Here is a 56900-nt window from a genome sequence, read left to right as displayed (position 1 = left end):
GGAACTCCTCCCAGGTGGCCCAGTCGCCGACCAGGTTCGAGTTCGCGATCAGCACCCGCGGCGCCCACTCGTGGGTCTGCATGACGCCGACCGGCCGGCCCGACTGGACCAGCATGGTCTCGTCGGCCTTCAGGTTCGTCAGCGTGCGGACCATCGCGTCGAAGGAGTTCCAGTCCCGCGCCGCCTTGCCGGAACCGCCGTACACGACGAGCTCGTCGGGGTGCTCGGCAACCTCGGGGTCGAGGTTGTTCTGCAGCATCCGCAGCGCGGCTTCCTGCTGCCAGCCTTGGGCGGTCAGCGTCGTACCGCGGGCGGCGCGCACAGGACGGGGTCCGGAAGACATGGGTGAATCCCTTCTATTGGAGCGGGCCGGTGACGGCCTCGGCGTCGGTGAGATAGGTGCCGTCGGCAACCAGCCGGACGGAGTGCTCGATCTCCGGGGACAGGTGACGGTCGGTCCCCGGACCCTCGACGTACTGTCGCAGTGCATCCCGTACGGCGGCGGTCGCCGGCGACGGCGTGAGCGGTGCGCGCAGGTCGAGCGCGCGGGCGGCGGTCAGGATCTCGATCGCGAGCACCCGCTGGAGCCCGTCGATCGACTTGCGCAGCTTGCGCGCGGCCGACCAGCCCATCGAGACGTGGTCCTCCTGCATCGCGCTGCTCGGAATCGAGTCCACACTGGCCGGTACGGCGAGCCGCTTCAGCTCGGAGACGATCGCGGCCTGCGTGTACTGGGCGATCATGTGGCCGCTGTCGACGCCGGGATCGTCGGCCAGGAAGGCGTTCAGGCCGTGATTGCGAGCGACATCGAGAAAGCGATCGGTACGGCGTTCGCTGATGCTCGCGAGGTCTGCCACGGCGATCGCGAGGAAGTCGAGCACGTAGCCGACCGGGGCGCCGTGGAAGTTGCCGTTGGACTCGACGCGGCCATCAGGGAGTACGACGGGGTTGTCGATCGCGGAGGCGAGCTCACGCTCGGCGACGTTGGCCGCGTGGGCGGCGGTGTCGCGAACGGCACCATGCACCTGAGGCGAACACCTCAGCGAGTAGGCGTCCTGGACCCGGTTGCAGTCGGGGCCGCGGTGGCTGGCCACGATTCCGCTGTCCTTAAGGATCGTGCGGAGGTTGGCGGCCGCCGCGCCTTGCCCCACCTGCGGGCGCAGGGCGTGCAGGTCAGCGGCAAAGACGCGGTCGGTGGCGAGCTGACCCTCAACGCTCATCGCCGCGGCGATGTCGGCGGTCTTCACCAGGCGGTCGAGGTCAGCCAGCGCAAGCACCAGCATGCCGAGCATGCCGTCGGTGCCGTTGATCAGCGCGAGTCCTTCCTTCTCCGCAAGGACGACCGGCTTCAGTCCGTGAGCTTCGAGAGCCTCGCCGGCATCACGAAGGTTGCCTTCGGCATCGCGGACCTGACCTTCACCCATCACCGCAAGGGCGACGTGGCTCAGCGGCGCGAGGTCGCCCGAGCAGCCGAGGCTGCCGTACTCATGCACGACCGGAGTCAGCTTGGCGTTCAGCAGACCGGCGTACGCCTGAGCAGTCTCAACCTTGACGCCAGTGCGACCGGTCGACAGCGTGGACAGCCGGAGCAGAGCGAGCGCACGCACAACCTCGGTCTCAACCTCGGGCCCCGAACCAGCCGCGTGCGACCGAACCAGGCTGCGCTGCAACTGCGCGCGCAGTTCCGGCGCGATGTGCCGCGTCGCGAGCGCCCCGAACCCGGTCGACACCCCGTAGTGCGGCGTGTCCGCATGCGCCAGGCCCTCGATCACGGCCCGCGACTTCGCGATCTCCTCGAGCGCCTGGTCACCGATCCGGACCTGAGCGCCATACCGCGCCACCGCGACAACATCAGCCGCCGACAACGGCCCGACTCCGACGATCACCGTCCTACTGGTCTCTTCCACCCGATCATTGGACCCCCTCCACAACTCCCTGCCCACCCAACGACACCCAGTCTCTGTCTCGCATCTGAGACATATCACCCCTCCCCCTCCGCTCCGCCCAACCCTCCCCACCCCATTTGGTGGGTGCACCCACCAGATCGGAGGTTCCCACCCGGGAATCCGCTGGGGGAACCTCCCGCTTGGTGGGTTCACCCACCAAATGGGCGTCCTCGGGGTGGACCTCGGGCGGCACTAGAGTCGGTGCATGGTGTTCGAAATCCGGTCGGCGGAGCCCTCAGATGCGGTCGGGATCGCTGCCGTCTGGGCGGCGGCGATGCCACATCTGGTGATGACCGCGCGGGGTGTCGAGGCCGGACTCCGGAACAACTCGAACCGGGTGGTCCTGGTGGCGGTGACCGGTTCGGAGATCGTCGGCTACGGCAACATCTACCTGCCTGAACCGGACGCCACTGCACCCCGGGTCCGCATCACGGTGCAGGTCCCCCCGGCGTACCGCGGAAGTGGAATCGGCTCGGCGCTCGGCTCCCGGATCGAGGACCGATCCGCCGCGATCGGCGCCTCCTCACTGCTGGTCGTGGTGTCGGACGACGACCGCTCGCGCCAGTTCGCCGTACGGCGTGGGTTCACCCTCGGTCGCGAATTGAGCCATTCGTCGGCGGATCTGAGCGCCGTACCGGATGCTCTCCCGGTCCCGGCCGGCCTGCAGGTCGCGGACTTCGACTCGGTCTCGCCGCGCGCGCTCTGGGAAGCGTTGGCAGCGTCCGCTCACGACGACCCCAGCGGACTGTCCGAGGCTCCGCCGTACGACGCCTGGCTCGCCAGCGACTGGAATCACCCGGAACTGCGCCGTGATCTCAGCACCGTCGTGCTCGACGGCGACACGGTGCTGGCCTTCACCACCAACACAGCCGACCCGGAACGCAGGGTCATTTGGTCGGCCTCGACCGGCACCATCCCGGCCGCCCGTGGCCGCGGGCTCGCGAAACTCGTCAAGGCGGTCGCCCTGGGCCGGGCCCGGGACGCCGGCCTGATCACGGCCTTCACCGGGAACGACGCGAACAACAAACCCATGCTGGCGGTCAACGAGTGGCTCGGCTACCGGATCGCCGGCTCGGCGTGGACCGCGGAGAAGACACTGTGACTCGCTTGGTGCTGACGCTGCTGTTCTTCTTTGGGCTGTCCGTCGGTGTCGGATTCCTGCTCGGCGGTGAGTATTTCGACTGGGCGGTGGCGGGCGGTCTGTTCGCGCTCGCGGTCGCCGGCGAACTGCTGCGCTGGTGGCTCCGCCGCGCGCCGCAGAAGAATTCAGCTCGCCAATCGTCCGGAATCTGAGACAGGCCGGTTACCCTGCCGTTGTGAGCGGCAACGTTCCGGCCTCGACCCGCACCCTGCGGGTACTCACGTTCCTGGCGACCCAGCCCGGCCCGGTACCGATGGAGCGCATCGCCTCCGCGGTCGGCCTGCCACGCTCGTCGACGTACCACTTGCTGAGGGCAATGATGGACGAGAGCTTCGTCGTCCACCTCCCCGAAGAGAAGCGCTACGGCCTCGGCGTCGCCGCCTTCGAGATCGGCTCCGCCTACCTCCGCCACGACCCCCTCGAGCGTCTCGCCCGCCCATTGCTGGGCCAACTCGTCGCCGAACTAGGCCAAACCGCCCACCTAGGCGTCCTCCACGGCCGAGAACTCGTCTACCTCCTCAAAGAACAACCCCCACGCCCCGTCACCCTCGTCACCGACGTAGGCGTCCGCCTCCCCGCCACCCTCACCGCCTCCGGCCGAGCCCTCCTGGCTGAATTGCCACCCGCCCAGGTCCGAGCCCTCTTCCCCACCAACGAGTCCTTCGTCCGCCGTACCGACAAAGGCCCCGAATCCCTCACCCAGCTGCGGCGCCTCCTGGCCGAGGAAAAACGCCAGGGCTACGCCCTCGAAGAAGGCCACATCACCCCCGGCGTCTCCTCCGTAGCCACCGCCGCCCTAGACCACGCCGGCCACCCAGCCGCCGCCATCTCCATCACCTTCCGCACCGACGCCCTAACCCCCGCCGACCGCCTCCACCTAACCCACCGCCTCCGCCAAGCCGCCACCGCCCTCACCAGACGCCTCCACGGGTAGGAAAGCTAGGACAGGGAAGGAAGGGAAAACGATCAAGGGAAAGAAGATCAACAGAAAGACAAAGATTTAGATTTGGCTGGGTGCCCAGTTCCGCAGCCTGCAAGGGACCGCCGCTCTGGTCGAGCGCCCCGCTGACCGATAACGTGCCATGCTGACCCCATGGGCGATCTGCTGCCGATCGAGCTTCGACTGCCGTCGCCGGTGACAGAACTTGACGATGACCGGCTGACGGTCGCCGGCGTCCGCCTGCTCCTGAAGCGCGACGATCTCATCCACGCGGAGATCTCCGGCAACAAATGGCGGAAGCTGAAATACAACATCGCGGCAGCACGTGAGCTCGGACACCATAAGCTCCTGACCTTCGGTGGCGCCTACTCCAACCACATCAAGGCCACCGCCGCTGTCGGCCACTACGGAGGCTTCGAGACGGTCGGAGTGATTCGCGGCGAAGAGCATCTCCCGCTGAATCCTTCGCTCGCCTATGCGACGGATCGAGGCATGCACCTCACCTACCTCGACCGAACCGCCTATCGCACAAAGACTTCCGAGGCGGTCATCGCCGAGCTACACAAGCGGTTCGGCGACTTCTACCTACTTCCCGAGGGAGGAAGCAACTCACAGGCAGTACTGGGTTGCGCGGAACTTCCAGCTGAGCTCACAGAGCCGTTCGACGTCGTGATCTGCGCAGTGGGCACGGGAGGCACTCTCGCCGGAGTGGCCGCTGGGATCGGCGAGCACCAACGGGCGATCGGCGTGCCGGTCTTGAAAGCCGGCGCATTCCTCGAGCAGGAGATCGCCGATCTTCAGCAGGCTACGTACGGCGGACGCGTCGGCGACTGGCACCTCGAATGCGAGTACCACTTCGGTGGCTATGCAAAGAGAACGCCGGAGCTCGACTCCTTCATCGCAGACTTCAAGGAGCGCCACAATCTCCTGCTGGACTGGGTCTACGAGGCCAAGATGATGTACGCGCTGTTCGACTTGGTCGGTCGGCGAACCTTCCCCACCGGTACGACGATTATCGCGTTGATCAGCGGGGCCGCGGAGACCGCCGACCTGTGAGTTCAGGAGCCGAGCCGCTCCAAACGCCAGTCGCCGGAGTTGACGTTGAACTCTTTGTCGAACCCGAGCCACCGGCCACTCATCGAGCCGCCTTGCGGACTGACCACGAGCTGGATGGTCCCGTGGTAGAGCGCTCCCCGGTAGTAGCCAACCGACGAGGTTCGCTCGGCCCAGGTGCCGGTGGCTATTGCCCCATTCAACGACAGGTCCAGGGTGAGTCTCGACTCGCCCTCGGCAGGGTCGTTAGTACCCAGCACTCGACCACCGGAGTGGCGAAGCCTAACCGTGTGTGTGCCGCACAGCTCCTCCTTGCGGCCGGAGGAGTAGTAGCTGTACCGGGAAAGCCACGAGCCGGTCAGGTCCCCACCGGCCGCATGCGCAGCGTCCAGTCGACTGAAGTCGGCCAGATCGGCAACCAAGTCCGCCATTGAGCACTGGTAGAGCTCCGCGATCCTGGAGAGAACATCCAGAGACGGCGCGTATCCCGTCGCCGCCGGCCACTGCTCCCAGTACGAGAAGTTCTTGAACGTCTTCGGCTCAGCCGGCCACCGCTCGTTCCAGTGCTCCGCGGCCTCGCGCTGACTCCACCCGTGAGCCAACCGGAACGCGACCCGCAGATTGACTCCGTACCGGTCGGCGAAGGCTTCCGCCACCTCGACCCACGTCGACCCCTGAGCGCGCAGTTCGGCGGCCCACTGCAGCCGCGCCCGGCGCAGGCTCGTCTCACCCACTGCGCGCTTACTCACACAGCACATGTTGTCACACCCTCCCCGCCAGACGGGGAAGAGTGGGCCCGATGATCACCGAGTATCCCGGTGGTCTCGTTGCGTGACGGGCAGCAGGGTTGGGGGTGAGGTCAGGGCGGCAGGTGAGCATGAACGCGCAGCCGGTGCGCGGTCTCCCCTGCCCTGTCGCCCTGGCCGTTCCAACTACTACGGGGGAACGATGACCGACTCAGTCCTTGCCGACATCCGCCGAGTCCTTGACGAGCAGCGGCCGCCCGCGCAAAAGCTCCAGTCCATCCGACGACTCCTCGACCCACCCCTCGAGCGTCAGGCCGTTGAACTCACTAGAGGCGGCTGGCCTGTGCTTCGGGCGTCGCCGGTTGGCAGGGTGCCGATTGATGAGTTGCGGTGGTGCGATCTGACGGTGGGGCAGCGCGTCCACCACTTCGACTACGGGGCGGGGACTGTCGACAGATCAGGGCCGGATTGGGTCTACATCAACTGGGACAACCCTGACGAACATCTCAACCACCACACCGCGGCCATCGTCAGGCACCTCACTCGGAGCGCTCGCGCCGTACCGACGGACGGGTAGTGGTCGATGGCGGGATGAGGAGCACCGCGCGCGGCTGCCAGGGGAGGTCCGATCGAGGGAACCACTACCCGCTGGTTGGTACAGATGCCAGGAATACGGACGGGCAGTGGTGAGCTCCCGCCCCTCACGGCCGCCAACTGGTGATCGCGGTGGGCGTGCGACCGCGGTCCGCATCCGCCGACGGCGGTGAAGGGGTGTCGCCGCGAAGCGGTGGCCTTGTGCGTACGCACGCATGCGACGGCCCTCCGAGCACCTGAGCTCGGAGGGCCGTCGGGACCCGGGGAGGCGCGGCATCCACGTCGCGCTGCCGGGAATTACCAGGAGGACTTGGTGATGCCGGGGAGTTCGCCTCGGTGGGCCATGGTGCGGAAGCGGACTCGGGAGATGCCGGCTTTGCGGAGGTAGCCGCGGGGGCGGCCGTCGGCGGCGTCTCGGTTGCGGATGCGGATGGGGCTGGCGTCGCGGGGGAGCTTCTGGAGCTTCAACTGGGCCTCGGTGCGCTCCTCGAAGGAGGAGGCCGGGGCGGCGATGATCCGTTTGAGCTCCGCGCGGCGGTCGGCGTACCGGGCGACGATCCGCTTCCGCTCCTCGTTCTTGGCGATTTTACTGGTTTTCGCCATCAGCGCTCTTCGCGGAAGTCGACGTGCTGGCGCAGCTTGGAGTCGTACTTGCGGATGATCAGCCGGTCGGGATTGTTCCGGCGGTTCTTCCGCGTTACATAGGTGGTGCCGGTTCCGGCCGTGCTACGGAGCTTGATGATCGGCCGGAGTTCGTTGTGCTTGGCCATGCTTGGTTCCTTTCCTCAAGTACGAGATGCAGTGTACCTTGTACTGGTAATCATTTTCAATAAGTGAGGAGTGCGGATGCTGCCGGTGACCCTGCTGACCGGTGTCGACGAGGGACTCCGAGGGGCCGTGGGTGCGAACCTGCTGGCCGCCGCGGGCCCGCGCGGCGTCCTGATCGAGTACGACGTGAGTGACCTGCTGAGCGGTGAGGTCGTCCGGATCGCGCGGACGGCGGCCGGGGTGATCGACCAGGAGACGATCCGGATGGGCCACCCGTGTGTGTCGTGTGCGATGCGCGGGACGCTGGTGCAACTGCTGCTCAGCATCGCGGCGGTCGATCGGTACGGCGTCGCGATCGTCTCGGTACCGGGTGCCGGGGACACGCAATCGCTCGCGGAGGAGATCGCTCGCGAGACCGAGCTCCGGGTCGACGCAGTGATCACAGCGGCCGATACAGAGACCGTGGTCGACGACCTCACCGGCGACCAGTTCATCCAGGACCGCGGGATCGCGACCGCCGCCGAGGACGGTCGGGTGATCGCCGAGGTGGTTGCACGGCAGCTCGAGTACGCCGATGCCGTCGTACTGTCCGCCGAAGACGCCACCGCGAAGGCACTGATCGAGGCGATCAACCCGCAGGCACGTGTTCAGACCACGCCGGCCGGGCTGCTCGCCGTACGACTGCATGATCCTGATGCGGCCGAGACCCGCACCGAGCCGGGCTCTATTACTGCACCGATCCGCGAAGACGAGCTGGTCAGCACGCTCGTCTGGCAGTCCGCGCGACCGTTCCACCCCGAGCGGCTCTACGAGGTGCTCGAAGACCTGGTCACCGGTACGGCGCGAGGCCGCGGAACCGTCTGGATCGCGACCCAACACCGCAATCGCCTGAGCTGGGACAGCTTCGGCACCAACATCTCCATCGGCGTACTGGGCCCGTGGCTGGCCGACCTGCCGGCCGACCGCTGGGCCGGCGTCGGGCAGCAGCACCAGGCAAGGTCGGCGCTCGAATGGCATCCCGAGTACGGCGACCGGGCGTCGTACCTGTCCATCACCGGAATCGGTCTGGACACCCGGGAATTACGGGCACGCCTCGATGGTTGTGTCCTCCGTGCGGACGAAGCGGTTCATCCACTGACCGATCCGTTCGCCCCTTATCTGGAAGGAAGTAGTGCAGCATGAAGAAAGAGATTCACCCTGACTACCGCCGGGTCGTCTTCCGGGACAAGTCCGGTAACTTCAGCTTCCTCACCGGTTCGACCAGCGCGAGCACCGAGACCATCGTCTGGACCGACGGGAACACCTACCCCGTCGTCGACGTGGAGATCTCGTCGGCCACCCACCCGTTCTACACGGGCAACCAGCGCGTGATGGACACCCAGGGCCGCGTGGAGAAGTTCAAGAAGCGTTACGGCCAGCTGTAAGACACAAGCAGCGAGAGGGCTCACCCGGGGCGGGGTGGGCCCTCTCGCTTTGTACTGTCCGGTTCATGCCGATCTCGCAGTACGTCGTTCCTGGTGATGCCGTCTATCCGGAGGGCATCACACTCGGTCCGGCCGGCGACTTCTTCGTTGGTAGCAGCGCGGACGGGACGATCTTCCGGGGCTCACTGACCTCGGAGATCGCCGAGGTCTGGCTCCCGCCCGGCGCCTGTTCGGTCGCTCTGGGCCTCGCCGTGTACGACGACGCGCGGCTACTGGTCTGTGGTGGGAAGTCCGGGGAACTGCACTGCTTCGATCTGCAGACCCGGGAGTTGGTCTGGCAGCGGACGGTCGATGGGTACCTGAACGACGTGTGCGTGGTCGGCGATCACTGCTTCGTGACCGACTCGAATCAGCCTATCGTCTGGCGCTTCGACCTCCGCGCGCCGATGCCGGTGCCGATCGCGCTCCCGCGCTCGTCGTACCTGAACGGGATCACCGCGCGGGACGACGTACTGTTCGTTGCTGATCAAGGCGACGAGGTGCTGTGGCGACTCGATCCGGACGGTACGGCGACCGTGATCGCGAGCGACTTTGCTGCCGACGGGCTGTTGGTGATCGATGACCTGCTGATCGGGGTCTGCAATCGCGGTGAGACCGCGGCGACTGCGACGTATTTCCTCTCCGCGCTCCAACTGACCGACGGTCCGGCGGTCCCGGTCGGTGAGTACGCCGATCCGCGGTTCGCCACGCCGAGCACGCTGGCCTTCGCGGGTGATCGGTTGCTGGTGGTGAACGCGCAGTTCGGTCAACGGCCTCAGCCACGGCTGCCGTTCAGCGTGATCGCGATGGATATGCCGAGACTTTGGTCAGAGCGGCGTACACCAAGGTGAGGGTGCTGATCCCCTAGCGTCGACGGTGTGAAGAGATGGTGGCCGGCCGTGGGGCTGTTCTTTCTGGCGCCGTTCGTGGGTGAATTCTTGCTGGGGAATCAGCCGATCACCAACCTGGCGCAGATCTTTCTGTTCGCTCCCATGTACGGCGGGGGCGCGGTACTGATTCGTGAGTCGGCGCAGCGGTTCGGGCTGGGGTGGACCGGGATCGTACTGATGGCGGTCGCTTACGGACTGCTGGAGGAGGGGCCGATCGACCAGATGCTGTTCAATCCGGCGTACGTCGGACTGGACAGCTTCGCGGGGTTGGCCGAGGTCCCCGGGATCGGGAGCCTCACCCTGCTCCAGAGCACGATCACTCTGCACACGATCTGGAGCATCTGCGTGCCGATCGCGCTGGTCGAGGCCTGCGCATCTCGCGAACTCTGGCTGGGTCGAGGCGGGTTCGCTGCCGTCTCCATCATCTTCGTCCTGGGCTCAACCCTCCTAGGCCTCATGCAAGCCGCCGGGTTCCACTTCGTCGCATCCCCGGCCCAGTTCGCCGGCTCAGCGGTGGTGATCGTCGGGCTGGTCGTCCTCGCCTTCGCCCTGGGTCGCCGTACCCACCGACCTGTCCATGGGCCTGTCCCTCAGCCTCTCATCGTCGGGCTGGTTGGGTTCGGGGTGACCAGCGTCTTCTGGCTGGAGTCGGTGCTGCTGCCGGATGGACTCGGCTCGGAGTGGATCTCGGTGGCGTGGTGGTTCGTGCTATTCGGGGTCGCGACTGTGGTGGTGCTGAGGTGGGCCCGGCGGCGAGAGTGGTCGCCGCGGCACACGTTGGCGTTGGCTACCGGTGCACTGCTCACTTATGTGTGGGCCGGTTTTGCGCATGCGCGGGACATGGACGACACGTCGTTGACCGTCGCGCTGCTCGGGAACGCCGTGTTCGCGCTCGTCGCGATCGCCGTCGCGGTCCTCGCCTGGCGACGTCTCGGATCTCAGACACTGGTGTAGGCGCGGCGCTTACTCGGGGGGCGTGGGCGGTCTCACACTGGGGCAATGGAGCCGGTGGAGCTGTCCGGGGGTGGGTTGGCGCCGTTGGAGGCCGTCGCGTTGGCGCAGCGGCGGACCGCGGTGCGGCTGGGTGACGACGCCCGGAAGCGGATGCAAGAGTCGGCCCTGGCGGTTGCCGAGGTGGCCCGGCATCGCCCGGTGTACGGACGGACGACCGGGGTCGGGGCCAACCGTGACGTGCTCACCTCGGACCCCGAACACGGCGCGCGTCTGCTCGGTTCACACTCCACGACCGGTACGACGTCGTACCCGAAGGATGCGATCCGGCTCGGTCTGCTGATCCGGGTCAACCAGTTGGCATCCGGCGGCTCTGGTCTGGAACCAGAGGTCGCCGACGCGATCGTTGCCCTGCTCAACGATGACGAGCTGCCCGACCTGCACCGCGGCGGCGCGATCGGTACCGGCGACCTCGGCCCGCTGGCCGAACTCGGGCTCGCCCTCGGTCCTGTCATCGACGGCGTCAGCGCTCTCCCGCTGCTCTCCAGCAACGCGCTCACGCTCGCCGAATGCTGCCTCGCGTACGTCGAAGCCGCCACCCTGATCAACGTCGTACCGCTGGTCGGCGCGCTCTCGCACGTCGCCCTGCGCGGCAACGCCGAGGTGTACGACGTCCGCGTCCACGAGGCGCGTCCACAACCAGGCCAGGTCCGGGTCGCCCGTCGGATGCGCGGTCTCCTCGAGGGCCTGCCACTCCCACCAGCACGGATCCAGGACCCGTTCGGCCTCCGCGCGTTCGCTCAGGTCCTCGGCCCCGCCGTCGACCACGTAGATGCCCTGGGCAACAGTCTCCGCATCGACATCAACGCGTCCGCCGAGAACCCGCTCGTGGCCGGCGATACCGTGCTGCACAACGGCAACTGGCACGCGATGCCGATCGCCCTCGCGCTCGACTCGCTCCGCCTCAGCCTGCACAGCGTCGCAACCCTCTCCACCTCCCGCGTCGCCAACCTGGTCGACCCAGACTTCACCGGCCTGAGCCGCTTCCTCGCCAGCGGCGCCGAGGCCAGCTCCGGCGTGATGATGATCGAGTACGTCGCCCATGACGCCCTCGCCGCCGTCCGCTCTGCCGCCCAACCGGCCACCCTCGGTACGGCGACCCTGTCCCGCGGCGCCGAACACCACGCCAGCTTCGCGCCACAAGCCGCCGTACTGACTGCTCAGCTCCTGGACGCCCTCCGCGAAGTCATCGCGAGCGAGCTCGTCACCGCCGTCCGCGCCATCCGCCTGGCCGGCCTAACCCCAGACGACCTCGCCCCCGCCGCCATGGCCCCCTGGCTGGCCGACGCCCTCGCGGCCCTCCCCGGCGACCTCACCGACCGCTCCCTGCGCGAGGACCTCGAGATCGCCCGCGGCCTTCTGACCCAGTGGGGCGACCGCCAGGTCGAGCATCCCGCGGAGTCTGCTTGAGGAAGCGGACCGCCAGCACTGACCAACTCGGCGCGGCTCGACTGGTTCACGCTCACCGCGTCCCGTCAGAGCAGCTGAGGAGAGGGTTGGTCGGTGGTGCACGTCCGCGTCAGAGGCGGTTGTAGGCCTTCAGCGTTCGTAGGGCACCGACCGTCACGATGCCCCGGTACTCCAGGGTCGCGGCTTGGCCCGGAGGTTCCCAGGTGATCGCCCAACCGCCGTCGGCCTGCTGGTCGGCAATCAGGCGGTCGAGGTGTGCCTCGAGCTGGGCCTCCGAAAATAGTGCACGCCAAGGGCTTTCCGGGGTGGGTGCGAACTGCAAAGGCGTCACCCCGTACGACGGATCGGCCGCATCTGCTCGGTAATACGACACCTTGGGCAGCCACTCGCGGACCCGATCCAGATCGATGTCACCCGTGTGCTCCAGGAACTCCAGGGATTCGTGCAGCGAGTGCGCCTCGGTCGGCAAGTCGGCGGTCAACTGGGCAGCGCACCAGGCGCCGGCCAACTCGCGCCACGGGTGCTCGACCTCCAGCTTGTGCAGCCGACCGACCAGTCCGGCGGTCGGGTTGAGGCTCGGCTCGTACGTCCACTCGCTCATGTGCTCGGCGCGCGGATAGTTCTCGATCACCGGCGCCGCCAGTGACACCGCGCCCTCGGGAGTCGCGACCGAAGCCAGCCAGTCGACGGCACGCCGGATCATCACCTCGTCCCGCGCACCGGCCGCCAGCAGGATGTCGAACGCCGTCTCGACGTCGAGTCCGAGGCTGTCCGGGCAGCGCTTGTCCGGCTCCAGCCCGTGCCCGAAACCACCGTCCGCGTTCTGATAACCACGCAGCGCGTCAACGACCCCAGCGGGGTCGGCCCCGTCGAAGACCGTGGCGAACAACCGGTTCTCGACCAGCCGACCCTCGAGACGTACGAAATCACGACCTGCGGTGAAGATGTCCATACCCCGACCCTCTCGCAGAACCCGCCCGATGTCTTGAACGAATCGGACGTGCGCCGCTCGGATGCGCCGTCAACGTGCGCTTGTGGTGCAGGCCGACTTACAGAGAAGGGTGGCTGAGGGGGATGGTGCGCTCGGCGATAGAAGCTCGCATTGCCTGTGCCTGCCGGGCTCTGGTTGCCGCCGACGACGAGGTTGTCTCATAGCTGACCCACCACGGTAGAGAGATCACCCGCCAGCCCCGGTCGCCAACCGCACCACCCCCCTCAACCACAGACCCGGCGTCCCCGAAGGCGCTACGTCCGATGACGCGCCGACCACGTACTGCAAACCTTCGGACGTTCAGGCTTCGGGGGCCCAGCCGACGGCTTCGATCCAGAAGCGGGCCAGGAAGGCGCCGGGGTCGGCGGACCAGAGTTGCCAGGCGTGTTCCATTTCGTCGACCTCGGCGCCGGTGGCGATGTTCTGCTCGATGATCTGGTCGCGTTGGCCGGACATCAGGCTGGCGGTGAAGGTGCCGACGCCGGCGACCTCTTCGGGCGTGCCGTGGTGGACGACGCGGGCGTAGCTCTCGGTCTCGACGAAGCCGGCCTGGACGAGCAGGGAGCGCAACTGCTTGCCGACGGACGGCGACGTACCGGCGCGCAGCCGGCGCATGACCTCGAAAGATGCCTCTAGCAACGGGTTTGTCGGGTAGAGGAGCTGGCCGTCCCAGTCGGCGTCGACGAGGCCGACGACCGCGCCCGGGCGGGCGACGCGTCGTACCTCGTGCAGGACAGCCAGTGGGTCGGGCAGGTGCTGCAGCATCGCGCTGGAGAAGACCGCGTCGAAGCTGTCGTCCTCGAACGGAAGGCCTTTCGTCACGTCACCTTCGACCAGCGTCACCGCATCCGGGTCTGCCCCTTCAGGAAGCGCCGGGTGCAGATCGAAGCCCGTCGTGGACCCTGGATGCACGCGCTCGGCCAGTCCGACCGTGATGGATCCCGGTCCGCAGCCGAGGTCGAGCAGGCTGATCCCCGGGCGCAAATGCCTTGTGAAGAAGGCGGCTTGGGTGTCGGCGGTACGTTTCGCGTAATTGACCCTGCGCGGGTCCCCCGTTGTAGTCACGGCTCGAAACGGTAGCCCATCCCGGGTTCGGTCAACAGATGTTTCGGGCGCGCCGGATCGGCCTCGAGCTTGCGCCGCAGCTGACCCATGTAGAAGCGAAGGTTTCCACTCGCGCTCTCGTACCCCGGCCCCCACACTTCGGTCAGCAGCTGGCGTTGCGCCATCAGCTTGCCCGGATGCCGGACCAGGACCTCGAGCAGATGCCACTCGGTCGGCGTCAGCCGGATGTCCTCGCCGGTCTCCAACGTGACCCGCTTCGCGGCGAGGTCGACGCGAATACCACCGACAGCGACGACAGGCTCATCCTGTGCAAGGTTGCTCCGCCGCAGTACGGCGCGCATCCGCGCCAGCAACTCGTCGATCCCGAACGGCTTCGTGACGTAGTCGTCGGCCCCGGCGTCCAGCGCCTCGACCTTGTCGGTCTGATCGGTCCGCCCGGACAGCACCAGGATCGGCGCCTCCGTCCAGCCGCGGAGTCCGCGAATCACGTCGACCCCGTCGAAATCGGGCAGCCCGAGATCCAGGATCACCAGCTCCGGTGGATGCTGAGCCGCCACCCGAAGCGCCGACGTACCGGTGCCGGCCAGATGCACCTCGTACCCACGCGCCTTCAGGTTGATCTGCAACGCCCGCACGATCTGCGGCTCGTCATCGACCACCAAGACCCTAGTCATTAGTCCCCGTTCGTTCGCGCGTTCCAGGCACCGGTACGTCGGCAGTCGTGGCCACCGGCACTGACACGACCATCGTCAGTCCGCCGCCGGGGGTGTCCTCCGGCTGGACCGAACCCTGCATCGCCTCGGCCAAACCACGAGCCAAAGCCAGGCCGAGGCCAACCCCGACCGTGTTGTCGGTGTCACCGAGCCGCTGGAACGGCGCGAACACCCGATCGCGGTCCTCGCGCGGGATCCCCGGACCCCGATCGATCACGCGGATCTCCACCGTGTCCCCGAGCGAGCTCCCCGTCACCAACGGGCCACGGTCAGGAGGCGAGTAGCGCAACGCGTTGGCCACCAGGTTCGCCACCACTCGCTCGATCAACGCCGGGTCGGCCTCGATCAACGGCAGCGTGTGCGGGATGTCCACGACCACCCGCGCGCCGTCGTCGCCCAGCTCGGCCAGTACGCCGGGAATCACCTCGTCCAGCGCCATCGGCCGGGTGAACACCGGCAGCACACCCGCCTGCAACCGGGACAGGTCGAGCAGATTGTCGACCAACCGGGAGAGCCGATCGAGCGACTCATCCGCAGTCTCCAGCAGTTCGGAACGTTCGGATTCGCTCCACTCCACGTCATCACTGCGCAGCGAGGTCACCGAGGCCTTGGCGGACGCCAACGGCGATCGCAGGTCATGACCGACCGCCCGAAGCAACGCCGTACGGAGCTTGTCCGCTTCAGCAAGCGGCTTCGCCTCCGCGGCGGCCTCGCTCAACCGGGCCCGATCCACCAGCGCGGCCGCATGGGCCGCGAACGCGCCCACCAACCGCCGCTCATCCGCAGCCAGCTGCCGACCTTGCAGAACGAGCACCAGATCATCCCGACCCGGGATCTCCGCGTCCCCGTCCTCCGGTCGCCGGCAGGTCGGCGTACCGGCTGAGGCGATCGGGCGCCAGATCTCGGTCAGCTCGTCGTTGTCCACGCGTTCCATCAGGCAGGCGCTCGTCATCCCGAAGGCCTCGCGCACCCGCTCGAGCAGGGCCGGCAGCGCGGTCTCCCCGCGCAGTACCGAACCGGCGAGCGTGGCCAAGGTCTCCGACTCCGCCGCCGCTCGAGCAGCCTGTCTGGTACGGCGGGCAGCCCGGTCGACGACTGAACTCACCAGCGCCGCCACCAGCACGAAGATCGCCAGCGCGAGGGCGTTGTTCACCTCGGCGATCGTGAAGGTCTTGGTCGGTGGCGTGAAGAAGTAGTTGATCACCAGCGATCCACCGACCGCGGTCACCAGCGCCGGCCAGAGCCCACCGACCAGCGCAACCACCACCACAGCCAGCAGGAAAGCCAGTACGTCGCTGGTCAGGTTGATCCGATCGCCACCGAGATCCAACGCGAGCGCGAGGATCGGCTGCAGCAGGATCGACAGCACGAACCCCTGAACCTTCCGCCGCCGCGACAGACTCCCACGCAGCCGCGGCAGCCGCCCGCGCCCCATCTGCGAATGCGTGACGATGTGTACGTCGATATCGCCCGAGTCCCGGATCGTCGACGACCCGATCCCGGGCCCGGTGATCGCGGACAGCCGCGAACGCCGCGAGCCACCGAGCACCAACTGGGTGGCGTTCTCGGCACGGGCAAAAGTCAGCAGGGCCAGCGGTACGTCGTCCCCGACCACTTGGTGATAGGTCCCACCGAGCGATTCGACGAGATTGCGTTGCTCGGCCAGGCGTTTCGGGTCCGCGCCGGTCAGCCCGTCGGAGCGGGCGACGTGGACGGCTAGCAGGTCCCCGCCGGAGGAGCGGGCGGCGATGCGGGCGGCACGCCGGATCAGGGTCTCGCCTTCGGCGCCGCCGGTGAGTGCGACGACCACCCGTTCCCTGGCTTCCCAGGTCGAGTCGATGTCATGTTGGGCACGGTACTGCTGGAGCCCCGCGTCCACCCGGTCGGCGAGCCACAGCAGCGCCAGTTCGCGCAGGGCGGACAGGTTGCCGACCCGGAAGTAGTTGCCCAAGGCAGCGTCGATCTTGTCCGCCGCATAGACGTTGCCGTGCGCCATCCGGCGGCGCAGTGCCTCCGGAGTCATGTCGACCAGCTCGATCTGGTCCGCCGCCCGGACCACCCGATCGGGCACGGTCTCCTGCTGCGGTACGCCGGTGATCTTCTCGACCACGTCGTTGATCGACTCCAGGTGCTGGATGTTGACCGCCGAGATCACGTCGATCCCGGCGGCCAGCAGCTCCTCGATGTCCTGCCAGCGCTTCTCATTGCGGCTGCCCGGCACGTTCGTGTGCGCCAGTTCGTCGACCAGCGCGACCTCGGGCCGCCGCGCCAGCAGGGCGTCGAGGTCCAGCTCGGTGAAGCTGGCACCGCGGTAGTCGACGAGCCGTCGCGGTACCAGTTCGAGCCCTTCGACCATCGCTGCGGTGTGCTCCCGGCCGTGGGTCTCCACGAAACCGATCACCACATCGGTGCCCCGGGCCAGCCTGCGCTGACCCTCACCCAGCATCTTGTAGGTCTTCCCGACCCCAGGTGCGGCACCGAGGTAGACCCGCAACTGCCCGCGTTTCATACTTCGATCATGCCAGCGCCGCATTCAGCGCGACGACATTGACGTACGGCTCCCCGAGGAACCCGAGCACGCGACCGTGCGTGTTCTTCTTCACCAACTGCGTCACCTGCGCCACGGACAGCCCGCGCTCCCGGGCGACCCGGTTGATCTGCAGAGCGGCGTACGCCGGGCTGATCGCCGGGTCGAGTCCAGACCCACTGGCCGTCACCGCATCCGGCGGGACCTGCGAAGGGGCGACCCCCTCCAGCGTCGCCACCTCCTGCCGCCGGTCGTTGACCAGCTGCAGCAGGTCGGCGTTGTTCGGCCCGTACTGCGAGCCCCCGCTGGCCTTCCCGTCGTACGACGCCGCCGACGGCCGGGTCTGGAACCACTTCGGGTCGGCGACCATGATCGCGTCGCCCTTGTCGTCCTTCTTCCCGCTGTCCATCGTGTAGCTCTGACCGATCAGGTCGGAGGCCACCTCTTTGCCGTTCACCGTGATCATCGAGCCGTTCGCGTTGCCGTGGAACAGCACCTGCGACGCCCCGGTCATGACCAACGGATAGGCGAGGCCGAGCAGCACCGTGAACACCAGCAGCGCGCGGAGCGCCGTACCGAATTGCCTCATCATGTTGCCTTTCACCGAAGACCGGGGATCAACGAGATCACCAGGTCGAGAAGCTTGATGCCGATGAACGGTGTGATGAGGCCACCAACGCCGTACACGAGCAGGTTGCGGCGCAGCATCGCCGAGGCCGAGGACGGCCGGTAGCGAACACCGCGCAGTGCCAAGGGGACCAGGGCAACGATCACTAGCGCGTTGAAGACGATCGCGGAGACGATCGCCGACTCCGGCGAGTGCAGCTGCATGATGTTCAGCTTGTCCAGGCCCGGGTACGCCGCCGCGAACAGGGCCGGCAGGATCGCGAAGTACTTGGCCACGTCGTTCGCGATCGAGAACGTGGTCAGCGATCCGCGGGTGATCAGCAACTGCTTGCCGATCTCAACGATCTCGATCAGCTTGGTCGGGTTGGAGTCCAGGTCGACCATGTTGCCGGCCTCCTTGGCCGCCGACGTCCCGGTGTTCATCGCGACCCCGACGTCGGCCTGCGCGAGCGCGGGTGCGTCGTTGGTGCCGTCACCGGTCATCGCGACCAGCCGGCCGCCCTCCTGCTCCTTCTTGATCAGCGCCATCTTGTCCTCGGGCGTCGCCTCGGCCAGGAAGTCGTCGACCCCGGCCTCCTCGGCGATCGCCTTCGCGGTCAGCGCGTTGTCACCGGTGATCATCACCGTCCGGATGCCCATCGCGCGCATCTGGTCGAACCGCTCCCGCATCCCGGCCTTGACCACGTCCTTCAGGTGGATCACCCCGAGGGCGCGCGCCGTACCGCCGACTGCCTCGGCCACGACCAGCGGCGTACCGCCAGAGGCCGAGATGCCGTCCACGATCTCGCCGAGCCGCGGATCCGTCGTACCGCCGTGGCCGTTGATCCACACGTTGACCGCACCCGCAGCGCCCTTGCGCACCTGGCGATCGTCGACGTCGACGCCGCTCATCCGCGTCTGCGCGGTGAACTCGACGAACGTTGCCTGCGGCAACTCTCCGGTGTGCCGCTCGCGCAGACCATAACCCGTCTTCGCCAGTACGACGATCGACCGGCCCTCGGGAGTTTCGTCAGCCAGGCTTGACAGTTGAGCTGCATCAGCCAGCTCGGTGTCAGTCACTCCGGCCACCGGGATGAACTCGGCCGCCTGCCGGTTTCCCAGCGTGATCGTGCCGGTCTTGTCCAGCAGCAACGTGTTCACGTCACCGGCCGCCTCAACCGCACGGCCCGACATCGCCAGCACGTTGCGCTGCACCAGCCGGTCCATGCCGGCGATACCGATCGCGGACAGCAGCGCACCGATCGTGGTCGGGATCAGGCAGACCAGCAGGGCCACCAGGATCACGATGCTGAGGTGCACACCGCCGTAGTTCGCGAACGTCGGCAGCGTGACCGTGGCGATCAGGAACACGATCGTCAGGCTCGCCAGCAGGATGTTCAGGGCGATCTCGTTCGGCGTCTTCTGCCGCGAGGCACCCTCGACCAGCGCGATCATCCGGTCGATGAAGGTCTCACCGGGCTTCGTCATGATCTTGACGACGATCCGGTCGGACAGCACCTTGGTGCCACCGGTGACCGCACTGCGGTCGCCACCGGACTCGCGGATGACCGGAGCCGATTCACCGGTGATCGCCGACTCGTCGACGCTCGCCACACCCTCGACGACGTCACCGTCGCCGGGAATGATCTGCCCGGCCTCGACGACCACCAAGTCGCCGAGCTGCAGCTGAGCCGCTGGTACCTCTTCTTCCGAAGCGCCGTTGTCGATGAGCCGACGGGCGGTGGTTTCGGTCTTGGCGCGACGCAGCGTTTCGGCCTGGGCCTTGCCGCGGCCCTCGGCCACGGCCTCCGCCAGGTTGGCGAAGATGACGGTCAGCCAGAGCCAGACGACGATCCACCAGGCGAACACGCTGGAGTCGGTGATCGCGATGACAGTCGACGCGACCGCGCCGACCTCGACCACGAACATCACCGGGTTCTTCACCATCACCCGCGGATCGAGCTTGCGCACGGCATCCGGGAGCGAGGTCAGCAGCATCCTGGGGTCGAACAGACCGGAAGGTGCTTTCTTCTCGACCGCCTTCTCCTCTACCGGAGGAGGGGTCGTTACAACGGTAGTCACAGTCCCTCCGCGAGGGGTCCGAGAGTGAGTGCGGGGAAGTAGGTCAGGCCGGTCACGATCAGCACGACGCCGACGAGCATCGTGACGAACAAGGCCTTGTGGGTGGGCAAGGTGCCCTGGGTGACCGGGACCGGCTGCTGCTTGGCGAGCGAACCCGCCAGCGCGAGCGCGAACACGATCGGGACGAACCGGCCGAGCAACATGACGAGGCCGAGAGCCGTGTTGTAGAAGGGGATGTTGGCGCTGATGCCACCGAACGCCGACCCGTTGTTGTTACCGGCCGAAGTGAACGCGTACAAAACCTCGGAGAACCCATGTGGGCTGTCAGTGTTGAAGATCGACGCCCGTGCCGTGGCCAGTCCCATTGCGATCGAAGCACCCACCAGTACGACGGTCGGCGTCGCGAGGATGTAGAGCGAGACCAGCTTCATCTCGCGCGCGGTGATCTTCTTGCGCAGGTACTCCGGCGTCCGGCCGACCATCAGACCGGCGATGAACACGGTCAGCACGGCAAGGATGAGCATGCCGTACAAGCCGGTTCCGGTACCGCCGGGTGATACCTCACCGAGCATCATGTGGAAGAGCGCCGTACCGCCGCCGAGTGGGGTGAACGAGTCGTGCGCTGAGTTCACCGCGCCGGTCGACGTACCGGTGGTGGAGCTGGCGAACAGGGCCGAGGCCCATTCGCCGAAGCGGGTTTCCTTACCCTCCATCGCGGCACCGGCGGCCTGCGTCGCCGTACCGGCTCCTTGGTTCTCGAAGAACGTCGCCGAGAAGGTGAAGGCCGCCCACAGGGTGCCCATCACGCCGAGGATCGCGTAACCCTGCCGCTTGTCCTTGACCATCACGCCGAAGGTCCGGGTCAGGCAGACCGGGATCACCAGCAGCAGGAAGATCTCGAACAGGTTGGACAGACCGTTCGGGTTCTCGAACGGGTGACCCGAGTTGGCGTTGTAGTAGCCACCGCCGTTGGTACCGAGCTCCTTCATGACCTCCTGGCTGGCCACCGGGCCGCCGGGGATGGTCTGGGTCTGCCCGACCACCGAGGTCACCTCGTGGCCACCGGAGAAGTTCTGTACGACGCCCATCGCGACCAGCGCGAGTGTCCCGATCACCGCGATCGGCAGGAGCACGCGCAGTACCGTCCGGGTCAGGTCGACCCAGAAGTTGCCGAGGCGATCGGTCTTGGACCGCGCGAAGCCCCGGATCAGGGCGACCGCGACGCTGATGCCGACCGCGGCAGAGAGGAAGTTCTGGACGGCGAGGCCGGCGAACTGGACCAGGTGGCCCATCGTCGCCTCGGGCGAGTACGACTGCCAGTTCGTGTTCGACACGAACGACGCCGCGGTGTTGAAGGCCAGGCCAGACTCGACGTTCGGCAGGCCCAGCGACAGCGGCAGGTGGCTCTGCACCCGCTGCAGGATGTACAGCAGGAACACACTGACCGCGGAGAACGCGAGCAGGGACCGGGCGTAGACGGCCCAGGTCTGGTCGGCCCGCGCGTCCACACCGAACAGCCGGTAGGCGCCCCGCTCGACCCGCAGGTCTGAGTCGGAGGTGTAGACCCGGGCCATGTACCCGCCGAACGGCCGGTAGACCACGGCCAGGCACGCGACCAGGAAGCCGACCTGCAACAGGCCGGCAGCGGTGTCGGACATCAGAACCTCTCGGGGAAGATCAGGGCGGCGACCAGGTAAAGAACCAGAGCCACGGCCACCACCAGTCCGGCGATGTTCTCGGCGCTCACAACTTCTCCACTCCACGCAGCGCGAACCAGATGGCCGCGAAGACGACGACGGTGACGGCGAGGTAGATCACGTCAGACATGACGGCCCCGCACGGGTTTCTTGCTCATGTGTTCACTGCACACCGCTCGCTGCCTGGTCAGGAGGGTTCTCACAGCTCTCTCACACCCGCTGACAGCTCTCTCACGGGTCTCTCACGCTCCTGATACCGGACCTGACTTCGCGCCTGGGCCCGCCGCCCCCATACTTACGCCGTGACTGATTTGGACATCACCGCCCCTGCCGAGCAGTTCTTCTCCGCCGAGAGCCGCGAGGCCCTCGCCGAGGCCAGCCGCAAGCTCGCCGAGCGCCTGCAGGCCCACACCGAGTCCCTGCTGGCGATGACCGGCACCGAGGACCACGACACGCTCGACGAGCAGAACGCCGCGCTCGAGGAGCTCGTCGCCGACTGGAACGACGCCGTCTTCGAGCACACCGGCACCACCCCGCTGCTGCTCGACGACGAAGAGGACGTCGACGGCGAGGAGGAGACCGACGAGGACCACGTGATCAGCGTCGTCTCCCGCTTCGACCTGCGCGTCGTCGACCTGGACACGCTCCTGGAAGCCGGCCGCGCCGCCCAGGAACGGCACCCCGCCGAGCTCGAGGAAGGCGGCGAGATCGACCCGGTCGAGACCGCCGAGCAGGCCATCTTCGAGATCAGCCGCGAGGTCGGCGAGGCCTGGTTCGAGCTGCCCGGGATCGAGATGCTGGCCGGCGCCCGCGCGTACGTCGTACCGGAGGTTCCGTTCGAGCCGCTCGACCCGGACGCCGAGGACATCACCAGCGAGCTCTCCGCCCCGAACGGCATTCCGACCCACGCGGAGTCCTGGGCCTGAACCGGCTGTCGCTTCTGGACGTATGAGGGTTGTTTCGTCCCTCGATCGACAGGAAGTGACATGTCGTTTCGTCTCAAGGGTCGTCCGGTGATGCTGGCGACCGTGCTTGTGAGTGGACTGGGGCTCGTCGCCCCGGTGGCAAACGCGCACCCGTACGGCGGGCCCCATGGCGGGCTCGCCGTACAGCAGGTCAACCTGGTGTCCGACCAGCCAGGCAAAGCCGCCCTCGCGGACCCGGATCTGGTGAATCCGTGGGGGCTGGCGCTCGGCGCGACGTCGCCGCTGTGGACCTCCAACGCCGGTACGTCGACCTCCACGCTCTACACGGCCGCACCCACGAAGGTGCCGACCATCCGCGTCAACGTTCCCCTCCCGACTGGTCAGGTGGCCAACGCCGGGACCGGGTTCGTGCTCTCGAACGGGACCGCGAGCGCGCCGGCCCGCTTCATCTTCTCGACGCTGACCGGACAGATCGCCGCCTGGGGACCGCCCGTCAGCCCGCTCGTCGGCGCCGCCGAGATCAAGGCGACCACCCCCGGAGCCGTCTACACCGGCCTCGCCCTCGCCGGCGACAAGCTGTACGCCGCCAACTTCGCGCAGCACCGGATCGACGTCTTCGACAACACGTTCAAGCCGGTCAAGCAGCCCTGGTGGGCCTTCCGGGACTTCTCACTCCCCTCCGGCTACACGCCCTTCAACGTGCAGACGCTCGACGGGCGCCTCTTCGTCAGCTACGCCAAGGTCGACAAGAAGACCGGCCGCAGCGCCGCCGGCCACGGCCTCGGGTACGTCGACGAGTACACGCCCGACGGCAAGTTCGTCACCCGAGTCGCCGCACGCGGCGACCTGAACGCCCCGTGGGCACTGGCACTGGCCCCGACCGCCTGGGGCGAGCCCGCCGGCACCCTCCTCGTCGGCAACTTCGGCGACGGCCGCATCAACATCCTCCAACCCAAGTCCCACGGTCGCTACAAGCCCACGGGGCAGGTCCGCACCCCCGCAGGGAAGCCCCTAGCCATCGACGGCCTCTGGGCCCTCCTCCAAGGCACCGCCACCACCGGCGGCACCGACGCCCTCTGGTTCTCCGCCGGCCCCGCCCAAGAAACCCACGGCCTCATCGGCCTCCTCCGGAAGTAGACCGCGTGGTGCGCACGAACGACTGCACGTAGGCCCGTCCGCGCCCCCGAACAAGGCCGGCGGAACGGTGGGCGAGGCGGGAGGCCGCCTCGGGCACCGCTCGCCTCGATTCGGCGACCACCTGCAGCCGTTCGTGCCGGCTGCAGGTGGAGGTGCTGTGAGCGGCAGTGATCTGCCCCGGGTTGCCCCGCGATCTGCCCTGCCGTTGAAGGTGAAGTGTGGTGAGGCTTGGTTGTCATGACGGTTCATGACGAGCTCGAGAAGTTCTATACGACGCAGTGTGACGAGGCGAGCCGGTTGGGCTCGAGCCTCAAAGGCCGGCTGGAGCTGGCGCGGGTGCGCGAATTGCTGTGCCGGTACCTGCCGGAGCCGCCCGCAAGTGTTGCGGATATCGGCGGCGGGCCCGGGATCCACGCGCAGTGGTTGCAGGCCGACGGGTATCAGGTGGAGTTGCTGGACCCGGTGGCACGGCACGTCGAACAGGCCACGGCAGCCGGACTCAACGCCGTACTGGGTGACGCGCGAACGCTCCCGTGGGAGAGCGAGCAGTTCGATGCGGCGTTCTTGGCCGGGCCGATGTACCACCTGGTCGATGCGTCGGATCGCCGCACAGCGTTGCGGGAAGCCGTTCGGGTGACGAAGTACGGCGGCTTTGTGGCGGTGGTCGCCATCAATCGATCCGCGAACCTGATCGGCTCGTCAGTGGCCAACAACCTGCTCGCGCGGCGCAACGTGGTGACGGAGATTCTCCGGGACGGGTTCAGCGCAGGGAACGACCGGTTGGCGCAGGCGACGTACCACACGGTCGCACAACTGCGGTCCGAGCTGATGGGGGCTGGGCTACGCGCAGTGTCGGTTCACGGCCTGACCGGACCGGGTGGCTGGCTGACGGTCATGATCGACAGCCACTACAACGGACTGCCACTGCCAGACAGCCTCCGCGAGCCGGACCCGCTGCACACAGCGCTCGAGTGTGCACGGCTCGCCGACCGGCATCCCGACATGGTTCAGGCGAGCTCACTGCTCTTCGGGATCGGCCAGCGCGACTGATTCGTCGGTCGCGCCGACCTCCCGGGACTTAGTCGATCGGGCGGAGTTCATCGGCGTAGGAGACGGAGACCCGGCGGAGGACGTTGTCCTTGACGGAGTACTGGCCCATCCGCCAGAGCGGGGGGCTGTAGACGTGGACGCTGACGCTGCCCTTGTCGCGGCCGACCATGCGGTGGATGTGTTCGGGGCCGAAGCCGTAGACGTCGCCGGCGACCACCTCGGTCTCGATGGAGTCGGCCCCGATGGCGAGGTTGTGCTCGACCAAGCTGCCCTTGGCGACGGCTACGGCACCGGATGAGGTGTCGTGGTCGTGCCAGCCGGTGTCGTTCACAGGGGTCCAGCAGATCAACCAGACATCGACGTTGGCGTCGCGGTGCAGGGAGGCGAAGACGCGCTCGTCGTCGCTGTAGGCGACCTTGTCCTCCCACAGGTGCGGCTGGGCGGCGATGGAGGAGGCCAGCTCGGTCAGCTCCTGCGGGGTGAGGTCGCGGCCCGGAAGGTCGTCCAGTGTCAGACAGTTGTTGAGATCCACTAAACGGCTGGGTTGACGTGCCGGGACGACGGGTGCGTCGATGGGCTGAGCAGTCACTGCACTCCCCTCTCAGGAGATGGACGGCCGGCGCTGGGGTCTCCCCCGAACAGCAACCGGTGTGGGTTGTCGTGCCGGATCACCGCGGTTGCGGCGGCGCCTTGGCGGAGATCGGTGACTCCGGCGTACGGGCGGTCGGTGCCGTGCACGACCTGGTCGATGCCGAGAATCCGCGCGACCGCGTCGATTCCCTGCGGGCCGTAGCTCGAGGTGTCGACGTACAGGTTGGTGTCGATGGTGCCGAGGCGGCCGCCGCGCGCGGCCAGTCGCTCGTGGTGCACAGGCGCGAGGCCGGCCGCGGCAGCGAAGCAGACTCGCAGCCGTGGGAACTCATGACGCCCGCCATACGCATGCCAGGCCCACCACGCGGCCTGCAACTGCTGGCTGTAGTCGACGACCGGAGCCCACCAGCCCGGTACGTCGCCGGCCGGGTCAGCGATCCCGGGGTGCACCAGCACCGGCCGGTCCCAGCCTTCGGCGATCGCCAGCAGTTCCCCGTACGTCGACCAGCCGGCCGGCGTGGTCAGCACATGCGCGGGCAACTGGAAGCCCAGGAATCCCTTGTCCAGAAGGGTTTTCGCCTCATCGAGATCCGGCTCGGGCAACCGCACCGAGGCCCACGCCTTGAACGGCTCAGGCAGCGCGGCCGCACCGGAATGCCAGGCATCGAACAGCTCGTCGTCACCCAGCGACTCGATCCCGAGCGCACAGGACGCCGAAACCGCCGCGAGCTCGGTGCCGAGTTCGCGCTCGATCGCGACCCGCGCCTCGACGTCGTGCGCGACCGGATCCACCTCGTACGGCGGTTCGGTCGCGGTGTGCAACGTCCAGCCGTCCAGGTACGGCGGCTCGGTCCGCGCGCGCAGACGGTCGACGAACTCGGCCGGCCAGAGGTGCTGGTGGATGTCGATCACAGCTCCCCCTCCAGACGGTCCGTTAGCTGACAAGCAAGTCTTCTTTGATCAGATTGAAGCGCTTCAGTAATTAGAGAGTGAAGCGCTTCAAAGCCCTGCTTGTCAAGTTTTTGTCCATGCCTCGGGCTAGGGTTCAAGGCATGTCCGGAAGCCGACGGCCGACCCTCAAAGACATCGCGGCCGACACCGGCCTGTCGATGGCCGCGGTCTCCTACGCGCTGCGCGGCCTGCACGGCACCCCGGAGACGCGGCAGCGGGTCCAGGAGGCGGCCGAGCGGCTCGGCTACCAGGCCGACCCGGTGGCCCGCGCCCTGGCATCCGGCCGCAGCGGCTCCATCGGCGTACTGTGCGCGTCCCTCGAAGACCTTTGGCAGCAGCGCCTCGCGGCCGCCCTCGGTCGCGAGCTGCTCGCCCCAGACCGGAACGCATGGATCATCGACTCCGCCGGAGACGCCGGCCGCCAGCTCGAGCTGGCCCAGCATCTGGTCGACCACCGCGCCGACGCGATCGTCGTGATCCCGATCGACCCCTCCGCGCCGGGATGGGCGACGATCGCCGAGCAGGCACCCGTGATCGCGATCGGCGACGCGCTGCCCGGCGCCAAGGCGAAGTCCGAGGTCATCTTCGACAACGAGACGGGAGTCAGTACGGCGCTGCGCCGGCTGGCCGACGCCGGCCACCGCGACGTCGCCGTCCTCAGTCCGACCCTGCGCGCCGAGATCGACCGCCCGGCCGAAGAGATCGCGCACCGGATCGCCGTCGACCTCAAACTCAGGATCCGCATCCTGCAATGCCCGCACGACCTGGCCGGCGCCACCGCCGTGGCGCGCACGCTGCTCACCAGCACCCCGCGCCCGACCGGCATCCTCGCGCTCGCCGACTCGATGGCCTTCGGTGTGTACGCCGCCGGCCGCGAGCTCGGCCTCCGCGTCCCGGACGACCTGTCCCTGCTCGGCTACGACGACCAGCCGCTCTCCCAGCTGCTCACGCCACCGCTGTCCAGCTTCCACTGGCCTCTGGACGACCTGGTCACCGACGTCGTCGCCCGCGTCACCGCCACGGTCGACACCAACCGCCGGGTCCGCCGGACCACCGTCGTACCGGCGCTGATCGAGCGTGGCTCGGTCGCCGCTCCGCCCACCTGAGCGGAGCGGCGACCAACCGTTCCCAGCATCCACCCTCCGAAACTAAACCAACTCACTACACTTACTTGACCGGTCCCACGATGTGGATACCGCGCCCCGGGCAACGAAAAACCGGCCGGGCAACCGCCCGGCCGGCCTCTCGCAACGGTGGTGCTGTTACTGCTTGCCGAAGACCTGGAGCTCGGTCATGTCGGTGAACTTGCAGCCGCCGTAGGCGCCGTTCGGGCAGTTGGTGGTGAAGTCCGGGACCTGCGGGCTCAGCATGACGAACCGCACGTACTGGACACCGGTGGCGTTGCCGGTCGGGGTGACCAGGTTGTACTTGCCCCGGTTGGCGGCGGTGAAGGTGCCCTCCTGGGCGGTCGCCCAGGTGGTGCCGTCGACCGAGGTCTCGATCCGGTACTGGCCGGTCGAGGCGCTACCCGCGTCACCACAGGTGTTCGACGGGTCGACCTTGAACGAGTCGATGGTCACCTTCGCCGGCAGCTTGATGTCGACGTGCTTGGGGATCATCACGTTGGTCGGCGTACCGGCGTTGTCACCGGTGGTGCTGCCCCAGCCGGTGCCCTGGGCGTTGTCGATCGCTCCGCCCGGCCCACACTGCGGGCTGAAGTCGGGACCGTTGAAGGCGGCGACGGTTCCGCCACCGGAGGCAGCGGCCCAGTTGCGGCGGACAGCGAGGCTGACCGTGGCACCGGCCTTCACGACGACCGGGTTGACGGCGAGCTCGTAGCCCGGGGAGGCCACGACGAACTTCGGGTAGGTACCCGGAGCGACGTTGGTGATCGCGTACTTGCCGGCCGCGTCCGTGGTGGCCGCGTAGTCGCCGGCGAAGCCGGAGGAGTGACCGCCGATGTAGACCAGGGCGCCGGCGATCGGCTTGCCGGTGTCCTTGTCGGTGATGGTGCCGGACAGCGTGGTGGTCTTGCCGGTCGGCGGGATGTGGAAGTCCTCGGCCGGGAAGGAGTCGCCGCCGTCGATGACACCGGCGTACCAGCCCATGCCGCGGTTGGCGAAGACCTGCCAGATGATGCCGGCGTTCTTGCCGCCGCTGGCGACCAGGTCGGCCTGCACGATCGCGTTACGCATGTCCAGCATGGTCGGGTCGGCCGGCGACAGCTCCATCGCGCGAGTGATGATGCTCATCGCGTAAGCCCGGCCGAAGCGCTCGCGCAGGTCCCACAGCGTCTGGGCCCAGACCTCACCGGAAGCGTGCACCTCGGGCGCACCACCGATGGTCGGGAAGTCGCCGTAGGTGTAGCCGCCCTTCGAGCCGTCGGGCTGGACGCAGTTCGCGCTGACGGCCTTGACGCGGCAGTCGATCGCCTGGGTGCGGAACAGCTCGCCGTGCGCGACGTACTTGCCCTCGAGGACCTCACCGGGAGCGGTGCTGTCCTTCTCCAGGCCGTGCGAGACCAGGTAGTCCATCGCGTAGAAGTCGCTCCACGCCTCGCCCATCGAGCCGGCCTGGATGCTGTTCAGCGTCGAGTTGCCGGTGGCGTCGACGACCAGGCGGTTCGACAGACCGTGGGTGTACTCGTGGTAGAGCACGCTGGCGTCGTTGGCCGAGCTGCTCGGGATGTACCCGCCGTTCGGGTCCTGGAACAGGTACATCTGCATGGTCGGCGGGGTGCCGTCCGGCGGGGTGTTCATGTTCGCGTTGTTCTGGTGGTTGACGTCCGGACCACCGTTGGCGGCGGTCGCGGCGCCGTCCAGCGCGTTCAGGTGCACCGGGTCGCCGCCCGCGGCGTCGAACGAACCGGCCGCCGGGGTGAAGCTGATCGGCGGCTTGGCCAGCCAGTCGTGGAAGTTGCTGGCCAGGTAGAAGCCGTTGGTGACGTCCTGGTTCATGTTCGTCTTCCAGGAGTCCGGCTTGGCCGGGTCCCAGGTGCAGATGAACGCCGCCGAGCAGAACGACGAGGAGCTCTGGAACGGCACCAGCTTGTACTCCGCGCCGGTCTTGGTGCCCGGGACCTTAACGGTCTCGCCGGCGTTCGGCTGGTTGTCGTCGTTGACGTCGGCCCAGGCCGCGACCGAGGTGCCGTCGAGCAGCGTCTTGGCGGTCTTCGGCAGCCACTTGTTGTAGATCAGGTTCTCGACGCGCTGCGTGCCACCCTTGGCGGCGCCCGGGTAGTTGTCCTGGACCAGGGCGTCGCCGTTGCCGGCGCTGGACAGGTCACGCCGGTACAGGAGTCCGCCGGTCTGCGCGTCGATGACGTGCGTGTAGACCTTCGTGCCGCCCGCGTTCACGTACGTCGACCACGCCTTGCGCAGGCCGTCGGCCGTGTGGAACCACACCTGCTTGGCCTGATCGCCGTTGCTCCAGGTGACCGCGTTCCCGGTCGTCTTCGCGGAGGCCGAGGCCGCCGTGGCGTCGATGTCCTCGGCGGCGGCCTGGCGGGCCTTGTCGGCGGTGACGGCCGGGGCGGCCGAGCGGGCCGCGGCCTGGCTGGTCAGACCGGACACGGGCGATCCCATGATCGAGATCAGCTCACCGTGCTTGGTGACGTTGGCCTTCAGACCGTTACCGAACACCTCGGTCCCGTCAACGACCTGGGACCAGAAGATGTGGTGGGTACCGAGATCGTCGACGTAGTCCTTGCGCAGCTTCAGCGTGGCCAGGTCGGCGGTGCTGAGCTTGAAGACATCCGCATGCGCCTTCACATAACCGAGCGCGACGTCGGTCGCCTTCTTGGCGCTGCGGCCGGTCAGGAACCCGTTCAGCTTGGTGACCTGGGCAGGCGTCCCGGTGTTCGGGTCCAGCTCGACGACACCCTGGGTACCCAGGGAGTTGCGGAACTTCTCCGACGCGGCCGACTCCTTACCGGCCACCTTGGCGGCGCGGTTGTAGGTCGTCTTCGCGTTCGGCGTCCGGGCGTCGTAGTTGCCCTTGCGCTCCTTGCTCAGGTTCTTCTCGGCCGAGGCCGCCTTGCCTTCACCGGGACCGGCGCTCGGCGCGGCGGTGGCGCCTCCTGCGGCGGTCACGGCCAGCACCGTGGCGGCCGAGACCGCGGTGACCGCGAGCAGTCCCCGCCGTCTACGTGAATAGGTCACAGAAACGCTCCAGAAAATGTCGTCAGCGCGGATCGCCCTCCGCGACCCGGTCCGCGCCCGACCTTAAACGCGGATCCGGTACCGGGGAAGAGATATCCCCGGAATGACGCGGAGACGAGGGTTGTCCTTCGTGATCGGAACATTACTCAGGACGTTGCCGAAAAGGACGCAACTGAGCGGGCGGGCCCCAATCGCGGTAGGGGTCCGCCCGCTCGTCCAGAGGGTGGTGCTCAGAACGCGCCTGCTCCGTTCGGCGTACCCAGGCCGGTCGGCCCGTCCCAGCCGGTGCGGGCGTTGCACCACTGGGTTGTCGGGCAACTGCCGTTGCTGCCGCTGGTCACGTCGAACAGCGAGCCAGGGTGTGCGTAGGGCAGTGCGTTCGCGTAGCCGGCGGTGTTGCCGGACAGTGCGTAGACCGCGGCAATGATCGGCGCGGCCTCGCTGGTCCCACCGAACTGTGCCCAGGTCGAGGCGGTCTTGCTGGTCGGGTAGTAGATCGCCATCCCGCCCTTGCCCGGGTCCGCCGCCGCGGAGACGTCAGCCATGGCTCGCTTCGAGCAGCCGGTGCCGAACGACGACGCTGCGCTCAGCGCCGTGTTGTACGTCGAGCAACCCGAACCGGCGCCACTCCACACGGTCTCGCTCCAGCCGCGAGAGTTGCTCGCGGCAACCAGCGACGTACCGCCGACAGCCGTCGTGTACGACGAGGAGGCCGGGTAGCTGCCGCCCTGGTAACCGTCGTCACCGGTCGACGCGGTGACCGCGATGCCCGGGTGGTTGTAGTACGCGCCGTAGGTGCTGTCGGAGGCGTCACCGCCGCCGTAGCTGTTGGAGATGGCAACCACACCGGCCTGCTTGGCAGCCGTCTGTACGGCGGTGCCGAGGTCGGCGAAACTGGCCGATTTGGCTTGTACGACGACGATCTTGGCGTCCGGCGCCGCGGCCGACACGGCGTCGACATCGAGTGCCTGCTCACCGGCCCAGCCGACATTGAACGTCGGCAGGGTGGTCCCGCCGGTCTGGTTGATCACCCGCAGGCAGCCGTTGGCCGTCGTACAGGCGGAGAGCCCGAACTGCGAGCGGTAGACACCGAGGTCGCGCTCCAGGTTCGGATAGCCGTACGCGTCGACGATCGCGACCGTGCGGCCGCCGGCGCTGAGTCCGTTCAGTTTGTACGCGTCGCGCAGGCCGGTCGGGGTGAGACCGGTGGCGGGCGGTGCGGCCGACTTGGGCGCGAGCCCGTCGGTGTCGACCAGTTTGATCGCGTGGCAGGTTGCGGTGTGCTTGGCCGTGGTGGCCGAGCACACCTGCGCCGCGTGCTTGCCCGCGGTGTAGGGGGTGATCGGGGCCGCGTAGGCCCCTGTTGCTGCGGTCAGTCCCGCGACGGCCAGTACGCCGGCGCCCAGGGCGGACACGAGATTCCGTTGCCTCAACAGAACTCCTCGAGTGGGCAGGCCACCACCTGTGAACCAGATCGGAAGGGCGGTGACCGACAGTTGGTTGGTGCTCGAAATCGTCCGCCCGGCAAGGGATCCGGGGCCAGCGATAACGCCCCTGACAAATGTCATGGGCAGACCCGTGACAGCCGCCCCGAAACGCCCCGATTTTCGCCGCCAGGACGGCGTTCTGCCGGATCGGGAAATCATTGAAGGATTCCCCGCGACTTTCCGCAGAATGGCTGCATGTCGCTCGAAGGTCGCGCTCACGCGCTGCAAACCGAAGCTCACGAACTGTTCACCACACTGGACCTCGGTACGGCGTTCCCCTGGCCGCCGGTGCTTGGGCATGCGGACCGCGTCGGAGGGGCGAACGACGAAGAGCGTCGCGTGATCCTGCGGCTGAAGGAGGCGCTGGCCGGATCGGACAGCAGCGCCATCTACAACGCCGTACTGGATCTGTGAAGGGTGCCGGCCGCCCGGCAACGCCACCGGACGGTCGGCACCCGCTTAGAGGAGTCCCAGGGCCTCGGACTCTTTGTCGGTGAAGAGGCGCGAGCGGATCAGGAAGCGGACACCCTCGGGTGCCTCGACCGAGAAACCGCTGCCGCGCCCCTTCACGACATCGACGGTGAGCTGGGTGTGCTTCCAGTACTCGTACTGATCGGCCGACATCCAGAACCCGATCGGCGTCTCGAGCCCCTCGACCATGAGGTCGCCGAGGTGCACGTCGGCCGGACCGGTCCGGAACTCGCCGTCCGGGAAACACATCGGGGAACTGCCGTCGCAGCACCCGCCCGACTGATGGAACATCAGCGGGCCATGCATCTCGGTGAGCCGGCGGAGCAGCTCCGCCGCCGACCCACTCAAGAGGACTTTCTGTACAGAGCTCACGGTCAGAAGAACCCGAGCTTGTCGGGGCTGTAGCTGACCAGCAGGTTCTTGGTCTGCTGGTAGTGGTCGAGCATCATCTTGTGGTTCTCGCGGCCGATGCCGGAGTTCTTGTAGCCGCCGAACGCCGCGTGCGCCGGGTAGGCGTGGTAGCAGTTCGTCCAGACGCGGCCGGCCTGGATCTCGCGACCCGCCCGGTACGCCGTGTTGATGTCGCGCGACCAGACGCCGGCCCCGAGGCCGTACAGGGTGTCGTTCGCGATCTTCATCGCGTCGGCGTAGTCGTCGAAGCGGGTGACCGAGACGACCGGGCCGAAGATCTCCTCCTGGAAGATCCGCATCTTGTTGTCGCCCTCGAAGATCGTCGGCTGGATGTAGTAGCCGCCGCTCAGGTCGCCACCGAGGTCGGACTTCTCGCCACCGGTGACCACCTTCGCGCCCTCGGCCTTGCCGATGTCGATGTAGGCGAGGATCTTCTCGTACTGGTCGTTGCTGGCCTGGGCGCCGATCATCGTGTCGGTGTCCAGCGGGTTGCCGGTCTTGATCGCCTGCGTCCGCGCGGTCGCGTCACCGAGGAACCGGTCGTAGATCGACGACTGGATCAGTGCCCGCGACGGGCAGGTGCAGACCTCGCCCTGGTTCAGCGCGAACATCGTGAAGCCCTCGAGCGCCTTGTCGTAGAACGCGTCGTTGGACGCGGCCACGTCGTCGAAGAAGATGTTCGGGCTCTTGCCGCCGAGCTCCAGCGTCACCGGGATGATGTTGTCCGAGGCGTACTGCATGATCAGCCGGCCGGTCGTGGTCTCACCAGTGAACGCGACCTTGGCGATTCTGTTGCTAGAGGCAAGCGGTTTGCCGGCCTCGACGCCGAATCCGTTGACCACGTTGAGCACCCCGGGCGGCAGCAGGTCCGCGACCAGCTCGAGCCAGACGTGGATCGAGGCCGGGGTCTGCTCGGCCGGCTTCAGCACGATCGCGTTGCCGGCCGCGAGCGCGGGTGCCAGCTTCCAGACCGCCATCAGGATCGGGAAGTTCCACGGGATGATCTGCGCGACCACGCCGAGCGGCTCGTGGAAGTGGTAGGCGATCGTGTCGTCGTCGATGACCGAGACCGAGCCCTCCTGGGCCCGCAACGCACCGGCGAAGTAGCGGAAGTGATCGATCGCGAGCGGGATGTCGGCGGCCAGCGTCTCGCGCACCGCCTTGCCGTTGTCCCAGGCCTCGGCGACCGCGAGCAGTTCGAGGTTCGCCTCCATCCGGTCCGCGATCTTGTTCAGGATGTTGGCCCGTTCGGCCGGTGAGGTGCGGCCCCAGGCCGGTGCGGCCCCGTGGGCGGCGTCGAGGGCCAGCTCGACGTCGTCCGACGTACCGCGGGCGATCTCGGTGAAGTTCGCCCCGGTGACCGGGGTCGGGTTCTCGAAGTATCCGCCCTTGGCGGGCGGTACCCACTCACCACCGATGAAGTGGTCGTAGCGGGATTTGTAGGTGACCGGGCTTCCATCCTGCCCAGGAGCTGCGAAGATCGTCATAGGTCCTCCTTGGGATACCTGACGTGGACCGGAATCTACGGAGCGCGACGTTGCATCGACGTTGCACCGACGAGGTGAGGCGATGGACGCGGCGGACGAGGCGCGCCGGTTGAGTGCGCTGTACGACGAGGTGCTCGGTGGCAACCGGGTGCCCGGAGCACCGCGCCCACTTGTCGCCGCGTCGTGGCAGCGATCGCTCGCCGCCGCGGTCGACCCGGAGCTGGATGCCCCGCCAGTGGTCGTCGACCACGATCTTTTGGAGGCGCTCCGGACCAACCATCCCTTGCGGGCCGTGCTGCCGGTGCTGCGGCAGACACTGACGACGATCGCCGACGAGGCGTCGCACATCATGATCATCACCGACGCCCAGGGGATGATCCTGTGGCGCGAGGGAGCAGCCGCCGTACGGCGTCAGGCCGATCGGATCGCCTTGTCCGAAGGGGCAGTGTGGTCCGAGGACCAGATCGGCACCAATGGCATGGGGACGGCGCTCGCCACCGGACAGCCGGTGCAGATCCACTCGGCCGAACACCTGGTCCGCCGCATCCACGAGTGGACCTGCGCAGCAGCACCCGTGCACGACCCGGACACCGGCAAGCTGATCGGTGCGGTCGACGTCTCCGGACCGCTCCGCACTGTTCATCCCGCGATGGTCGCGTTGGTGACAGCGGCGGCCCAGCTCGCCGAAGGGCAACTGCGGGTCCGGATGGCGGCGGCCGACGAGATGCTGCGCGCCCGCAACATGCAGCACCTCGTCAAGCTCGGTGACTCCCCCGGCGCATTGCTCACGCCGAGCGGCCGCGTGTTGGCAGTTCAGCCGCTCGAATGGCTTCCGGATCGACTGATCGTGCCGACCGACACCGACCGGATCGAGCTCGGCGACGGCCGCGAAGGCCTGATCGAGCAGCTCGACGAGGGCTACCTCCTCCGCATCCCCGGTACGCCGATCCGCCGTACCCGACCGTCTTTGCGGTTGAAGCTGCTCGGCGCCGGCCAGCCACTCGCCGTCGTCGGCGGCCGCGAGATCAACCTGACCTTGCGACGGGCCGAGGTACTGACGCTGCTGCTCTTGCATCCCGCCGGGCTGACCGCCGAGCAGTTGATGCTCCAGCTCTACGGCGACGAGGGCAACCCGACGACCGTCCGTGCGGAAATGCATCGGCTGCGGAGCGCGCTCGGTGGCGGCGTCCTCGACACCAAGCCCTACCGGATCATCGCCGACGTCACCGGCGACATCACCGACGTACAGGCTGCTCTCCGACGCGGCGACGTTCGCGCAGCCCTCGACCTGTACGCCGGTCCGCTACTGGCCAGATCCGACGCACCCGCGGTCCGCGCCGAGCGTGACGAGCTCGACGCCACACTGCGTCGGGCAGCACTCTCCTCCGCCGACCCCGAACTGCTGTGGCGGTTCGCGCTGACCTCGGGCGGCGCCGAGGACCTCGAGGTCTTCGAGACGCTGGCGACCGGGCTCCCGGCGGCCGATCCGCGGCTGGCGATCGTCTCCTCCCGGCTCGAGCGGCTGGCCGAATGAGCGACGTGAGACGAAACACGCGGGCGTGATCATGACCGCATCGACATGACTCATCAGTAACCAACCAATAACATCGCTGGTATGCAGATCCTCGCCATCATCGTCTCGCTCGCGATCGCGGCCGTCGGCGTCGCGTTGTTCGGCAAGACGATCGGGCACATGGTGTCCGTCATCAAACTGGGTCAGCCCGCTCCCGGTCGTACCGACCAGCCGGGTCAGCGCAGCCTGACCCTGGCCAAGGAGACCCTGGGCCACACCCGAATGTTGCAGTGGAGCCACATCGGCATCCTGCACTGGTTCGTCGCCTTCGGGTTCCTCGGGCTGTTCCTGAGCCTGGTGACCGCGTTCGGGCAGCTGTTCGACGCGCACTTCGCGCTGCCGCTGATCGGGCACTGGTTCGTCTTCGAGTGGGTGAGCGAGTTCCTCACCTGGACCGGGCTGGTGTCGATCATCGGGCTGATGGCGATCAGGCTGCGCGCACTGCCGCGCGGTGAGAAGGGCCGGTACAGCCGGTTCTTCGGGTCCACGGCCTGGCAGGCGTACTACGTCGAGTACACGATCCTCGGCGTACTGATCTGCATCCTGCTGCTGCGTGGCCTGGAGTACTCGCTCGGCGGCGGGACCAAGTTCCACTTCCCCAGCACGTTCTTCGTCGGCGACGCGCTGTTCGGCGGGCTGTCCGAGCACGCGCTGAAGAACACTGTCTACCTGGTGGCGATGGTCAAGATTCTGATCTCGTTCGCGTGGATGATCACCATCTCGCTGAACGCGACAATGGGTGTGGCCTGGCACCGGTTCACGGCGTGGCCGAACATCTGGTTCAAGCGCAAGGCCGACGGCGGTACGGCGCTGGGAGCGCTGCAGCCGATCATGGTCAAGGGTCAGGCGATCGACTTCGAGAACATCGAGGAGCTCGACGAGGACGCGGCACTCGGCGTCGGCAAGGTCGAGGACTTCACCTGGAAGGGCCTGCTCGACTTCACCACCTGCACCGAGTGCGGTCGCTGCCAGTCGCAGTGCCCGGCCTGGAACACGGACAAGCCGTTGTCGCCGAAGCTCATCATGATGGGACTGCGCGAGCACGCTTACGCCAAAGCGCCGTACCTGCTGGCTGCTGAGGACGACCGCAAGTCGCTGTCCCAGCTGGTGCTCGACGAGCAGGAGAAGCCGCTGGTCGGTCCGGCCGACGTCGCAGTCATCGACGAAGAGGCGTTGTGGGCCTGTACGTCGTGCGGCGCGTGCGTGCAGCAGTGTCCGGTCGACATCGAGCACGTGGACGCGATCATGGACATGCGCCGCTACCAGGTGCTGATCGAGTCGTCGTTCCCGTCCGAGCTCAACGGGCTGTTCAAGGGCCTGGAGAACAAGGGCAACCCGTGGAACATGAGCCCGTCCGGCCGGATGGACTGGGCCAAGGACCTGCCGTTCGAGGTCAAGCAGGTCGGCACCGATGTCGAGACGCTGGCCGAGGTCGAGTACCTGTTCTGGGTCGGTTGCGCGGGTGCCTACGAGGACCGCGCGAAGAAGACCACGCAGGCCGTGGCCGAGCTGCTCAACATCGCCGGCGTCAGCTTCGCCGTACTGGGTGATGGTGAGACCTGCACCGGTGACCCGGCACGGCGGTCCGGCAACGAGTTCGTCTTCCAGCAGCTGGCGATGCAGAACGCGGAGGTCTTCAAGGAGACCGGCGCGAAGAAGGTCGTCTCCACCTGCGCGCACTGCTTCAACACCTTGAAGAACGAGTACTCGCAGCTCGGGGTCGAGCTCGACGTCATCCACCACACGCAACTGCTGAACCGGCTCGTCCGCGAGGGCAAGCTGACCCCGGTCGCGCCGGCCGACAGCACGCTGAACGGCCAGAAGATCACGTACCACGACCCGTGCTACCTCGGCCGCCACAACCAGGTGTACGACGCCCCGCGCGAACTGCTCGACATCATCCCCGGCGCCGAGTACGCCGAGATGCCGCGGAACAAGACGAAGTCGTTCTGCTGCGGCGCCGGTGGTGCCCGGATGTGGATGGAAGAGAAGATCGGCACCCGGATCAACGTCAACCGCACCACCGAAGCCGTCGAGACCGGCGCCGACAAGATCGCCACCGGCTGCCCGTTCTGCCGCGTGATGCTGTCCGACGGCCTCACCGCCAAGCAGGCCGACGGTTCCGCCCGCGAAGAGGTCGAGGTCCAGGACGTCGCCCAGCTCCTGCTCGCCTCAGTGAAACGTGGCTAAGTAGCCCGGCCCGCATTGCAACAAGGTGCAATTACCTTCCTTCTCAGGTGGTCCAGACCATAAGATCCAGGGTCCTGTATCACCTGGGAGGGAAGCACCATCATGAAGTTCCGCGCCGCCGTCGCCACGGCCGCCGTCGTACCCCTGGCCCTCGGCCTGGCCGCCTGCGGAGGCACCGACAAGCCTGCCGCCGCGCCGCCCGCACCAGTCTCGGTGCCCACCACCGCCGAGCCGCAGAAGGCCGTCAGCACCGCGCCGCCCGCCGCGGTCCGCCTGAACCGCGTCACGTTCGTGCCGGCGATGAACTCGGCCCTGACCAAGCAGAAGTCGTGGCACATCGTCGGTAAGATGACCGGCGGCGGCTCCACCCTGCTCACCATGGACGGCTACCAGACCGCCAACCCGACGGCCATGTCGATGACGATGACCGGCGCCGCCTTCCAGGGCAAGGCCGCCAAGATCATCCTCGTCGACAAGACCCCGTACCTGTCGCTGCCCGGACTGACCCCGGCCGGCAAGTTCGCCAAGATCCTGCCGCAGGACGCCGGCAACCTGGCCGAGCTCATGGACAGCGGTGACCCGACCAAGATCTACAAGTCGTTCGACAAGAGCATGGTCAACCTGAAGTTCGTCGGCGAGGAGACCGTCGCCGGCGAGAAGCTCGAGCGCTACGCCGTCACGGTGAACACCGCCAAGGCCCTCAAGGCGCAGGGCAAGAAGGTCCCCAAGGGCGTGCCGGCGACCATCAACTACTCGATGTGGATGGACAAGTCCCACCTGGTCCGCAAGGTCTCCTTCGACCTGAGCGGCGTCTCCATGGTGATGACCATGTCCGACTACAACAAGCCCGTCAGCATCACCGCCCCGCCCGCGAACAAGATCATCAAGTAGTCAGCGCAGGTGTGAGGCGCCGTTGAAGTCGAGGACGGCGCCGGAGGACCAGCCGGCCGGGGATGAGGCGAGCCAGTGAATGGCTTCGGCGACTTCCTCGGCCGTCGCGGTTCGGTTGAAGGGGCTCTGGGCTCGGATGGGGGCACCGGCCGGGCCGGCCAGCAGGTCTGCGGTCATGTCGGTGGCGATGAAGCCGGGCGCGATTGACGTCACGGTGATGTCATGCGGCGCCAGCGAGACGGCGAGTGACTGCCCAAGCGAGTGCAATCCTGCCTTCGAAGCCCCGTACGCCGGTACGTCGGGTTCGCCGCGGTAGGCGCCACGCGATCCCACGTTGACGATCGCACCCCGCCGCACCCCCTCGGCAGGCTCGATATCGAGCATCTGCCGAGCCACGCACCAGGTCACGTGCGCGGCGCCCTCCAAGTTGACTGCGAGGGTCCGCCGCCAGGCTGCGACCCATTCGTCGTACGACGTCTCTGCCAGCGGGTGACCGATTCGCCGCGACCCGGCCACGGGCTCGTCGACGAACAGCGCAGCGTTGTTCACCAGTACGTCGATGCGCCCGAGCAGCCGCGCCGATTCCTCAATCAGGGAAGGGATTGCGGCCGGATCGCCGATATCGGCAGCCACCACCGCATGCCCATCGCCAGGCAATCCAGCGCGTACCTCTTCTGCTCGCTCTACCGCGCCGCGGCAATGCAGGACGACCCGGTCACCACCCTGCGCGAAGGCCATCGCGGTGGCGGCTCCGACCCCACGCGATGCGCCGGTCACGAGTACTCCTCTGGACACGCTGCCTCCTTGGTTGACGTCCCCCCATTCTGCCCCTGACGCCGTCATGACATCAGACAGGGTTGACAGTGACGTCATGATGACGTCATAGTTGGCGTCATGGAACTTGATCACTACCTCGAGTCGGTGCGACGGAGCGTGGAGAACGCGACCGCCCTGGCCGACGACCAGACTCGCTCCGTGGCCCAGCGCCTCGGAGCCACGCTGGATGACGCGGGCCGCCTGGCCCTCATCTCAGCCCTGTCCGACGCCGCTGGGGAGATCAGCCGTGAGCTGTCCCCCGGTTCGGTCGAGCTCCGGATGGCCGGTGGCCGCCCCGAGTTCGTGGTCACGCCGGCTCCCAGCCAGCTGACCGGTCCCGACGACACGGACGACGAACTGGACGACAACGACACCGCGGTCACCGACCTGACCCCGGACGCCGACGAGCCGACCGCGCGGATCACGCTGCGGCTGCCGATGTCGGTGAAGAACAAGGTCGACGAGGCCGCGACCGCCGAGGGCATCTCCTCGAACGCGTGGCTGATGCGCACGGTGATGATGTCGCTGGGCGACCGTGGTCGCGGCGCTCCCCGGCCCCCGCGGCCGCCGCGCCCGCCGCGCGGTGGGATGTTCGGCCCGGACGGACCGCTCGGTCCCGACGGCCCGCTCGGACCTGACGGCGTCTTCGGCCCGGACGGTGTGTTCGGCCCCGACGGCCCGTTCGGTGAGGGCGGTGTCTTCGGCAACGACCGCGGCCGCCGCGAGCGGGACGCCCGGCGCGACGAGCGCCGCGCGGAGGCCGAGCGCCGCCGCGAGGAGAAAGACCGCCGCCGGGGTGGCCGCGGACCGAACAACCGATTCCAGGGATGGGCACAATGAGCGGCTTCACGAGTCAGTTGATCGCCGAGGACAGCGAGCTCGAGCTGACCCGGGCACGGATCGAGATCGGCTCCGGCCAGGTCCTGGTCGTCCCCGCCGACGGCGACCAGACGATCGTCGACCTCGAGGTCGAGGACGGCACCGAAGAGGACGTCATCTACACGGTCGAGAACGGTGAGCTGGTCGTCGAGCTGCGCAAGGGCGGCCGTTACAGCACCCGCCGCGGCCCCGAGATCCACGTCCGGATCTCCACCCCGGCCGTGCTGGACCTGCGGGCCAAGACCGGCTCCGGCGACATCACCGCGCACGTCCCGCTCGGCACCGCCCGGCTGTCCACCGGCTCCGGCGACATCCAACTGGACGCTGTGCAGGGCGACCTCGCGGTCAGCACCGGCAGCGGCGACGTCCGCGTGGTCTCCGTGGCCGGCGTGACGAAGGGTGGCACCGGCTCGGGATCGATCGACATCGGCACCGCCGCGGCGATCGGGGTGAGCACCGGCTCAGGTGACGTCCGGATCGGTGACGCGGCCGGACCGGCCAGCGTCAAGGTCGGCTCGGGCGACATCACCATCGAGCGGATCCAGGACCACTCGGTCGCCACCTCCGGCTCCGGTGACGTCACCGTCGAGGTGGCAGACGGACCGAGCGTTCAGGCCGAGACGGCCAACGGCGATGTCCGCGTCGGAGTACCCGACGGCATCCCGACGTACCTGGACCTGAAGACGGTCACCGGGCAGATCCGCTGTGAGCTGGAGCCCGGCGAGAAGCCCGAGGCGGGCGAGCGCTCGCTGACTCTGCGGGCCCGCACCGTCACCGGCGACATCACCGTCGTCAAGGTCTGACCCACCGCCCTTCCAGAGGTTCCGCCGGCATCGGTCCGGCGGGACCTGGGCGAAGCACTGCCAAAAACCATTCAGCACGGGGACTCATCAAGGGGAGTACGGACATGATCACCGAACACCAAGAGGTTGCCCGCTATCGCGTCGCCGAGCAGGTTCGCGCCGCCGAGAACCGCGCCCTGCTGCACGAGAACGACGAGACCGACAGCGGTCCCCGGCACGGCCTGGCCACCGCGCTGCGCCGGCTGGCCGACAGGCTCGAGCCGATCACCGCCGGTGCCTCGCAGGCCCGGCACGCCCGCCCCGAACACCGCGGTACCGGCCTCTCGGTCGTCCGCTGACGGTTGCGTTGCAGCTTCGTGCAACGCCTGTGGATAACCACGATCAGACCCCGGGGACGCTGCTAGGTTTCAAGCGATCATTTCGCTTGAACTTGGGGAGAGAGCAAGAATGCAGCGTCCGACAGCCAAGGCCGTCGCCACCGGCGCCGCCCTGCTGATCCTGCTGGCCGGCTGCGGCGGCAAGGACGACAGCAAGGGCAGCGACGCGTCCAAGAGTGCTGACACCCCAGCCACTCCCGCGCCCCCGCCGGTCGCATCCTTCGACCCGCCCAAGGGCTTCACCCCGGCCTCAGCCTTCGGAGTTCCCCGCAACGACAAGGAGAACCAGTACACGCTGAAGGCCGGAATGGTCGGTCAGACCTCGCTGGTCTCGGCGAACAGCGGCCTCACCGGGCGCAACATCGCCGCACAGCACGATCCGTGGTCGGTTCCGTCCTCGGAGAACCCGGACACCATCGTCACCACCGATCACAGCACGCCGATGCCGGTCCAGGTGGACGGCAAGGACGTGGTCGCGATCGCCTACGTGCAGAACAACAAAGGCGGCGGCACCCAGAAGGTGCACGGCCAGATCCTGATCCAGTGGCTCGACGCCGCCGACGGCACGAAGGTCGGCGAGGTGACCGTGGACCTCAGCCAGCAGCTCGGACCGGGTGGCGGCACCGAGAGGGTCGTCAGCCAGGCGTTCGATCAGGCCACCGGTCAACTGGCGCTCGCCTTCAACGCCACCGGCGAGGGCGCGGCCAAGAAGGTCGGCGACTACTTCACGCTCTTCGCCGATCCGAAGACGCAGAAGGCCGGCCTGATCCCCAACTTCATCGGTGGCGCGGTCCTGAACGGCAAGCTGGCCGGCACCCCCGGCGACACCACCTCCGCCAAGCCGGAGCACTCGATCGTGTTCGCCGACGGCCCGACCGCCAAGGTCACCAAGAAGGTTCCCACCAAGGAGGAGAACCTGAAGGTGGCCGGCAGCGGCACGAAACACGTCTACCTGACCGCCTCGACGTACGTGGGCGAGAAGAGCTACGCCTCGGTCTACAACAACTCCGTGTACTCGGTGGACATCGCGACCGAGGCCGTCGTACAGACCAAGTCACTGCTCGGCACCAAGGACCGGTACATCTTCCTCTGCCGCGGCGACCAGGCGGCCGGCGTCGTCTGCAACACCGGACAGAACGAGGGCACCGAGGAGATCATCGGGTTCGACGACAACACCGGCAACAAGGCCTGGGGATACACCAAAGCCTCGGCCAGCCGGGTCGTCCCGTCGGTGACCGCCGCCTTCCACGGGGTCGTCTACGGGTACGCCGGCGACCAGCCAGTGATGCTGAACATCAGCGACGGCCAGGACATCCCTCGTCCGTCCGGCAGCATGCCGTCCGCCACTCCCTCCGACGGGACGACGTCCTCGGACAACCCGTCGAGCACGCCTTCGGAGAGCTCATCGGCGGGTCCTGGCACCAACGACCCGTCCAGTGCGTTCGCCTCCGACATGTCGCTCTACGACCCGCGGCTCGGCGTCCCGTCGCCGACCGCGGTCACGCAGTACGGCGGGGCGTACCTGCAGGGCAGTAGTGGCAACGACTTCGAGCGGATGAGCATCCTGATCGCACTGAAGCCGATCGCCTGATCCATCACGAAGGCCCCCGACGGATTCGCGTCCGTCGGGGGCCTTTCACGATTGAGCACTTCGCCGTACCTGAGATCAGATGTCGGTGCGGTGGAACTTCTGGTAGGAGCGTGACGGCGTCGGGCCGCGCTGGCCCTGGTACCGGGAGCCGTACTTGGCCGAGCCGTACGGGTGCTCGGCCGGCGAGGAGAGCCGGAAGAAGCAGAGCTGGCCGATCTTCATCCCGGGCCAGAGCTTGATCGGCAGCGTCGCGACGTTCGACAGCTCCAGCGTCACGTGCCCGGAGAAGCCGGGGTCGATGAAGCCGGCCGTGGAGTGCGTGAGCAGGCCGAGCCGCCCCAGCGAGGACTTGCCCTCCAGCCGGGCGGCGACGTCGTCGGGCAGCGTCACCATCTCGTACGTCGATCCGAGCACGAACTCGCCCGGGTGCAGGATGAACGGCTCGTCACCCTCCGGCTCGACCTCACGGGTCAGGTCGGGCTGCTCCTCGGCCGGGTCGATGTGCGGGTACCGGTGGTTCTCGAAGACCCGGAAGAACCGGTCCAGCCGTACGTCGACACTCGACGGCTGCACCATCGCCGCGTCGAAGGGTTCCAGCTGGACGCGCTTGGCGTCGAGCTCGGCAAGGATGTCGCGGTCGGAGAGCAGCACGACTGCACGGTAGCAAGCGTGCTGCTCTACGCCCAGTTCAACCGCCACCTCAGGAAGTCGGTGGTGGACCGTCCGGAGCCCTCAGCTCCCCGGCGAGACCCAACTCCTATGCCTGAGGCAACGAACTAGTCGGACAGCTTGTTGAACTTCGACACCTGGGTGGCGAAGGTCTTCACCTGCGCCGGCGACCAGTCCTTGAGCAGGTCCTCGATCACCTTGTGCCGCTTCTTCCGGGCCGCGGCGAGCTTGCGCTTGCCGGCCGCGGTCAGCGTCAGCAGGGTCGCTCGCGCGTCGGTCTTGTCGGCGGCCCGCTTCAGCAGGCCCTCCTCCTCGAGTCGCGCGCAGGCCCGGCTGACCGGTCCCTTGTCCACCTCGAGCGCTGCCACCAGGTCGGCCATCCGCACCGGCGCCAGCTCCTCGACATGGTTGAGCAACGCGTACTGCGCCGGCTCCAGGTCAGGATGCGCCTCGTCGGACAGCGTCCGCTGCAGACCGCGCAGCCGCCGTGCCAACGTGACGAGCTCCTTCTCCAGGTTCTCCAGCGCGTCACTCGTGTCTGTTGCCACCGTTCACCCCTTCATCCAGTTGCCCCGCAACCATCTTGTCCGGTCCCGGCAAGGACCGCATCCTCACGTTGCGTCGAATGTTGCCCCCGGCAACGCGTTCTAATCTGCCAGAAGATGCCGGGCCTGCCCAGTCCTTGGACCTGCCCTTTGTGGAAAACTGCCCAGCATTCCCCCGCGCCAACCGTCCGCGGACCCCTTTTCGATGCGTCCGGCATCAACTCACCCACATTCCGCTGACCGCGCAACAACCCCTCGACCCGGCGCGCCGGACCCGCCATGCCGCTGCCCCCACCCATCGGTTATGCTTTCTCCGCTCGTCCGAACAGGCGATGCGCGCGGGTGTAGTTCAATGGCAGAACATCAGCTTCCCAAGCTGACAGTGCGAGTTCGATTCTCGTCACCCGCTCCACGAGATCGTGCCCGGTGGTGGCCCCCGGGCGGTTGTACGCTCGGGCGTCCTTCGGGTGACCGGTCGCCCGACCTTTTGTCAGCACATGTCGAGGCACGGATCCATGACGAGTACGGCTGCGAAAGCCCTCGGAGCGTGGTTGGGCGTCGGTGCCCTGCTGCTGGTCGGGCTGAGCTACGAACTGCCTGCGATGACCGCTGTCCTGATCGGGTGGCTGGTGGTGTATTTCGTCGTGGCGGGGCTGGTGGTCGCGGATGCGATCCGCCTGCGGCGAGGCCGGGACCTGGACGCGCTGCAGGCTTCGGCGAATCTGGTGAAGATCGCCGCCATTCCGTTCTTCGTGCTGAACTTCGTCGCGTTGAGCCGGGTCGTGCTGCACATTGGCTCAGCCGATAAGGACCACTTCGGTTTGCGGGGCTTCCTGACCGCGCTGCTGTTCGTCGTTCTGACCTACCTCGTGCTGCTGCCGACATCGGCGTACACGGTGGGTTGTCTGACGCTGATGCGCAAGGAGGATCGGATCGGTCGGGTCTTTTACGGCCTGCACCTGATTCTGCAGTTCCTCTTCGTCACGGACATCGTCGGCGCGATGGTCGTGATCGAGGTGGCCCGGAACCGGCTCGGTACGGCGCGTCCGCCGAGGGTGGTGAGCAAGCACCTGCTGACCGGCGTGCTGCTCGTGTTCTCGGCCCTCTCGACGATCTGGCTGTTCCTCGTCGCGGCGTACTACCTCGATTGGCGGACGTTCACCGGAACCGGGCTGGACTTCCAGCTCTCCATCGTCCCGGCCGTGGCGTTCATCGTCCTCGTCGTCGTTCCGGTCGTGCCACTGGTCGCCTTCCGGATCGCGGTGCGGTACTTCCTCGCCGGCGACCTCGACGCGCTCCGGCGCTCGAACCGCGCGGTCAAGCTGACGATGATCCCGCTGTTCGTCCAGAACCTCGTCCTCACACTGGTCATCACCGGAGTGCTGTCGGCCGTCTCGCTCTACTTCGTGGAGTCCAAGAACGACCTGTGGTTCACCGCGACCATCGCCTCCCTGAGCCTCGCGCCCGGGATCATCTGCGGCTACCTGATGCTGCTGCCGACCTCGGTCTACGGGATCACCTGCCTGGCGCTGCTGATGCGACGGCGAGCCATCACGCCGGCCTTCTGCGCCGTCAACGTGATCGCGCATCTGTTCTTCGTCACCGATGTGATCAGTGCACTCGTCGTCGCCCGCCGGGCCGGGCAAGCACTGGCGGCTCGATCAAACGGTTGATAGTTGCCCTGATCAACGATGAGGCGCGAGCACTGCACTGAGTTGCTCGGCGATCAGGGCGCGCGGCGGTCCGAGGCCGGTGACCGCGAGCGCGCCGGTCCAACTGACCAGCGTCTGCCGGGCAAGAGCCTGTACGTCGGTCGCCGGGCGCAGCTCGCCGCTCGTTAGGGCCGCGCGGTAGAACCGCTCACACGCGGCCAGCACGGCATCCGACCGGGACTCGGCCTGGCGTCGTACCTCCGGATCGTTGCCCAGGTCCACGAGCTGGTGCGCGGCGGCGGCCAGAAGAAAGGTACGGACCGCGGCTAGCGGCGACGCGTGTCGGGACGCAGCCTCGTCGGCCGCGGGCAGCACCTGCTGCGCGGACCGGGTGGCCGCGGCGAGCAGCAGGCCGCGTTTGGACCCGAACCGCTGCATCAACGTCGGCGCTGCGAGCCCGGCGCGCTCACCGACCGCCGCCAGCGTCAGCTGCGCCGGCCCGGTCTCGGCCAGCACCCGGCGCGTCGCGTCCAGGATCGCGTCGTCACTCACCAGCCGCGGACGGGCCATCTCCGGCCTCCGGAATTTGTGAACAGCGATTCGCTAATTGACGGGATCGTAACAGATCCGTGGTCGATCAGTTAGGTACGTCAACGGGTGAAGTAACGGGGATCCCGACGGGGCCCACGGCCGAGCCCGCTGTCCGGTCCCCCGTCCGCGGGCCGGGCTCGTCGTACCAACGGGAGCTCTTGATGCGTTTCGCCCGCACTGCTTTGGGCCTGCTGCTGACCCTGATCGGCCTGGTCGCCGGCATCGCCGGTGCCGCCGCCGCGTTCTGGCTGGTAGGTCCGGACAACACCATCTCCACCGGCGGCCGGTCGCTGACCAGCGACGGCCTGGCCGTGGTCACCGCACCGGACCTGCTCGACCGGCACGGCCCGACCCTGCGCGTCAGCGTCACCGGGTCGAAGCCGCTGTTCGTCGGGATCGCGCAGGACCTCGACGTCGCCGACTATCTGGCCGGCGCCGCCCACACCCGCGTGATCCGGTACGACGTTCCGTCCACGATCAGCACCCAGACCATGAACGGCTTCGAGAACAAGCTGACGCCGCCGGGCGAGCTGGACTGGTGGGTGGCGAAGTCCGGGGGCACCGGCGACCAGTCGATCGCATGGCCGATGCAGGACGGCCGCTACTCGGTCGTCGTGATGAACGCCGACGGCACGCCGGCGGTCGACGCGAAGGTGAGCTTCGGGATCGAGCTGCACCGGTCGTTCGGGATCAGCCTGCTCGTGCTCGGCGCCGGGATCGTGGCTCTCACACTGGGGATCGCCCTGGCATTCCGTCGGCCGTCAGCTGCCTCCGCTGCGGAAGAGGCGGACGAGGTCGGTGCGGCGCCGGTCCAGAGCGACAGCCCGTTTGCGCCGGTCGGCCGGGTGCCCGCGATGCTTGACGACGTTCCGGCGTACCGGGCGCCCGACGTACGGCGGGTTGAGCACGTCACGGCGGATGAGGCGACGGAGACGCTCGCGGTGATTGCGCAGCCGGCGTCGACGCCTGCCGTGTCGGCGGCTCCGCACCAGGCCGCGGTCCTCGCCGGCCCGAATGCGCCGACTCAGGCTCTGGACCCGGTTGCTCCGGCTACCCCGGCTCCGGTCGCGCCAGTTACTCCGGTCGCGGCTCCGGTTCGGCAGGCGGTTCCGGCTCGACAGACTCCTGGGCGAGCGACTCCGGGTGTGCAGCCGTTGCGGTCGGCGCCGATGCTGATGTCGCCCGCGGCGGTTGCCCGGGCGAAGTCCCGCGCGACGCTGCCGACCGCCACCGCACCCGCGGCTCCGCCCACGACGCCCACGCCGGCCTGGGACGCGGAGGGCGCCGCCCAGCCGACCCGCCCGACCGGGTCCACTCCGCCCGCGGAGACGCTCCCGCTGGATGAGTCGCCGGAGTTCTCGAAGAGCGACGAGGCGGTCAAGCGGACGGCGGCCCTCCTCGCCAGCGGCGCTTTGTTGCTGACAGCAACTAGCTGCGGACTGATGCCGCCGAAGAACAACCTGACGGTCCCCGACCGCCGGCCCGCGGTCACCGTCCTCGACGCCAAGGCCGTGGTGACCAAGTACAACGAGGTCAACAACAAGGCCAACGCGGCCCGCGACGACAAGCTCGCCGCCACCGTCGAGTCCCAGCCCACGCTCGCCCAGACCCTCGCCGGCTATCAGATCGGTCGCAAGCTCGACGCGACCGGCAAGGCCACGGACAAGCCGTTCACCTTCACCGACCCGGTCGTCGGTGCGCCCGAGTTCGCGGCGTACCCGATGCGCTTCGTCGTCACCTCCGGCGTCTCGGGCGCCGCAGATACCCGCCAGCTCGGCGTCTGGGAGCGCGAGAGCGCAGGTGCCCCCTGGCTGCTTACCCACTCGGTCTACCCGGGCCAGTCCATCGCCCTTCCGTCCATGGAAGGCGTGCGGACTCCCAGCCGCGCTGACGTGGCCAACCTCGCTACCCACCCGGCCGCGGTCGCACCGACCCTGGCGGCGTACCTGAGCGGCGGCCCGAAGTCCGCCCAGGCCAAGGTGTTCACCCCCTCACCCGGCATGGCGAAACTGCTCGAGCAGCGCGCCAAGTCGAAGGTCACCGACGCCGCCGAGTCCTACATCGCAGCCGTCAGCGACACCTTCAAGCCGGTCGGCAACCCGGTCACCTTCATCACCGCCGACGGCGAAGGCCTTGTCTTCCTCGCGCTGACCGAGCAGTACCTCCAGCGCGTCGAGCCAGGCTCCAACGCCTACTGGACGAGCGGCGAAGCGACGGCGTTCAGCAGCATGGTCAAGTACACCCAGACCCTGCACCAGGACTACCTCCACCAGATAGCCCTGGTCGTCCCTTCCAAGACCACCGGCGGGCCGATCCGCATCCTCTCGATGGACGGCCAACTCGTCGGAGCCGGCGGCTCCTGACGCTCCGAAGTCAGCGGCGGTAACCGCTTGCCGAAAGATAGTTCCGGCTGATTGACTCCCAGGGTGAGGTTTTTCCCATCGCCCTGGGAGTTCTTGTGGATATCACCCGCCGCCGCTTGCTGTCGCTTGTCCCCGCCACCGCGCTGCTCACCGCCGTACGACCGGTGAGCGCAGGAGCCGTCACCGCGGACGAGCCGGGTCTGCTGCTGGCCAACGCGATCGCGATCTACGCCGGTACGGCGACCTCCAACGCGCGCACCGAGGTCGCCGCCAAGGTCGCCGCCATCGACGCGACCGCGCGGACCTGGCTCGCCGCGCTGGACCGCGCCGGCGCCAACGAGCTGTTCGCCGGCCTCCCGCTCGGGACCAGCGATCCGAACCTGAGCGCGTCGTACCAGCATCTCTATGAGATCGCGCTCGCCTACCGCCGACCCGGCCCGGCCTCCGACCTGCAGGGCAACGCGCAGATTCGCGCCAAAGTCGCCGACGGACTCCAGCGCCTGTACGACGGCTGGTACGGCGATCAGTCGGCCGGGTACTACGGCAACTGGTTCACGTGGGAGATCGGGATCTCGACGTTCGTCTCCAAGACGCTCGCCCTGATCGATGCCCCTGCCACCCTCGTCACGCCGTACGTCGCCTCGATGGACGCCTACCTGCGCAACGGGAAGAACGGCGACGTCGGTCTCGACTCGCGCTTCCACACCGGGGCCAACCTCGTCGACATCACCGCGAACCGTGTCCTGCAAGGCGCTTTGCTCGGCGACGACGCGCGGATCCGGAAAGCGCTACAGGATCAGTTCACCGTCTTCGCGACCGTCGATCCGTACCACCTGCAGCACGGCGTCACCGACGGGTACTACGCCGACGGCTCGTTCATCCAGCACGCATCCGTGGCCTACACCGGTTCCTACGGCAAAGCCCTGCTCAGCCGGGTCGTCCAGACGATCAAGATCCTCGACAACACGTCGTACGCACAGACCGATCAGCTGGTCGGCGTCGTCCAAGGCTGGGTCGAGCATGGCTTCGCGCCGCTGATCTTCGAGGGCTGGATGATGGAGATCGTCAAGGGCCGCGCGGTCTCCCGGACCACCACCGGGTACGACGATGTGGCCGTCGTCGTGGAGGCGGTCGTCGACCTGGCGGACTACGCGACCACGGCGGACGCGGCGCGGTTGAAGGCGTTCGCCAAGTTCACCGCGCGACCGACAATCAACCCGAACAGTTTCGTCTCACCGGTGAGCATCGCCCGGTTCGCGGACCTGCGCGCCGATCCGGCGATCGTGCCGGCCGACCTCAACCCGGCGGCCAGCAGCGTCGCGTTCAACGCGATGGACCGGACGGTGCACCGCCGGCCCGGGTTCGCCTTCGCGCTGGCGCGGAACTCGGATCGCATCAGCAAGTACGAGTACATGAGCGGCGAGAACCTGATGCCGTGGTTCCAGGGCGACGGCGCGCACTACCTATACCTGAGCGGTCAAGACCAAACCCGCTCGTACGGCGTCGACTACTTCACCACCGTGTCGCCGTACGGGCTTGCGGGAGTGACCGCTCCGGTCGAGACCCGCAAGACGATTCCGGAGCTCTACGGGACCGCGTACTACGACAACCCGCCGGAGTTCACGGCGTCGTCGGAGGCGCAGAACACCTACGTCTACTTCCCGACCGGCACCAACAAGTACTCCGGCGGTGCCACCCTCGACGCGTACGGCGCGGCCGGCTGGGTGCAGTCCGACGACTTCGCCTACGCGTCCCGCGATGAGCTGCCGGACAACTTCGTCACCTACCGGAACGCGTCCGCGACCAAGTCCTGGTTCCTGCTCGACGACGAGATCGTGGTCCTCGCCGCCGGTATCCGCGACAGCGACCGCGCGGTCACCACCACCCTCGACACCCGCATCGCGGACCCTGGCGAGGCGGTCACCATCACTGCGGAGGGCCGGCCTTGGACCGGTTCCGGCAGGCCTCGCTGGCTGCGCTACGCGGCCGCGAATAATGTTGCCGTCGGCTACTACTTCCTGACGCCCGCCGATCTCACGGCAGGCGTGCAGCAGGTCACCCGCAGTCGCCGCGTGATCCGTACCGCCAACCCGGACACCCCTGTCACCAAGCAGGTCTTCGCCCTCACCGCCGCCCAGCCGGCCGGCTCCACCCGCTCACTCGCCTACGCCCTCGTCCCCCACGCGACCGAGCCCGCACTCCGCGCCTACAGCCACGGACGCCTCGCCGTACTGGCCAACACCCCACGCCTGCAAGCGATTCACCACAACGGCCTCCGCCTCACCGCCGCCAACACCTTCACCCCAGGCCTACATCAGCTGCCCGGCCTCACCATCGACGGCCCCGCCTCAGTCCTCCTCCAACGCACCCCCACCGCCCTGACCGTCGCCGTCTCCGACCCCACCACCACCCGAGCCACCATCACCCTCAACCTCTGGGCCCAATACCTCCGCCCCGCCACCCCCAACCCCGCCGTACAAGTCACCCGAACCCTCACCGGCACCCGCCTGACCTTCACCACCCACCAAACCCACGGCCAATCCCAAAGGATCGACCTCACCCCAGCCTGGTGATCAGAAGGTCAGGCCGGCATGTCCACCGCGAGTCCGGCAGCCCGGGCGGCGTCCGCCAGCCGCTTGTCGTAGGTGACGAACGAACTCAACTGCGGCACGCGGAGCGCGGTCGCCAGGTGGATCGCATCCAAGCTCCGCACCGCTGCAGGCCGTACCGTCTGCGCCAAGACGCGGACGCCCGCATCCAGCTCCACCAGCTCGATCAGGTCGAGCACCAGGTGCAGGCGCGTCACGGATTCCGGCGCATGCCGGGCCAAGGCCCGCGACGACTCGACCTCGGCCAGGACCGAGCTCACCCAGCCGGTCTCGGCCCGCTCATCGAGCCAGTCCCGCAGTGCCTGTGACTCGGATTCGGCATGAGCCAGCTTCACGATGGCCGCCGAATCGAGGTAGATCATCAGCGTTCGCCCTCCCGATCACGAGCGAGTTCGGCACCGACGTCAACGCCGTCCGGCTCACCAAGTGGCATCCGGAGCACCGCTCGCCGCATGGCCGCAGCGCGCTCCTTTCGCAACCCGGCCTCGAGAACCGCCTGCCGAATAGCTGCCGACCGTGAATTTCCGCCCTGTGTCAGCACGTCCAAGGCGTGCTCGGTCTCCGCATCCGTGCGGATGGTGATCGTGTCTGCCATAACCCCACTGTAAGACGGTATGTCTTACGAAGCCAGTGCGATCAGGGCTGTTCCAGTTTGGTGGTGAGGGATTGGAGGGTGGTGAGGGTGGTTCGGAGGGCGGCGGGGTCCAGATCGGCGCTGAGGGTGGCGGCCCAGGGGTGTTGGGCGATGGAGATCTGGCGGATGGCCCAGTAGCCGGCTTCGGTGCAGGCCAGGAGCTTGGCGCGGCGGTGGGCGGGGTTGTCGCGGTACTCGGCGAGGCCGCGGTCGACCAGGAGGTCGGCGATGCGTTGGACGCCTTGGCGGCTGACGCCCATCAGGCGGCCTACGTCGGCGACTGAGCGGGGTTCGTCGAGGACGCCGCCGAGGACCTGCCACCAAGCGGCGGTGAGGCCGCCGTGGGCGGCGAGTTCCTGGGCGGCGTCGAGGAGGCGGGCGTTGAGGCGGAAGGTGGCGAGGATGACGTCGGTCAGCAGTGCGCCGCCTTCGCTCTCCTTGGCCGGCTTCGGCCAGTCGGCGCGCGGCGGGATCTGCATGGACAACATGTTGTCATCCAGGTCCCAGGGTGTCCACCGTCAGCCGCGGAAGCGGGTCCAGAGGTTGAGGGTCTTGCCGAAGCGTTCGCCGCGGATCCAGTCCAGGATGCTGCGGGCGACGCGCTCGGGCGAGACGTCTCCGCGGACCGAGCGGGGGACGTACTTGCGGAGTTCGGCGGCGTCGGCGAGGGCGTCGTCGATCTGATCCTGGAGCCAGCCGCGGGCGGCCAGCCGTTTGCGGCGGATCGCGTCGGGGCAGTCGAGGTGCAGCCAGCGGCCTTCCGGCAGTTCGCTGGGCAGACCGGGCGTCAGCAGCAGGACGGGGATGCCGGAGCGGCGGATCAGCTCGGTGATGCGCAGCCAGACCGCGTTGTACGCCGGCCAGATGGGTGCCGCGGTCGGACTCGCGATGCTGATCCCGAGCAGCCGCCCGTTGTCGTCCAGCAGCTCGTCCATGTCCATCACGACGAGATTCCCCGGATTCAATCGCACCAGCTCCGGCACGACCGTCGACTTGCCGGCCCCGGGCGCTCCTGTCACCACGAACAACCTCGTCACGGAACTAGTGTGGCGCTGACTCGATCAGAAGGCTCGCCGGAGGGCGGACATCGGCCGAGATCTGCGGCACACCGCCGAGGCCCGGAGTGATCGATCCGAGCACACTCGAGTGCGCGGCGCCGGTGCAGCTCGGCACCGTCCCGCCCAGCCCGTGCACGGTCAAGAACCCCAGTACGGCGAACGCCAGCGCCTCCTTGGCCGCCGACGGCAACCCCAGCTCGTCCGTGTTCACCACCGGTACGCCGTCCAGCTCGGAGGTGATCCGCTGCATCAGGGCCGGGTTCCGGATCCCGCCACCGGATGCGATCACCTCGGTCCCACCATGCCGCCGTACGGCGTCCGCAACCGTGCGGGCCGTCAGCGCGGTCACCGTGGCGACCAGGTCGTCGGCTGGGATCTCGGGCAGCCCCTCCATCATCCGGGCCAGGTAAGCGAGGTTGAACAGCTCCTTACCCGTGCTCTTCGGTGCCGGCAGCGCGTAGTACGGCTCCGCGAGCAGCCGCGCCAGCAACTCCTCGTGCACCTGTCCACGCCCGGCCATCACCCCGTCGGCGTCAAAACTCAGCCGCCCGACGGTCAGCTCCGAGACCACCGCGTCGATCAACGCATTGGCCGGTCCGGTGTCGAACGCCACCGGTTCCCCGTCCACCACGGTGATGTTCGCGATCCCGCCAAGATTCAGTGCAATCGGTACGCCGGTCCGCCCGCGCAGCCACAACACGTCGACGATGCTCACCAGCGGGGCACCTTGACCACCCGCCGCGACATCACGCGCCCGCAGGTCCGACACAACCGTCGTACCGGTCGCTTCCGCGATCCACGCCGGCTGCCCGAGCTGCAGCGTCCCGCGGACCTGCCTCTCGTCGACCCAGTGATAGACGGTCTGTCCGTGCGACACGATCAGATCGGCGTACCCACCACACAGCTGCTCGACCGCCTGCCGCGCGACCGCCGCGAACGCCTGCCCGATCCCCGTGTCCAGCCGGCACACCTGCGCCACCGAAGTACTTGCTGGCGGCAACAATCCGGCCAGCTCGCGCCGCACCTCGTCCGGGTACGGCTGACTCAGCAGTCCGAGCGGGGTCAGCACCAACCGGTCCCCGTCCAGGCGGAGGTCGGCCGCCGCCGCGTCGATCGCGTCGTACGACGTCCCGGACATCAACCCGATGACTCGCATGGCAGTCCCTCCTCCGGCTTCCGCACATTCTGTCTCAACCTTCCGGACCGTGCCGGTGTCATTCTCGGTACAGACCAGTTCACGGGAGGGACGACGGGTGGTTCGGGGCCAAGACTTCGACGATTTCGTCCGCGGCAGCGCGACCAGGCTGCTGCGGACCGCCGTACTGCTCACAGGCGACCGGCCCGCGGCCGAGGACCTGGTGCAGGAGATGTACGAGCGGATGTACGTGCACTGGCGGCGGATCAGGACCGGCTCACCCGAGGCGTACGCCCGCAAGACGCTGGCCAACCTGTCCGCGAACCGGTGGCGCAGCAAGGGCCGGAAGCCTGAAGTAGCCCTGGCGGACCACCACGATCAGAGCGCTCCGGACGGCACCGACGCCCTCGCGGTCCGGCAGCAACTGCTGGCCGCCTTGCAGGAGCTGCCACCGCGACAGCGCGCGGTGATCGTCCTGCGCTACTACGAGGACCTGACCGAGACCCAGACCGCAGAGGCGCTGGGGTGCTCGGTCGGCACCGTGAAGAGTCAGGCCTCCCGCGGCCTCGACCGGCTCCGCCTGACCACCGAACCCGCTCTGCTGGAGGGACTCCGATGACCGAGGCCGACCTCAAGGACCGACTGAGCGCCGATGTCCGCGACATCGAGGCGACCCCCGAGCTCCTCGGCCGGGTCCGGGCCGGTGGCGCCCGCCGTCTTCGGCGTCGACGGCTGACCCAGCTGGCCGTCAGCAGCGTGGCGGTCGCCGCCCTCGGCGCAACAGCCATCACCGGACGGGCCTTCTTCGATCAGGTACCGGACGTCCCCGCCGCGTCGCGGATCACGACCGACCAATACCAGTTCCTGATGGGCGGTGATACCCGCGGCAACCTCGCCGACGACAAGGCCTACCTGCGGCAGGTCGCCGCCGCCTGGAAGAAGGCTCAGGCCACCACCTACAACAAGCAGCGCGGGGTCTACGACCATCTGGTCGGCGAGCCACGGGTCTACTGGGCCGGCGACACCCCCGGCGGGCGGGCGGCGGTCATCGCGCAGTACTCCGATCTGCGCAACCACGCCAACGTCCAGCTCAACTACGAGGGCATCCAGACGGTGGCCGGCTTCGTCGTCGACGACAAGAACGGCCACCCGACGGTGGTCGCCGACGTCTACCCGGACGGCGGCCAACTGACGACGGGGCTGGTCGCGACCAAGGGCGCGAACCGCACCCTCGTCGTACTGGACACCGGAAAGAAGACGGGTTGGTCTCCGGAACGGATCTACTACGACGATGGCACGAGCAGCCGGAAGTACACCCCGCTCCGGTTCAAGGACGGCGTCAGCCTGGTCAACCTGCCGGCCGACGTTCGGCTCCCCGCCGTGGAGGTCCACACCGTGCCGCCCACCGGCCTGACCGATCAGTGGCTCGCGAACGCCGGCGCGAATGCCGGTGGCGAACCGACCGACCGCGTCGTCACGCACCGGCTCTGGGAGGACCTGAACGGAGCCAGTTGGCCGATGACGGACGGTGCCGAAGGGCTCGCGAAGAAGGCTCACCAGACGTTGGTCCAAGCCACCATGCGGACGACCGACAACTTCTACGGTGCAGCTGACTCCAGCTGGGCCGGGTACGGCGTGAGCGCCAACGGATCGGCCGTCTACCTGGGTGAGCAGCAGCTCGACCGCGACCCGACCCGGATCTATGCCTTCCTGCGATCCACCGCGGGCAAGACCCAGCTGGTCTCCGGTCCGGTCGACCGGCAGTCGGGTCTTCCGGTGCACCTGAAGCTGCCGGACGGGCAGGGGTGGGCGGTCGCCCGCAAGGACGGCAAGCTCTCCTACCGGACCGGCGGCGGAGCCTGGAGCACGCCGCGCGACAACGCCTTGCTGGTGCCGGATGGGAGCGACGTACAGGTCCGCGTCGAAGCAGCCGGTACGACGAAGCTGGTCACGCTGCGTTGACCCCTTGACACTGGGTTTCCCGTCGATCGATGATCGGTCCGCTATACCGGTTTAGTTCAGCCGTGATAGCGGACCGCCCACCCTTTGTGACGAGGAGTCGACCGAATGAGTGAGCTCATGCGCCGCAGGACCTTTCTGACCGCTGTCGCGGCCGGCACCACCGTGGCCGCGACCGGTGTCGCCACGGCCGCGCAGGCGTGCGCCGCCGTCAAGAAGCCGACCACGGTCGCCTATATCGAGGTCAACGA

At 67.9% G+C, this 56900-nt stretch carries 56 protein-coding genes and 1 tRNA gene (2 of these 57 cut by a window edge); 28 read left to right on the top strand and 29 right to left on the bottom strand.

What is annotated here, in order from left to right; genetic code table 11:
- Both hutU and hutH read right to left on the bottom strand, forming a co-directional pair.
- Positions 1-343: the start of a urocanate hydratase gene (gene hutU / locus ACIA49_RS06690; protein ID WP_396376136.1), read on the bottom strand. Its footprint begins 1316 nt before the window's first position; 343 of the gene's 1659 nt are visible here — the first part of the coding sequence; its start codon is at positions 341-343; its stop codon lies off the left edge, out of view.
- A gap of 13 nt (positions 344-356) precedes the next feature.
- A complete protein-coding gene (gene hutH, locus ACIA49_RS06685) occupies positions 357-1907 on the bottom strand; it encodes a histidine ammonia-lyase (protein WP_396376135.1) in 1551 nt (516 codons plus the stop codon).
- Positions 1908-2151: 244 nt separating this feature from the next.
- Between hutH and ACIA49_RS06680 the strand changes: the two genes are divergently transcribed.
- The 4 genes from ACIA49_RS06680 to ACIA49_RS06665 all read left to right on the top strand — a co-directional run bounded on the left by ACIA49_RS06680 (position 2152) and on the right by ACIA49_RS06665 (position 5083).
- Positions 2152-3048, top strand: a complete 897-nt coding sequence (locus ACIA49_RS06680) for a GNAT family N-acetyltransferase (protein WP_396376134.1) — start codon at positions 2152-2154, stop codon at positions 3046-3048.
- Positions 3045-3239 (top strand): hypothetical protein, encoded by a 195-nt coding sequence (locus ACIA49_RS06675; protein ID WP_396376133.1) that lies wholly within the window; start codon positions 3045-3047, stop codon positions 3237-3239. Before ACIA49_RS06680 ends, ACIA49_RS06675 begins: the two co-directional genes overlap by 4 nt.
- A gap of 23 nt (positions 3240-3262) precedes the next feature.
- Positions 3263-4021 carry an IclR family transcriptional regulator gene (locus ACIA49_RS06670; RefSeq protein ID WP_391548441.1) on the top strand — a complete coding sequence of 253 codons (759 nt, stop codon included), beginning with the start codon at positions 3263-3265 and terminating at the stop codon, positions 4019-4021.
- A gap of 159 nt (positions 4022-4180) precedes the next feature.
- A complete protein-coding gene (locus ACIA49_RS06665) occupies positions 4181-5083 on the top strand; it encodes a 1-aminocyclopropane-1-carboxylate deaminase/D-cysteine desulfhydrase (protein WP_396376132.1) in 903 nt (300 codons plus the stop codon).
- Positions 5084-5085: 2 nt separating this feature from the next.
- Here the strand turns inward: ACIA49_RS06665 and ACIA49_RS06660 are convergent, their stop codons facing one another.
- From ACIA49_RS06660 to rpmG, 4 genes are all read right to left on the bottom strand, one after another.
- On the bottom strand, positions 5086-5829 hold the full coding sequence (locus ACIA49_RS06660) for a hypothetical protein (protein ID WP_396376131.1): 744 nt from the start codon (positions 5827-5829) through the stop codon (positions 5086-5088).
- Positions 5830-6037: 208 nt separating this feature from the next.
- Complete coding sequence (locus tag ACIA49_RS06655; RefSeq protein ID WP_396376130.1) at positions 6038-6250, bottom strand: hypothetical protein; 213 nt, start codon at positions 6248-6250, stop codon at positions 6038-6040.
- A 467-nt stretch (positions 6251-6717) separates the two neighbouring features.
- Entirely contained in the window at positions 6718-7023 is a 306-nt protein-coding gene (gene rpsN, locus ACIA49_RS06650; protein WP_396376129.1) for a 30S ribosomal protein S14, read from the bottom strand.
- Positions 7023-7190, bottom strand: coding sequence for a 50S ribosomal protein L33 (rpmG, locus tag ACIA49_RS06645; RefSeq protein ID WP_396376128.1), 168 nt, complete (start codon positions 7188-7190; stop codon positions 7023-7025). The genes rpsN and rpmG overlap by 1 nt, the downstream gene beginning before the upstream one ends.
- A 76-nt stretch (positions 7191-7266) precedes the next feature.
- Here rpmG and ACIA49_RS06640 point away from each other — a divergent pair, with 76 nt between their 5' ends.
- The 5 genes from ACIA49_RS06640 to ACIA49_RS06620 all read left to right on the top strand — a co-directional run bounded on the left by ACIA49_RS06640 (position 7267) and on the right by ACIA49_RS06620 (position 11962).
- Positions 7267-8370: a CobW family GTP-binding protein gene (locus tag ACIA49_RS06640; protein WP_396376127.1), complete on the top strand. Its 1104-nt coding sequence runs from the start codon at positions 7267-7269 to the stop codon at positions 8368-8370.
- Complete coding sequence (locus ACIA49_RS06635) at positions 8367-8612, top strand: type B 50S ribosomal protein L31 (protein ID WP_396376126.1); 246 nt, start codon at positions 8367-8369, stop codon at positions 8610-8612. Before ACIA49_RS06640 ends, ACIA49_RS06635 begins: the two co-directional genes overlap by 4 nt.
- 65 nt (positions 8613-8677) lie before the next feature.
- The gene (locus ACIA49_RS06630) at positions 8678-9502 is read left to right on the top strand and encodes an SMP-30/gluconolactonase/LRE family protein (RefSeq protein WP_396376125.1); all 825 of its coding nucleotides are present in this window, start codon (positions 8678-8680) and stop codon (positions 9500-9502) included.
- A 27-nt stretch (positions 9503-9529) separates the two neighbouring features.
- Complete coding sequence (locus ACIA49_RS06625; protein ID WP_396376124.1) at positions 9530-10495, top strand: hypothetical protein; 966 nt, start codon at positions 9530-9532, stop codon at positions 10493-10495.
- A 45-nt stretch (positions 10496-10540) separates the two neighbouring features.
- Positions 10541-11962 carry an aromatic amino acid lyase gene (locus ACIA49_RS06620; RefSeq protein ID WP_396376123.1) on the top strand — a complete coding sequence of 474 codons (1422 nt, stop codon included), beginning with the start codon at positions 10541-10543 and terminating at the stop codon, positions 11960-11962.
- 109 nt (positions 11963-12071) lie between these two features.
- Here ACIA49_RS06620 and ACIA49_RS06615 read toward each other — a convergent pair whose 3' ends face one another.
- The 8 genes from ACIA49_RS06615 to kdpF all read right to left on the bottom strand — a co-directional run bounded on the left by ACIA49_RS06615 (position 12072) and on the right by kdpF (position 21693).
- Positions 12072-12914 carry a hypothetical protein gene (locus ACIA49_RS06615; RefSeq protein ID WP_396376122.1) on the bottom strand — a complete coding sequence of 281 codons (843 nt, stop codon included), beginning with the start codon at positions 12912-12914 and terminating at the stop codon, positions 12072-12074.
- 339 nt (positions 12915-13253) lie between these two features.
- A complete protein-coding gene (locus tag ACIA49_RS06610; RefSeq protein WP_396376121.1) occupies positions 13254-14018 on the bottom strand; it encodes a methyltransferase domain-containing protein in 765 nt (254 codons plus the stop codon).
- On the bottom strand, positions 14015-14692 hold the full coding sequence (locus ACIA49_RS06605; protein ID WP_396376120.1) for a response regulator: 678 nt from the start codon (positions 14690-14692) through the stop codon (positions 14015-14017). The genes ACIA49_RS06610 and ACIA49_RS06605 overlap by 4 nt, the downstream gene beginning before the upstream one ends.
- A complete protein-coding gene (locus ACIA49_RS06600; RefSeq protein ID WP_396376119.1) occupies positions 14685-17240 on the bottom strand; it encodes a DUF4118 domain-containing protein in 2556 nt (851 codons plus the stop codon). The genes ACIA49_RS06605 and ACIA49_RS06600 overlap by 8 nt, the downstream gene beginning before the upstream one ends.
- A 7-nt stretch (positions 17241-17247) precedes the next feature.
- Positions 17248-17850 (bottom strand): K(+)-transporting ATPase subunit C, encoded by a 603-nt coding sequence (gene kdpC / locus ACIA49_RS06595; protein ID WP_396376118.1) that lies wholly within the window; start codon positions 17848-17850, stop codon positions 17248-17250.
- An 8-nt stretch (positions 17851-17858) separates the two neighbouring features.
- A complete protein-coding gene (gene kdpB / locus ACIA49_RS06590) occupies positions 17859-19877 on the bottom strand; it encodes a potassium-transporting ATPase subunit KdpB (protein ID WP_396377165.1) in 2019 nt (672 codons plus the stop codon).
- A 65-nt stretch (positions 19878-19942) separates the two neighbouring features.
- Complete coding sequence (kdpA, locus tag ACIA49_RS06585; RefSeq protein ID WP_396376117.1) at positions 19943-21604, bottom strand: potassium-transporting ATPase subunit KdpA; 1662 nt, start codon at positions 21602-21604, stop codon at positions 19943-19945.
- Complete coding sequence (gene kdpF / locus ACIA49_RS06580; protein WP_131363646.1) at positions 21604-21693, bottom strand: K(+)-transporting ATPase subunit F; 90 nt, start codon at positions 21691-21693, stop codon at positions 21604-21606. The genes kdpA and kdpF overlap by 1 nt, the downstream gene beginning before the upstream one ends.
- Positions 21694-21945: 252 nt before the next feature.
- Between kdpF and ACIA49_RS06575 the strand changes: the two genes are divergently transcribed.
- From ACIA49_RS06575 to ACIA49_RS06565, 3 genes are all read left to right on the top strand, one after another.
- Positions 21946-22569, top strand: a complete 624-nt coding sequence (locus ACIA49_RS06575) for a hypothetical protein (protein WP_391548982.1) — start codon at positions 21946-21948, stop codon at positions 22567-22569.
- Between the two features lie 60 nt (positions 22570-22629).
- Positions 22630-23706: a TIGR03118 family protein gene (locus tag ACIA49_RS06570; protein ID WP_396376116.1), complete on the top strand. Its 1077-nt coding sequence runs from the start codon at positions 22630-22632 to the stop codon at positions 23704-23706.
- 237 nt (positions 23707-23943) lie between these two features.
- Positions 23944-24756, top strand: coding sequence for a class I SAM-dependent methyltransferase (locus ACIA49_RS06565; RefSeq protein ID WP_396376115.1), 813 nt, complete (start codon positions 23944-23946; stop codon positions 24754-24756).
- A 28-nt stretch (positions 24757-24784) separates the two neighbouring features.
- On the opposite strand, the gene ACIA49_RS06560 is transcribed toward ACIA49_RS06565, so the two are convergent.
- Complete coding sequence (locus tag ACIA49_RS06560) at positions 24785-25345, bottom strand: cysteine dioxygenase (RefSeq protein WP_396376114.1); 561 nt, start codon at positions 25343-25345, stop codon at positions 24785-24787.
- Positions 25342-26259, bottom strand: a complete 918-nt coding sequence (locus ACIA49_RS06555) for an amidohydrolase family protein (RefSeq protein WP_396376113.1) — start codon at positions 26257-26259, stop codon at positions 25342-25344. Before ACIA49_RS06555 ends, ACIA49_RS06560 begins: the two co-directional genes overlap by 4 nt.
- Before the next feature lie 140 nt (positions 26260-26399).
- Here ACIA49_RS06555 and ACIA49_RS06550 point away from each other — a divergent pair, with 140 nt between their 5' ends.
- Positions 26400-27404, top strand: a complete 1005-nt coding sequence (locus ACIA49_RS06550) for a LacI family DNA-binding transcriptional regulator (RefSeq protein ID WP_396376112.1) — start codon at positions 26400-26402, stop codon at positions 27402-27404.
- A gap of 156 nt (positions 27405-27560) precedes the next feature.
- On the opposite strand, the gene ACIA49_RS06545 is transcribed toward ACIA49_RS06550, so the two are convergent.
- Together ACIA49_RS06545 and ACIA49_RS06540 are read right to left on the bottom strand one after the other, a co-directional pair.
- Complete coding sequence (locus ACIA49_RS06545) at positions 27561-30458, bottom strand: M36 family metallopeptidase (protein ID WP_396376111.1); 2898 nt, start codon at positions 30456-30458, stop codon at positions 27561-27563.
- Positions 30459-30688: 230 nt separating this feature from the next.
- On the bottom strand, positions 30689-31891 hold the full coding sequence (locus tag ACIA49_RS06540; protein WP_396376110.1) for a hypothetical protein: 1203 nt from the start codon (positions 31889-31891) through the stop codon (positions 30689-30691).
- A 249-nt stretch (positions 31892-32140) separates the two neighbouring features.
- On the opposite strand from ACIA49_RS06540, the gene ACIA49_RS06535 reads away from it, so the two are divergent.
- Positions 32141-32359, top strand: a complete 219-nt coding sequence (locus tag ACIA49_RS06535) for a hypothetical protein (RefSeq protein ID WP_396376109.1) — start codon at positions 32141-32143, stop codon at positions 32357-32359.
- Positions 32360-32404: 45 nt separating this feature from the next.
- Here the strand turns inward: ACIA49_RS06535 and ACIA49_RS06530 are convergent, their stop codons facing one another.
- Both ACIA49_RS06530 and adh read right to left on the bottom strand, forming a co-directional pair.
- Positions 32405-32788 carry a DUF779 domain-containing protein gene (locus ACIA49_RS06530; protein WP_396376108.1) on the bottom strand — a complete coding sequence of 128 codons (384 nt, stop codon included), beginning with the start codon at positions 32786-32788 and terminating at the stop codon, positions 32405-32407.
- Positions 32789-32790: 2 nt separating this feature from the next.
- Positions 32791-34314, bottom strand: coding sequence for an aldehyde dehydrogenase (gene adh, locus ACIA49_RS06525; protein WP_396376107.1), 1524 nt, complete (start codon positions 34312-34314; stop codon positions 32791-32793).
- A gap of 82 nt (positions 34315-34396) precedes the next feature.
- On the opposite strand from adh, the gene ACIA49_RS06520 reads away from it, so the two are divergent.
- The 3 genes from ACIA49_RS06520 (at position 34397) to ACIA49_RS06510 (ending at position 38968) form a co-directional block, all read left to right on the top strand.
- A complete protein-coding gene (locus ACIA49_RS06520; protein WP_396376106.1) occupies positions 34397-35848 on the top strand; it encodes a GAF domain-containing protein in 1452 nt (483 codons plus the stop codon).
- Positions 35849-35929: 81 nt separating this feature from the next.
- Positions 35930-38077, top strand: a complete 2148-nt coding sequence (locus ACIA49_RS06515) for a (Fe-S)-binding protein (protein WP_396376105.1) — start codon at positions 35930-35932, stop codon at positions 38075-38077.
- A 102-nt stretch (positions 38078-38179) separates the two neighbouring features.
- Entirely contained in the window at positions 38180-38968 is a 789-nt protein-coding gene (locus tag ACIA49_RS06510) for an LppX_LprAFG lipoprotein (RefSeq protein WP_396376104.1), read from the top strand.
- On the opposite strand, the gene ACIA49_RS06505 is transcribed toward ACIA49_RS06510, so the two are convergent.
- Complete coding sequence (locus ACIA49_RS06505; RefSeq protein ID WP_396376103.1) at positions 38969-39763, bottom strand: SDR family NAD(P)-dependent oxidoreductase; 795 nt, start codon at positions 39761-39763, stop codon at positions 38969-38971.
- A 99-nt stretch (positions 39764-39862) separates the two neighbouring features.
- Between ACIA49_RS06505 and ACIA49_RS06500 the strand changes: the two genes are divergently transcribed.
- The 4 genes from ACIA49_RS06500 (at position 39863) to ACIA49_RS06485 (ending at position 43434) form a co-directional block, all read left to right on the top strand.
- Positions 39863-40624: a hypothetical protein gene (locus tag ACIA49_RS06500; RefSeq protein ID WP_396376102.1), complete on the top strand. Its 762-nt coding sequence runs from the start codon at positions 39863-39865 to the stop codon at positions 40622-40624.
- Entirely contained in the window at positions 40621-41466 is an 846-nt protein-coding gene (locus tag ACIA49_RS06495) for a DUF4097 family beta strand repeat-containing protein (protein ID WP_396376101.1), read from the top strand. The genes ACIA49_RS06500 and ACIA49_RS06495 overlap by 4 nt, the downstream gene beginning before the upstream one ends.
- A 104-nt stretch (positions 41467-41570) precedes the next feature.
- Positions 41571-41804: a hypothetical protein gene (locus ACIA49_RS06490; protein ID WP_396376100.1), complete on the top strand. Its 234-nt coding sequence runs from the start codon at positions 41571-41573 to the stop codon at positions 41802-41804.
- Between the two features lie 109 nt (positions 41805-41913).
- Positions 41914-43434 (top strand): hypothetical protein, encoded by a 1521-nt coding sequence (locus ACIA49_RS06485; protein ID WP_396376099.1) that lies wholly within the window; start codon positions 41914-41916, stop codon positions 43432-43434.
- Between the two features lie 75 nt (positions 43435-43509).
- Here ACIA49_RS06485 and dcd read toward each other — a convergent pair whose 3' ends face one another.
- Together dcd and ACIA49_RS06475 are read right to left on the bottom strand one after the other, a co-directional pair.
- A complete protein-coding gene (gene dcd, locus ACIA49_RS06480; RefSeq protein WP_396376098.1) occupies positions 43510-44085 on the bottom strand; it encodes a dCTP deaminase in 576 nt (191 codons plus the stop codon).
- A 125-nt stretch (positions 44086-44210) separates the two neighbouring features.
- Entirely contained in the window at positions 44211-44651 is a 441-nt protein-coding gene (locus ACIA49_RS06475) for a MarR family transcriptional regulator (protein WP_355459913.1), read from the bottom strand.
- Positions 44652-44986: 335 nt separating this feature from the next.
- Between ACIA49_RS06475 and ACIA49_RS06470 the strand changes: the two genes are divergently transcribed.
- Positions 44987-45060, top strand: a tRNA-Gly gene (locus ACIA49_RS06470).
- A gap of 103 nt (positions 45061-45163) precedes the next feature.
- The gene (locus ACIA49_RS06465) at positions 45164-46321 is read left to right on the top strand and encodes a hypothetical protein (protein ID WP_396376097.1); all 1158 of its coding nucleotides are present in this window, start codon (positions 45164-45166) and stop codon (positions 46319-46321) included.
- 12 nt (positions 46322-46333) lie between these two features.
- Here ACIA49_RS06465 and ACIA49_RS06460 read toward each other — a convergent pair whose 3' ends face one another.
- A complete protein-coding gene (locus ACIA49_RS06460; RefSeq protein ID WP_396376096.1) occupies positions 46334-46870 on the bottom strand; it encodes a TetR/AcrR family transcriptional regulator in 537 nt (178 codons plus the stop codon).
- A 182-nt stretch (positions 46871-47052) separates the two neighbouring features.
- Here ACIA49_RS06460 and ACIA49_RS06455 point away from each other — a divergent pair, with 182 nt between their 5' ends.
- Together ACIA49_RS06455 and ACIA49_RS06450 are read left to right on the top strand one after the other, a co-directional pair.
- Positions 47053-49254: a hypothetical protein gene (locus ACIA49_RS06455; protein ID WP_396376095.1), complete on the top strand. Its 2202-nt coding sequence runs from the start codon at positions 47053-47055 to the stop codon at positions 49252-49254.
- Positions 49255-49349: 95 nt separating this feature from the next.
- On the top strand, positions 49350-51827 hold the full coding sequence (locus ACIA49_RS06450; protein ID WP_396376094.1) for a polysaccharide lyase family 8 super-sandwich domain-containing protein: 2478 nt from the start codon (positions 49350-49352) through the stop codon (positions 51825-51827).
- 8 nt (positions 51828-51835) lie between these two features.
- Here ACIA49_RS06450 and ACIA49_RS06445 read toward each other — a convergent pair whose 3' ends face one another.
- Genes ACIA49_RS06445 through ACIA49_RS06425 form a run of 5 tightly spaced genes read right to left on the bottom strand, consistent with a single transcriptional unit; the run spans position 51836 to position 54711 of the window.
- Positions 51836-52225 (bottom strand): type II toxin-antitoxin system VapC family toxin, encoded by a 390-nt coding sequence (locus ACIA49_RS06445; RefSeq protein ID WP_396376093.1) that lies wholly within the window; start codon positions 52223-52225, stop codon positions 51836-51838.
- Positions 52225-52458 carry a hypothetical protein gene (locus ACIA49_RS06440; RefSeq protein ID WP_396376092.1) on the bottom strand — a complete coding sequence of 78 codons (234 nt, stop codon included), beginning with the start codon at positions 52456-52458 and terminating at the stop codon, positions 52225-52227. The genes ACIA49_RS06445 and ACIA49_RS06440 overlap by 1 nt, the downstream gene beginning before the upstream one ends.
- 41 nt (positions 52459-52499) lie before the next feature.
- On the bottom strand, positions 52500-52976 hold the full coding sequence (locus tag ACIA49_RS06435) for a MarR family winged helix-turn-helix transcriptional regulator (RefSeq protein ID WP_396376091.1): 477 nt from the start codon (positions 52974-52976) through the stop codon (positions 52500-52502).
- A gap of 39 nt (positions 52977-53015) precedes the next feature.
- Positions 53016-53534: an AAA family ATPase gene (locus ACIA49_RS06430; protein WP_391543849.1), complete on the bottom strand. Its 519-nt coding sequence runs from the start codon at positions 53532-53534 to the stop codon at positions 53016-53018.
- 4 nt (positions 53535-53538) lie between these two features.
- Positions 53539-54711, bottom strand: coding sequence for an anhydro-N-acetylmuramic acid kinase (locus tag ACIA49_RS06425; RefSeq protein ID WP_396376090.1), 1173 nt, complete (start codon positions 54709-54711; stop codon positions 53539-53541).
- 97 nt (positions 54712-54808) lie between these two features.
- Between ACIA49_RS06425 and ACIA49_RS06420 the strand changes: the two genes are divergently transcribed.
- From ACIA49_RS06420 to ACIA49_RS06410, 3 genes are all read left to right on the top strand, one after another.
- Complete coding sequence (locus ACIA49_RS06420) at positions 54809-55309, top strand: SigE family RNA polymerase sigma factor (protein WP_396376089.1); 501 nt, start codon at positions 54809-54811, stop codon at positions 55307-55309.
- Entirely contained in the window at positions 55306-56652 is a 1347-nt protein-coding gene (locus tag ACIA49_RS06415; protein WP_396376088.1) for a hypothetical protein, read from the top strand. Before ACIA49_RS06420 ends, ACIA49_RS06415 begins: the two co-directional genes overlap by 4 nt.
- Before the next feature lie 105 nt (positions 56653-56757).
- On the top strand, positions 56758-56900 hold the 5' end (the start) of the coding sequence (locus tag ACIA49_RS06410) for an endo-beta-N-acetylglucosaminidase H (RefSeq protein WP_396376087.1). It continues 760 nt past the right edge of the window; the window shows 143 of its 903 coding nt (coding positions 1-143); the start codon lies at positions 56758-56760; its stop codon lies beyond the right edge, outside the window.

The organism is Kribbella sp. NPDC051587 (assembly GCF_044453945.1).
Lineage (GTDB): Bacteria > Actinomycetota > Actinomycetes > Propionibacteriales > Kribbellaceae > Kribbella.
This window is presented reverse-complemented; position numbering and strand designations above follow the sequence as displayed.

Excerpts from the sequence above, each read along its gene's own strand:
- ACIA49_RS06615 (WP_396376122.1), bottom strand. The coding sequence starts at position 12,914 with ATGGACATCTTCACCGCAGGTCGTGATTTCGTACGTCTCGAGGGTCGG.
- ACIA49_RS06455 (WP_396376095.1), top strand. The coding sequence starts at position 47,053 with ATGCGTTTCGCCCGCACTGCTTTGGGCCTGCTGCTGACCCTGATCGGC.
- ACIA49_RS06520 (WP_396376106.1), top strand. The coding sequence starts at position 34,397 with ATGGACGCGGCGGACGAGGCGCGCCGGTTGAGTGCGCTGTACGACGAG.
- ACIA49_RS06665 (WP_396376132.1), top strand. The coding sequence starts at position 4,181 with ATGGGCGATCTGCTGCCGATCGAGCTTCGACTGCCGTCGCCGGTGACA.
- ACIA49_RS06440 (WP_396376092.1), bottom strand. The coding sequence starts at position 52,458 with ATGGCAGACACGATCACCATCCGCACGGATGCGGAGACCGAGCACGCC.
- ACIA49_RS06680 (WP_396376134.1), top strand. The coding sequence starts at position 2,152 with ATGGTGTTCGAAATCCGGTCGGCGGAGCCCTCAGATGCGGTCGGGATC.
- ACIA49_RS06510 (WP_396376104.1), top strand. The coding sequence starts at position 38,180 with ATGAAGTTCCGCGCCGCCGTCGCCACGGCCGCCGTCGTACCCCTGGCC.
- ACIA49_RS06490 (WP_396376100.1), top strand. The coding sequence starts at position 41,571 with ATGATCACCGAACACCAAGAGGTTGCCCGCTATCGCGTCGCCGAGCAG.
- ACIA49_RS06550 (WP_396376112.1), top strand. The coding sequence starts at position 26,400 with ATGTCCGGAAGCCGACGGCCGACCCTCAAAGACATCGCGGCCGACACC.
- adh (WP_396376107.1), bottom strand. The coding sequence starts at position 34,314 with ATGACGATCTTCGCAGCTCCTGGGCAGGATGGAAGCCCGGTCACCTAC.
- ACIA49_RS06495 (WP_396376101.1), top strand. The coding sequence starts at position 40,621 with ATGAGCGGCTTCACGAGTCAGTTGATCGCCGAGGACAGCGAGCTCGAG.
- ACIA49_RS06460 (WP_396376096.1), bottom strand. The coding sequence starts at position 46,870 with ATGGCCCGTCCGCGGCTGGTGAGTGACGACGCGATCCTGGACGCGACG.
- ACIA49_RS06640 (WP_396376127.1), top strand. The coding sequence starts at position 7,267 with ATGCTGCCGGTGACCCTGCTGACCGGTGTCGACGAGGGACTCCGAGGG.
- ACIA49_RS06570 (WP_396376116.1), top strand. The coding sequence starts at position 22,630 with ATGTCGTTTCGTCTCAAGGGTCGTCCGGTGATGCTGGCGACCGTGCTT.
- ACIA49_RS06605 (WP_396376120.1), bottom strand. The coding sequence starts at position 14,692 with ATGACTAGGGTCTTGGTGGTCGATGACGAGCCGCAGATCGTGCGGGCG.
- ACIA49_RS06435 (WP_396376091.1), bottom strand. The coding sequence starts at position 52,976 with ATGCAGATCCCGCCGCGCGCCGACTGGCCGAAGCCGGCCAAGGAGAGC.
- ACIA49_RS06630 (WP_396376125.1), top strand. The coding sequence starts at position 8,678 with ATGCCGATCTCGCAGTACGTCGTTCCTGGTGATGCCGTCTATCCGGAG.
- ACIA49_RS06565 (WP_396376115.1), top strand. The coding sequence starts at position 23,944 with ATGACGGTTCATGACGAGCTCGAGAAGTTCTATACGACGCAGTGTGAC.
- ACIA49_RS06415 (WP_396376088.1), top strand. The coding sequence starts at position 55,306 with ATGACCGAGGCCGACCTCAAGGACCGACTGAGCGCCGATGTCCGCGAC.
- ACIA49_RS06635 (WP_396376126.1), top strand. The coding sequence starts at position 8,367 with ATGAAGAAAGAGATTCACCCTGACTACCGCCGGGTCGTCTTCCGGGAC.
- ACIA49_RS06485 (WP_396376099.1), top strand. The coding sequence starts at position 41,914 with ATGCAGCGTCCGACAGCCAAGGCCGTCGCCACCGGCGCCGCCCTGCTG.
- ACIA49_RS06500 (WP_396376102.1), top strand. The coding sequence starts at position 39,863 with ATGGAACTTGATCACTACCTCGAGTCGGTGCGACGGAGCGTGGAGAAC.
- kdpA (WP_396376117.1), bottom strand. The coding sequence starts at position 21,604 with ATGTCCGACACCGCTGCCGGCCTGTTGCAGGTCGGCTTCCTGGTCGCG.
- ACIA49_RS06425 (WP_396376090.1), bottom strand. The coding sequence starts at position 54,711 with ATGCGAGTCATCGGGTTGATGTCCGGGACGTCGTACGACGCGATCGAC.
- rpsN (WP_396376129.1), bottom strand. The coding sequence starts at position 7,023 with ATGGCGAAAACCAGTAAAATCGCCAAGAACGAGGAGCGGAAGCGGATC.
- ACIA49_RS06465 (WP_396376097.1), top strand. The coding sequence starts at position 45,164 with ATGACGAGTACGGCTGCGAAAGCCCTCGGAGCGTGGTTGGGCGTCGGT.
- rpmG (WP_396376128.1), bottom strand. The coding sequence starts at position 7,190 with ATGGCCAAGCACAACGAACTCCGGCCGATCATCAAGCTCCGTAGCACG.
- kdpC (WP_396376118.1), bottom strand. The coding sequence starts at position 17,850 with ATGATGAGGCAATTCGGTACGGCGCTCCGCGCGCTGCTGGTGTTCACG.
- ACIA49_RS06535 (WP_396376109.1), top strand. The coding sequence starts at position 32,141 with ATGTCGCTCGAAGGTCGCGCTCACGCGCTGCAAACCGAAGCTCACGAA.
- ACIA49_RS06620 (WP_396376123.1), top strand. The coding sequence starts at position 10,541 with ATGGAGCCGGTGGAGCTGTCCGGGGGTGGGTTGGCGCCGTTGGAGGCC.
- ACIA49_RS06515 (WP_396376105.1), top strand. The coding sequence starts at position 35,930 with ATGCAGATCCTCGCCATCATCGTCTCGCTCGCGATCGCGGCCGTCGGC.
- ACIA49_RS06445 (WP_396376093.1), bottom strand. The coding sequence starts at position 52,225 with ATGATCTACCTCGATTCGGCGGCCATCGTGAAGCTGGCTCATGCCGAA.
- ACIA49_RS06600 (WP_396376119.1), bottom strand. The coding sequence starts at position 17,240 with ATGAAACGCGGGCAGTTGCGGGTCTACCTCGGTGCCGCACCTGGGGTC.